General features: G+C 72.1%; 52 protein-coding genes and 1 riboswitch (2 of these 53 only partly in view). Of the genes, 30 read left to right on the forward strand and 22 right to left on the reverse strand.

Annotated features, from left to right (window positions below; translation table 11 throughout):
• Positions 1-220, forward strand: partial view of an oxygenase MpaB family protein gene (locus JOE35_RS08115; RefSeq protein WP_307802996.1) — the 3' end only. 587 nt of this gene lie to the left of the window's left edge; the window shows 220 of its 807 coding nt (coding positions 588-807); the start codon falls outside the window, past its left edge; the stop codon is at positions 218-220.
• Between the two features lie 276 nt (positions 221-496).
• The gene (locus JOE35_RS08120; RefSeq protein ID WP_209560671.1) at positions 497-3556 is read left to right on the forward strand and encodes a GH92 family glycosyl hydrolase; all 3060 of its coding nucleotides are present in this window, start codon (positions 497-499) and stop codon (positions 3554-3556) included.
• Positions 3557-3646: 90 nt separating this feature from the next.
• On the opposite strand, the gene JOE35_RS08125 is transcribed toward JOE35_RS08120, so the two are convergent.
• The 4 genes from JOE35_RS08125 to rplU form a co-directional block, all read right to left on the reverse strand.
• The gene (locus tag JOE35_RS08125; protein ID WP_209560672.1) at positions 3647-4612 is read right to left on the reverse strand and encodes a phosphodiesterase; all 966 of its coding nucleotides are present in this window, start codon (positions 4610-4612) and stop codon (positions 3647-3649) included.
• A gap of 270 nt (positions 4613-4882) precedes the next feature.
• Positions 4883-6058 carry an alcohol dehydrogenase catalytic domain-containing protein gene (locus JOE35_RS08130; protein WP_209560673.1) on the reverse strand — a complete coding sequence of 392 codons (1176 nt, stop codon included), beginning with the start codon at positions 6056-6058 and terminating at the stop codon, positions 4883-4885.
• Between the two features lie 168 nt (positions 6059-6226).
• Positions 6227-6496, reverse strand: coding sequence for a 50S ribosomal protein L27 (gene rpmA / locus JOE35_RS08135; RefSeq protein ID WP_123546220.1), 270 nt, complete (start codon positions 6494-6496; stop codon positions 6227-6229).
• 41 nt (positions 6497-6537) lie between these two features.
• Complete coding sequence (gene rplU / locus JOE35_RS08140; RefSeq protein ID WP_123546218.1) at positions 6538-6849, reverse strand: 50S ribosomal protein L21; 312 nt, start codon at positions 6847-6849, stop codon at positions 6538-6540.
• Between the two features lie 89 nt (positions 6850-6938).
• Between rplU and JOE35_RS08145 the strand changes: the two genes are divergently transcribed.
• Positions 6939-7613 (forward strand): hypothetical protein, encoded by a 675-nt coding sequence (locus tag JOE35_RS08145; protein WP_209560674.1) that lies wholly within the window; start codon positions 6939-6941, stop codon positions 7611-7613.
• Between the two features lie 11 nt (positions 7614-7624).
• Here JOE35_RS08145 and JOE35_RS08150 read toward each other — a convergent pair whose 3' ends face one another.
• The 6 genes from JOE35_RS08150 to JOE35_RS08175 form a co-directional block, all read right to left on the reverse strand.
• The gene (locus JOE35_RS08150; RefSeq protein ID WP_209560675.1) at positions 7625-8077 is read right to left on the reverse strand and encodes a DUF779 domain-containing protein; all 453 of its coding nucleotides are present in this window, start codon (positions 8075-8077) and stop codon (positions 7625-7627) included.
• Positions 8077-9618 (reverse strand): aldehyde dehydrogenase family protein, encoded by a 1542-nt coding sequence (locus JOE35_RS08155; protein WP_209560676.1) that lies wholly within the window; start codon positions 9616-9618, stop codon positions 8077-8079. Before JOE35_RS08155 ends, JOE35_RS08150 begins: the two co-directional genes overlap by 1 nt.
• Positions 9619-9674: 56 nt before the next feature.
• On the reverse strand, positions 9675-10958 hold the full coding sequence (locus JOE35_RS08160) for a helix-turn-helix domain-containing protein (protein ID WP_209560677.1): 1284 nt from the start codon (positions 10956-10958) through the stop codon (positions 9675-9677).
• Positions 10959-11269: 311 nt separating this feature from the next.
• Positions 11270-11605, reverse strand: a complete 336-nt coding sequence (locus JOE35_RS08165) for a TraR/DksA family transcriptional regulator (protein WP_307802997.1) — start codon at positions 11603-11605, stop codon at positions 11270-11272.
• Complete coding sequence (locus tag JOE35_RS08170; protein WP_209560678.1) at positions 11602-12624, reverse strand: glutathione S-transferase family protein; 1023 nt, start codon at positions 12622-12624, stop codon at positions 11602-11604. Before JOE35_RS08170 ends, JOE35_RS08165 begins: the two co-directional genes overlap by 4 nt.
• Positions 12625-12634: 10 nt before the next feature.
• Positions 12635-16165, reverse strand: a complete 3531-nt coding sequence (locus tag JOE35_RS08175; protein ID WP_209560679.1) for a DNA polymerase III subunit alpha — start codon at positions 16163-16165, stop codon at positions 12635-12637.
• Between the two features lie 146 nt (positions 16166-16311).
• Between JOE35_RS08175 and JOE35_RS08180 the strand changes: the two genes are divergently transcribed.
• The gene (locus tag JOE35_RS08180) at positions 16312-17628 is read left to right on the forward strand and encodes an aromatic acid exporter family protein (RefSeq protein ID WP_209560680.1); all 1317 of its coding nucleotides are present in this window, start codon (positions 16312-16314) and stop codon (positions 17626-17628) included.
• A gap of 180 nt (positions 17629-17808) precedes the next feature.
• Positions 17809-19173: a glucose-6-phosphate dehydrogenase gene (locus JOE35_RS08185; protein ID WP_209560681.1), complete on the forward strand. Its 1365-nt coding sequence runs from the start codon at positions 17809-17811 to the stop codon at positions 19171-19173.
• Between the two features lie 64 nt (positions 19174-19237).
• Here JOE35_RS08185 and JOE35_RS08190 read toward each other — a convergent pair whose 3' ends face one another.
• From JOE35_RS08190 to JOE35_RS08220, 7 genes are all read right to left on the reverse strand, one after another.
• Complete coding sequence (locus JOE35_RS08190; protein WP_280870386.1) at positions 19238-21106, reverse strand: glycoside hydrolase family 15 protein; 1869 nt, start codon at positions 21104-21106, stop codon at positions 19238-19240.
• Between the two features lie 7 nt (positions 21107-21113).
• Entirely contained in the window at positions 21114-21800 is a 687-nt protein-coding gene (gene pnuC / locus JOE35_RS08195) for a nicotinamide riboside transporter PnuC (RefSeq protein ID WP_209560683.1), read from the reverse strand.
• Between the two features lie 73 nt (positions 21801-21873).
• A riboswitch (FMN riboswitch) is annotated at positions 21874-22012 on the reverse strand.
• Between the two features lie 55 nt (positions 22013-22067).
• Positions 22068-22394 carry a DUF6504 family protein gene (locus JOE35_RS08200; RefSeq protein WP_209560684.1) on the reverse strand — a complete coding sequence of 109 codons (327 nt, stop codon included), beginning with the start codon at positions 22392-22394 and terminating at the stop codon, positions 22068-22070.
• A gap of 72 nt (positions 22395-22466) precedes the next feature.
• Entirely contained in the window at positions 22467-23747 is a 1281-nt protein-coding gene (locus JOE35_RS08205) for a type II toxin-antitoxin system HipA family toxin (protein WP_209560685.1), read from the reverse strand.
• On the reverse strand, positions 23744-24091 hold the full coding sequence (locus JOE35_RS08210; protein ID WP_209560686.1) for a helix-turn-helix transcriptional regulator: 348 nt from the start codon (positions 24089-24091) through the stop codon (positions 23744-23746). Before JOE35_RS08210 ends, JOE35_RS08205 begins: the two co-directional genes overlap by 4 nt.
• A gap of 96 nt (positions 24092-24187) precedes the next feature.
• Complete coding sequence (locus JOE35_RS08215) at positions 24188-25240, reverse strand: App1 family protein (protein ID WP_209560687.1); 1053 nt, start codon at positions 25238-25240, stop codon at positions 24188-24190.
• Positions 25241-25284: 44 nt separating this feature from the next.
• The gene (locus tag JOE35_RS08220; protein ID WP_209560688.1) at positions 25285-26007 is read right to left on the reverse strand and encodes an SOS response-associated peptidase; all 723 of its coding nucleotides are present in this window, start codon (positions 26005-26007) and stop codon (positions 25285-25287) included.
• Between the two features lie 138 nt (positions 26008-26145).
• On the opposite strand from JOE35_RS08220, the gene JOE35_RS08225 reads away from it, so the two are divergent.
• The 5 genes from JOE35_RS08225 to JOE35_RS08245 all read left to right on the forward strand — a co-directional run bounded on the left by JOE35_RS08225 (position 26146) and on the right by JOE35_RS08245 (position 30253).
• Positions 26146-26793, forward strand: coding sequence for a TetR/AcrR family transcriptional regulator (locus JOE35_RS08225; protein WP_209560689.1), 648 nt, complete (start codon positions 26146-26148; stop codon positions 26791-26793).
• A gap of 142 nt (positions 26794-26935) precedes the next feature.
• Positions 26936-27859: an ABC transporter ATP-binding protein gene (locus JOE35_RS08230; protein ID WP_209560690.1), complete on the forward strand. Its 924-nt coding sequence runs from the start codon at positions 26936-26938 to the stop codon at positions 27857-27859.
• Complete coding sequence (locus JOE35_RS08235) at positions 27856-28584, forward strand: ABC transporter permease (protein ID WP_209560691.1); 729 nt, start codon at positions 27856-27858, stop codon at positions 28582-28584. Before JOE35_RS08230 ends, JOE35_RS08235 begins: the two co-directional genes overlap by 4 nt.
• Complete coding sequence (locus JOE35_RS08240) at positions 28581-29324, forward strand: ABC transporter permease (RefSeq protein WP_209560692.1); 744 nt, start codon at positions 28581-28583, stop codon at positions 29322-29324. Before JOE35_RS08235 ends, JOE35_RS08240 begins: the two co-directional genes overlap by 4 nt.
• The gene (locus JOE35_RS08245; RefSeq protein ID WP_209560693.1) at positions 29321-30253 is read left to right on the forward strand and encodes an ABC transporter substrate-binding protein; all 933 of its coding nucleotides are present in this window, start codon (positions 29321-29323) and stop codon (positions 30251-30253) included. The genes JOE35_RS08240 and JOE35_RS08245 overlap by 4 nt, the downstream gene beginning before the upstream one ends.
• Positions 30254-30311: 58 nt before the next feature.
• Here JOE35_RS08245 and JOE35_RS08250 read toward each other — a convergent pair whose 3' ends face one another.
• Positions 30312-30968, reverse strand: a complete 657-nt coding sequence (locus tag JOE35_RS08250) for a DedA family protein (protein WP_209560694.1) — start codon at positions 30966-30968, stop codon at positions 30312-30314.
• Positions 30969-31020: 52 nt separating this feature from the next.
• Entirely contained in the window at positions 31021-31839 is an 819-nt protein-coding gene (locus JOE35_RS08255) for an aminotransferase class IV (RefSeq protein ID WP_209560695.1), read from the reverse strand.
• A gap of 11 nt (positions 31840-31850) precedes the next feature.
• Here JOE35_RS08255 and JOE35_RS08260 point away from each other — a divergent pair, with 11 nt between their 5' ends.
• The 5 genes from JOE35_RS08260 to holA all read left to right on the forward strand — a co-directional run bounded on the left by JOE35_RS08260 (position 31851) and on the right by holA (position 40478).
• On the forward strand, positions 31851-33299 hold the full coding sequence (locus JOE35_RS08260) for an anthranilate synthase component I family protein (protein WP_209560696.1): 1449 nt from the start codon (positions 31851-31853) through the stop codon (positions 33297-33299).
• A 233-nt stretch (positions 33300-33532) separates the two neighbouring features.
• Positions 33533-36049: a leucine--tRNA ligase gene (leuS, locus tag JOE35_RS08265; RefSeq protein WP_209561943.1), complete on the forward strand. Its 2517-nt coding sequence runs from the start codon at positions 33533-33535 to the stop codon at positions 36047-36049.
• 97 nt (positions 36050-36146) lie between these two features.
• Positions 36147-36908 carry a ComEA family DNA-binding protein gene (locus JOE35_RS08270; protein ID WP_209560697.1) on the forward strand — a complete coding sequence of 254 codons (762 nt, stop codon included), beginning with the start codon at positions 36147-36149 and terminating at the stop codon, positions 36906-36908.
• A complete protein-coding gene (locus JOE35_RS16105) occupies positions 36905-39607 on the forward strand; it encodes a ComEC/Rec2 family competence protein (protein ID WP_209560698.1) in 2703 nt (900 codons plus the stop codon). The genes JOE35_RS08270 and JOE35_RS16105 overlap by 4 nt, the downstream gene beginning before the upstream one ends.
• Positions 39516-40478 carry a DNA polymerase III subunit delta gene (gene holA / locus JOE35_RS15625; protein ID WP_307803131.1) on the forward strand — a complete coding sequence of 321 codons (963 nt, stop codon included), beginning with the start codon at positions 39516-39518 and terminating at the stop codon, positions 40476-40478. The genes JOE35_RS16105 and holA overlap by 92 nt, the downstream gene beginning before the upstream one ends.
• Positions 40479-40585: 107 nt before the next feature.
• Here the strand turns inward: holA and rpsT are convergent, their stop codons facing one another.
• Complete coding sequence (gene rpsT, locus JOE35_RS08280; RefSeq protein ID WP_209560699.1) at positions 40586-40846, reverse strand: 30S ribosomal protein S20; 261 nt, start codon at positions 40844-40846, stop codon at positions 40586-40588.
• A 302-nt stretch (positions 40847-41148) separates the two neighbouring features.
• Between rpsT and JOE35_RS08285 the strand changes: the two genes are divergently transcribed.
• From JOE35_RS08285 to JOE35_RS08310, 6 genes are all read left to right on the forward strand, one after another.
• Positions 41149-42300 carry a pyridoxal phosphate-dependent aminotransferase gene (locus tag JOE35_RS08285; protein WP_209560700.1) on the forward strand — a complete coding sequence of 384 codons (1152 nt, stop codon included), beginning with the start codon at positions 41149-41151 and terminating at the stop codon, positions 42298-42300.
• 73 nt (positions 42301-42373) lie between these two features.
• Entirely contained in the window at positions 42374-42727 is a 354-nt protein-coding gene (locus JOE35_RS08290; protein WP_209560701.1) for a DUF4190 domain-containing protein, read from the forward strand.
• A 212-nt stretch (positions 42728-42939) separates the two neighbouring features.
• Entirely contained in the window at positions 42940-44793 is a 1854-nt protein-coding gene (gene lepA, locus JOE35_RS08295; RefSeq protein WP_209560702.1) for a translation elongation factor 4, read from the forward strand.
• 3 nt (positions 44794-44796) lie between these two features.
• Positions 44797-45549, forward strand: a complete 753-nt coding sequence (locus tag JOE35_RS08300; protein ID WP_209560703.1) for a DUF1990 family protein — start codon at positions 44797-44799, stop codon at positions 45547-45549.
• A 2-nt stretch (positions 45550-45551) separates the two neighbouring features.
• The gene (hemW, locus tag JOE35_RS08305; RefSeq protein ID WP_209560704.1) at positions 45552-46778 is read left to right on the forward strand and encodes a radical SAM family heme chaperone HemW; all 1227 of its coding nucleotides are present in this window, start codon (positions 45552-45554) and stop codon (positions 46776-46778) included.
• A gap of 218 nt (positions 46779-46996) precedes the next feature.
• Positions 46997-47779 carry an SGNH/GDSL hydrolase family protein gene (locus JOE35_RS08310; RefSeq protein ID WP_209560705.1) on the forward strand — a complete coding sequence of 261 codons (783 nt, stop codon included), beginning with the start codon at positions 46997-46999 and terminating at the stop codon, positions 47777-47779.
• On the opposite strand, the gene JOE35_RS08315 is transcribed toward JOE35_RS08310, so the two are convergent.
• The gene (locus JOE35_RS08315; protein WP_209560706.1) at positions 47736-48905 is read right to left on the reverse strand and encodes an acyltransferase; all 1170 of its coding nucleotides are present in this window, start codon (positions 48903-48905) and stop codon (positions 47736-47738) included. The genes JOE35_RS08310 and JOE35_RS08315 overlap by 44 nt on opposite strands.
• 201 nt (positions 48906-49106) lie before the next feature.
• A complete protein-coding gene (locus tag JOE35_RS08320; RefSeq protein ID WP_245186075.1) occupies positions 49107-49589 on the reverse strand; it encodes a DUF4870 domain-containing protein in 483 nt (160 codons plus the stop codon).
• Between the two features lie 211 nt (positions 49590-49800).
• Here JOE35_RS08320 and hrcA point away from each other — a divergent pair, with 211 nt between their 5' ends.
• The 9 genes from hrcA to JOE35_RS08365 form a co-directional block, all read left to right on the forward strand.
• The gene (gene hrcA / locus JOE35_RS08325) at positions 49801-50823 is read left to right on the forward strand and encodes a heat-inducible transcriptional repressor HrcA (RefSeq protein ID WP_209560707.1); all 1023 of its coding nucleotides are present in this window, start codon (positions 49801-49803) and stop codon (positions 50821-50823) included.
• 94 nt (positions 50824-50917) lie between these two features.
• Positions 50918-52036: a molecular chaperone DnaJ gene (dnaJ, locus tag JOE35_RS08330; RefSeq protein WP_209560708.1), complete on the forward strand. Its 1119-nt coding sequence runs from the start codon at positions 50918-50920 to the stop codon at positions 52034-52036.
• 2 nt (positions 52037-52038) lie between these two features.
• Entirely contained in the window at positions 52039-52782 is a 744-nt protein-coding gene (locus JOE35_RS08335; RefSeq protein ID WP_209560709.1) for a 16S rRNA (uracil(1498)-N(3))-methyltransferase, read from the forward strand.
• A gap of 80 nt (positions 52783-52862) precedes the next feature.
• Positions 52863-53267, forward strand: a complete 405-nt coding sequence (locus JOE35_RS08340; protein ID WP_209560710.1) for an HIT domain-containing protein — start codon at positions 52863-52865, stop codon at positions 53265-53267.
• Positions 53257-54387, forward strand: a complete 1131-nt coding sequence (locus tag JOE35_RS08345; RefSeq protein WP_374099701.1) for a PhoH family protein — start codon at positions 53257-53259, stop codon at positions 54385-54387. The genes JOE35_RS08340 and JOE35_RS08345 overlap by 11 nt, the downstream gene beginning before the upstream one ends.
• Positions 54384-54845 (forward strand): rRNA maturation RNase YbeY, encoded by a 462-nt coding sequence (ybeY, locus tag JOE35_RS08350; RefSeq protein WP_192041828.1) that lies wholly within the window; start codon positions 54384-54386, stop codon positions 54843-54845. Before JOE35_RS08345 ends, ybeY begins: the two co-directional genes overlap by 4 nt.
• A gap of 7 nt (positions 54846-54852) precedes the next feature.
• Positions 54853-56169, forward strand: a complete 1317-nt coding sequence (locus JOE35_RS08355) for a hemolysin family protein (protein ID WP_209561946.1) — start codon at positions 54853-54855, stop codon at positions 56167-56169.
• A complete protein-coding gene (era, locus tag JOE35_RS08360) occupies positions 56166-57104 on the forward strand; it encodes a GTPase Era (protein WP_245186076.1) in 939 nt (312 codons plus the stop codon). The genes JOE35_RS08355 and era overlap by 4 nt, the downstream gene beginning before the upstream one ends.
• A gap of 104 nt (positions 57105-57208) precedes the next feature.
• On the forward strand, positions 57209-57245 hold the 5' end (the start) of the coding sequence (locus tag JOE35_RS08365) for a sensor histidine kinase (RefSeq protein ID WP_209560711.1). The gene runs 1235 nt beyond the window's last position; the window shows 37 of its 1272 coding nt (coding positions 1-37); the start codon lies at positions 57209-57211; its stop codon lies beyond the right edge, outside the window.

Raw genomic sequence — 57245 nt, forward strand, 5'->3', positions numbered from 1 at the left:
GCGACTCGCCATGCCGCTCGCCCGGCTCATGACGACGGGGCTGCTGCCGCCGAGCCTGCGCGAGGCGTTCCGGCTCCCGTGGGGGCCTGTCAGGGCTCGCGCGTTCGACGCCGTGCTCCTGTTCTGCCGTGTCGTCGTGCCGCGGCTGCCGGCTCGCCTGCGGCACGTGCTCCGCGACCACTACCTGCGGCGGCTGCGCGCGTACCTCGCCCGCGGCTGAGCAGGCGTCGGGGTCGACCACGTACCCCGACGAGTCTCGTCCGGGGTACGTCTCGTGGTAGACAAGTCACGCCCCCCGCTGTCGGCCCCGAGCCGTGCCGCCCCGTGACGTCGTCGTCAGGTCGGGTGCACGCCGACGTGCACCCGGGCGAGCAGGAGGCGCGGATCGTTCGTCGAGGAGGACAACGCCCCCATGCCCCACCTGATCACACGCGCCCAGGAGCGACGTCAGGGTCGCTCCCCGTCGCCTTCCCGTTCCCGCCCGCACGGCCGCCGCGTGGCCGCGGCCCTCACCGCCCTCGCGGTCGCCGTCGGCGGGGGCGCCCTCACGGGCCTGGCCGCCGTGCCGGCCCAGGCCGCTCCCGCGCCCACCGCGGGCGTGGGCGTCTCGGCCCCCGACACCGGCCTCTCGGCGCTCGTCAACCCCTTCGTCGGCACGGAGAGCGAGGGCAACGCGTTCCCGGGCGCGACGGCGCCGTTCGGCATGGTGCAGCTGAGCCCCGACAACACGAACTCGTACGCCTCGACGTCGTACAGCAAGGACGCCGGCGAGGTCTGGGGCTTCAGCCACCAGCACGTCAACAGCGCCGGCTGCCCGGCTGCGGGGGAGGTGCTCGTCACCCCGAGGGCGGGCGACGCGCCCGTCACCGAGCGGACGGCGATCGCCCTGAAGGACCAGTCGACCACCGAACAGGCGTCCGCCGGTTACTACGCTGCGCAGCTCGCGGACGACGTCGAGGTCGAGCTGACCGCGTCGACGCGCGTGGGCGAGCACCGCTACACGTTCCCCGAGGGCGCCACGGGCTCCGTCTCGGTCAACGTGGGCCAGACCCTCCGCGACGCCGGAGCCAGCAGCGTCACGTGGGTCGACGACCGCACCGTCGAGGGCTGGGTCGACAACGGCGGCTTCTGCGGTGGCACCGACGACTCCGTGCGGTACTTCTTCAGCGCCGAGTTCGACCGTCCCGCGGCGTCGACCGGCACGTGGGGGACGGACGGCACCTTCGTGCCCGCGTCCGACGCGAGCGCCGTCGACGTGGGCCTGAACGGCGCAGCCGCGACGTTCGACACGACGACCGACCGGACGGTCGAGCTGAGCGTGGGCGTCTCCTTCGTCGACCTCGACGGGGCGCGGGGCAACCGCGTCGCCGAGACCACCGCCGACGGCGAGCGTCTCGGCTTCGACGCCGTGCGCGCCTCGACGGCGGCGGAGTGGGACGACGCGCTCGGCCGCTTCGACGTCACGACCCAGACCGAGGAGCAGCTGCGGATCTTCTACACGCAGCTCTACAAGAGCCTCCTGTCGCCGACGATCGGCAGCGACGTCGACGGCCGCTACCTCGGCATGGACCTGCAGCAGCACGTGGCCGACGGGTGGACGTACTACCAGCGCTTCTCGCTCTGGGACACCTACCGCACGCAGGCCACGCTGCACGCCCTGTTCGAGCACGACCGGGCCGAGGACGTGGTGCGGTCGATGCACCGCGCGAGGATCGAGGGCGGCTGGCTGCCCCGGTGGTCGCTCGGCGCGCTCGAGACGAACATCATGGCCGGCGACCCGGTGTCGCCCTGGCTGGCGGAGAACTTCGCCCTGGGCACGGTGCCGGACGACATCCACGACGAGCTCTGGGGCTTCCTGACGGAGAACGCGACCACCGCGCCCCCGGCGGGCGTCGCCTCCGTGGGTCGCCAGAGCGCCGAGTACTACCTCGAGAACGGGCACGTGCCCTGGTACGCCGAGAACGGCGGCGGTCTCGGCGGGCAGTTCGAGGAGTACCGCCACGGCGGCTCGGCGACGATGGAGTTCGCCCTCGCGGACGCCGCGATCGGCGCGGCGGCCCAGCGTCTCGGCAAGGACGACGAGGCGGCGCCGTTCCTCGAGCGGGGCCGCAACTGGCGCACCCTGTGGAACCCCGACGTCGAGCTGACGGGCGGCTTCACGGGCATCGTCAACGCCGTCGGCCCCGACGGCTCGTTCAACTCCGCCCCTGAGCTGGCTGAGGTGCAGGAGTCCGGCTTCCACGAGGGCACGCCCTGGCACTACCAGTGGATGGCGCCGCAGGACGTCCCCGGCCTCGTCGACGCCATGGGCGGTCGCGAGTCGTTCCTCGAGCGTCTCGACCAGTACGTCGACCTGCCGGCCCTGCGTGCCGCGCCCGGCGTCTCGCCGGCGAGCTGGGCCGAGGGCGGCAGCGACTACTACTCGAGCATCGGCTACAACCCCGGAAACGAGCCCATGCTGATCGACCCGTGGCTCTACGACTTCGTCGGCGAGCCCGCGAAGGTCAACGACGTGCTCGCGGCGAACCTCAACCGGTTCCCGGACACCCCGGGGGGAGGCGTCGGCAACGACGACCTCGGCACCCTCTCGTCCTGGTACGTGCTGGCCTCGCTCGGCATGATGCCGGTCGAGCCCGGCTCGGGCATCATGGCCGTCAACGCCCCGCGGGTGCTGTCGGCGACGATCACGCTGGACGACGGCGCGCAGGTCTCCGTGTCCGCACCCGCCGCCTCCGGCGACTCGCCTCGCTACGTCCGCGGCCTGAGCGTCGACGGCGTGCCGCAGACACGCACCTGGTTCGACGCGACCGACCTGCAGGGCGGCGCCGAGCTGGTCTTCGACCTCGCCTCGTCGCCAGAGGGCCTCACCTGGGGCACCGGGCCGGACGACGCCGTCCCGAGCGTGTCGGCCCCCGACCAGGCTGAGCTCGCCCTCGCTCCGGTCGGCGCGCAGCCCGTGCCGGCCGAGGTCGGGACCGCGGTCGAGCTGCGGCTCGCCCGCGCGTCGCTGACGCCGGTCACGCCGCCGTTCCCCGAGTCCTCGGGAGTCACGCCCACGCCGACCGTGCTCTCGGCGGAGTCGACCGTGACGGAGGCGCGGGTCGAGTGGGACGACGGCGTCGTCGCCCCGGCCACGGTCGTGCCCGACGGCGACACCTGGCTCGTGACGACGACAAGGGCCTTCGACGCGGTCGGCGTCCGCACCGCGACGGTGAGGGTGTCGAGCTCGGCGGATCTGCCGGCCTTCGCGCCCGTGCCCTTCGCCCCGGCCTCGCTCGCGGTGCCCGTGTCGGTCGCGGCCGCCCCTGTGCTGCCGGGCGACCCGCCGAGCGGCGGGGGAGACGGCGCCGGCCAGGGCACGGGTGCCGCGCCTGGCATGTCAGACGGCGGCACCGGTGCCGACGGCTCGTCCTCGAGCGCTGCCGACCGCGGAGGCCTCGCCTTCACGGGAGCCGGCCCCCTCGGGGCGCTCGTGGCGGCGGCGCTGACGGCGCTCCTCCTCGGCGCTCTGCTCGTGCGCCGGTCCTGGCGTGCCCGGCGGCTGGCGACGCGCTGATCGGCCCTGTCGGCTGACGCTGACGACGACGCCGCCCCCGGGAGACCGGGGGCGGCGTCGTCGTTCTGCGGGCGGGGGAGCCGCGCGGCGTCAGAGGGTGTCGATCGGCCCCGTCAGCGCGAGGTCGCGGACGACGGGAACGGGTGCCGTGTCGGTGCGGCGGCGCCGGGGCGCGGCAGGCTCGATGCGCACACCGGCGACGGCGAGGCGGTCAGCCGTCGACTCGGCGGAGACGGGCTCGCCGACCGTGTCGTAGGTGCCCATCGGGACCACCGAGTGCACGACGGTGTCGCGGTACACGTGCACCAGGTTGAACGACTGGGCGCCGTCGCGGCCTCTGGTGCCGCCGAGGCGTGAGTTCAGGTCCTGTGTGTAGCAGGTGGCCGAGGCGACGCTGACGGGGACGCCCGCGAACATGGCCGTGGTCGAGTAGTGCAGGTGCCCGGCGATGATGGTGCGGACGTCGCTGCCTTCGATCACCTCGGCGAGCGAGGCCTGGTCGCGCAGCTCGACGAGTACGCTGAGGTCCTGCACGCTGGGCACCGGCGGGTGGTGCATGGCGATGATCGTGCCGTCGGGGGCCGGCGTGCTGAGTTCTTCGGCCAGCCAGTCGAGCTGGGCGCCGCTGAGCTCGCCGTGGTGGTGCCCGGGCACGCTCGTGTCGAGCGTGATGACGCGCAGTCCGTTGACGTCGTAGACGAGGTCGACGGGCCGGTCGGAGGGGAGCTGCCCGAAGAGCTGCTCGCGGAACGCCCCGCGCTCGTCGTGGTTGCCCATCGCCCAGATGACCTGGGCGCCGAGGCGCTCGGCGGCCGGCTCGAGCAGTGCTCGGAGCTTGCGGTACGCCTCCGGCTCGCCCTTGTCGGTGAGGTCGCCCGTGAGCACGATGGCCTCGGGACGGACGCCCGACGCCTCGATCTCGCGGATGATCTGGCCGAGCCGGGCCTCGCTGTCGACGGCGCCGTAGAGGGGCCCGTCGCCTCCGACGAGGTGCGTGTCGCTCAGGTGCAGGACGAAGTGCTCTGGCCGGGGGTGCTCGGCCGTCCGGAGATCCATGAGTGCTCTCATTCGATGTCACCGACGGGGGCCTCGGGATCGGGACCCTCGTTGTGTGTTCGACACCAGTCCATCATCCGGTGGCTCCGTGTGGGGTGAACGGACCTGCGTGTTCCGGTGAACTGTGGACGAACTCAGGGCCGGTCCCGAGGGGGCAACGCGCAGGAGGCGCGGCTGCCGGCCCCGGGACCGGCCCGGTGAGCAGGTGGTGCAGATGGTGCAGATGGTGCAGGTGCAGGTGCAGGTGCAGGTGCAGGTGGTGCTGCCCGGTCAGGGCTTGAGGACGACCTTGATGCAGCCGTCCTCCTTCTTCTTGAAGAGCTCGTACATCTCCGGCGCACGGTCGAGGGGCACCGGGTGCGTCGTGAGGTCCTCCGTGCCGAGCGGGTCGGCCGGGTCCTCGACGAGGGGCATCAGGGTGTCCATCCACTGGTGCACGTTGCACTGGCCCATGCGGATGGTGATCTGCTTGTCGAACAGCGTGAGGAACGGCGTCGGGTCGGCGGTGCCGCCGTAGACGCCGCTGAGCGAGACGGTGCCGCCGCGGCGGACGACCTCGAAGGCCAGGTGCATGGCGCTGAGGCTGTCGACGCCCGCCTTCTGCATCAGGGCCTGGCCGACCTTGTCGGGCAGCGCCGCGGCGAACTTCTGCACCATGCTCACGCCGCCGTGGTCGTGGGCCTCCATGCCGACGGCGTCCACGACGGAGTCGGGTCCGCGGTCGTCCGTCATGCCCTTGATGACGTCCGCGACGTCCTTCGTGAGGTCGAGCACCTCGACGCCGTGGCGCTCGGCCATGGCGCGGCGCTCGGGGACGGGGTCGACGCCGATGACGCGGAAGCCCTTGTGCACGCCGATGCGCGAGGCGAACTGGCCGACGGGGCCGAGGCCGAGCACGACGAGGGTGCCGCCCTCGGGGACGTGCGCGTACTCGACGCCCTGCCACGCGGTGGGGAGGATGTCGCTGAGGAACAGGTAGCGCTCGTCGGGGAGGTCGTGGCCGACCTTCACGAGGTTGGCGTCGGCGAGCTTGATCCGCAGCTGCTCGGCCTGGCCGCCGGGCACCTGGCCGTAGAGCTTCGTGTAGCCGTAGAGGGTCGCGCCCGAGCCGTACTCGGTGACCTGGGTCGTCTCGCACTGCGAGAACAGGCCGCGCTGGCACATGAAGCACTCGCGGCAGGCGATGACGAAGGGGACGACGACGCGGTCGCCGACCTGGATGCGCGAGACGGCGGAGCCGACGGCGGTGACCACGCCCATGGTCTCGTGGCCGAGGACGTCGCCCTTGTCGAGGTAGGGGTCGAAGACGTCGTACAGGTGCAGGTCGCTGCCGCAGATCGCGGCGGACGTGACCTTGATGACCGCGTCGGTGGGGTCGACGATCTGGGGGTCCGGCACCTCGGTGACGGCGACGTCGGCGATGGACTGGTAAGTGAGAGCCTTCATCCGTCCCGTCTACGCCGGGGGACCGGGAGCCCCCTGGACCGAGGGGTACACGACGCCCGTCGTGTTGCCGACGACCTGCGAGGTGGGTGCCGGCACGACGACGACGGCGGCCGCCCCCGTGAGGGGACGGCCGCCGTCGGACGATGCCGCGCGTGCGCGGGACCGGTGCTACGCGTCGACCGCGACCTGGGTCGCGACGATGTTGACGACCTTGCGGCCGCCCTTGTTGCCGAACTCGACCGCGCCGGGGGCGAGGGCGAACAGGGTGTCGTCACCGCCACGACCGACGTTGGCGCCGGGGTGGAAGTGGGTGCCGCGCTGGCGGACGATGATCTCGCCGGCGAGGACGACCTGGCCGCCGAAGCGCTTCACGCCGAGGCGCTGTGCGTTCGAGTCGCGGCCGTTACGAGTGGACGATGCGCCCTTTTTATGTGCCATGTGGTGTCAGCTCCTGGGATGTCTTCGGTGTCGCGGCGCTACTACTTGGTGGTGATCGAGGTGATCTTGACGCGGGTCAGGTCGGCACGGAAGCCCATGCGACGCTTGTAGCCGGTCTTGTTCTTGTAGTTCTGGATGACGATCTTCGGGCCGCGGAGGTCGTTCAGGACCTCGCCCTCGACGGTGACCTTCGCGAGGTCGTCGCCGGTGAGGATCGTGTCGCCGTCGACGTGCAGGACGGGGACGAACGAGACGGTGTCGGATGCCGAGGCCTTGAGGCGGTCGACGGTCAGGATCGTCCCGACCTCGACCTTCTCCTGACGGCCGCCGGCGCGCACGATTGCGAATGCCATGGGAACTCCTGGGAAGTATGGGGGTGTGACGCCCGGATCGCCGGACGACGTCGCGCTGCCGCTCGGGCAACTTGGATAGTCTTTCACAGATGTCACGACCGATCAAACTTCGACGCCCGCCGCAGTTCACGGCCGAGATCGTCGACGACGCGCGGGGGCGCCTCCTCGACCTGCTCGCCGACCTGCGCACCCTCACGACCGAGCACGGCGACGACATCGAGGTGTGGGGCTCGGCCGTCACGGCCGCGGGCTGGGAGATCGCGAGCCTCGGGCAGTGGCTGGCGCTCGAGGGGGAGGCGGTGCTGCTGCTGGGCGGCACCTCCTATCCGGAGATCGCGGAGCACCAGGGCACCAGCCCGTCGGCGGTGCACGGCCGCGTGGGCCGGTCGCTGACGCTCGCCCCGTACGCGCAGGCCGCGGGACCGGACGGCGCCACGACGCGGGTGACCGCCGAGGGGCTGGCACAGGCCAGGGCGGAGTACGCGGCGGAGGCGGGCGGCGACCCGACCTCGGAGGGCGGCGACCACGGGGACGTCGGCGGCAGCTCGTCCGGCGACTCGCTCGCGGAGCGGCTGCCGGAGGTGCTGCGCGCCGGGGCGCTGCGCACCACCGAGATAGTCGAGGCGCTGCCGGGCTACCGGCGCTCGAGCGTGCTCTCGACCCTCTCGGTGCTGGCGCGGCAGGGGACCATCGTGCGGACCGGCCACGGCGTCTACGCCCTCCCGCCCGCTGACGGCGGGTCGGGAGAGGCGCAGACGCCGTAGAGCTGCTGCGGTCAGTCGCCGGGAACCAGCCCCAGCGCCGCCTGCTCGGCGTCGTCGAGCATCCGCGACCGGATGAGGAACCGACGCCCCTCCGGCGACTCGACCGAGAAGCCCGCACCCCGGCCAGGGACGACGTCGATGGTGAGGTGCGTCCACTTCCAGTACTCGAACTGGCTGCGGGACATGTACACCTCGATCGGGTCGAGCCCGTCGACGTGCAGGTCGCCCAGGTGGACGTCGACCGCGCCGACCCTGAAGAAGCCCACCGGGTAGCACATCGGCGACGAGCCGTCGCAGCAGCCGCCCGACTGGTGGAACATCAGCGGGCCGTGCTTCGCGGTGAGGTCGACGAGGAACGCCGCGGCCTCCGCCGAGACGTCGACGCGCGAGGGCGGGGCGACCGCCTCGGGAGCCGGGGCGGGGCCGGGCCGGCCGACCCCCGCCTCCTTCGCTGCGGTGCTCATCAGAAGAAGCCCATCGGGCCGTCCGCGTAGCTGACCAGCAGGTTCTTCGTCTGCTGGTAGTGGTCGAGCATCATCTTGTGGTTCTCGCGGCCGATGCCCGACTGCTTGTAGCCGCCGAACGCCGCTCCCGCGGGGTACTGGTGGTACGTGTTCGACCAGACGCGACCGGCCTGGATGTCGCGGCCGGCCCGGTAGAGCTGGGCGCCGTTGCGGCTCCACACGCCGGCGCCGAGGCCGTAGAGGGTGTCGTTGGCGATCTTGATGGCGTCGTCGTAGTCGGAGAAGCTCGTCAGGCTGAGGACCGGGCCGAAGATCTCCTCCTGGAAGATGCGCATCGAGTTCTTGCCCTCGAAGATCGTCGGGTTCACGTAGTAGCCGTCGGTCAGGTCGCCGCCGAGGTCGGCGCGGTCGCCGCCGAGCAGCAGCTTGGCGCCCTCCTGCTTGCCGATGTCCATGTAGCTGAGGATCTTCTCGAGCTGGTCGTTCGAGGCCTGCGCCCCGATCATCGTGTCGAGCGACAGGGGGTCGCCCTGCTTCACCTTCTTCACCCGCTCGATGCCGTCGGCCGTGAACTGGTCGTAGATCGACTGCTGCACGAGCGCCCGGGACGGGCAGGTGCAGACCTCGCCCGAGTTGAGGTTGAAGAACGAGAAGCCCTCGAGCGCCTTGTCGTAGAACGCGTCCTGCTCGTCGGCGACGTCGGCGAAGAAGACGTTCGGGCTCTTGCCGCCGAGCTCGAGGGTGACGGGGATGAGGTTCTCGCTCGCCATCTGCATGATGAGCCGGCCCGTGGTCGTCTCGCCGGTGAAGGCGATCTTGCGGATGTTCGGGTGGCTCGCGAGGGGCGCTCCTGCCTCGACGCCGAAGCCGTTGACGATGTTCAGGACGCCTGCGGGCAGCAGGTCCTTGATCAGGTCCATGAACACGTGGATCGAGGCCGGGGTCTGCTCGGCCGGCTTCAGCACGACGCAGTTGCCGGCGGCGAGGGCGGGGGCGAGCTTCCACACGGCCATCAGCAGCGGGAAGTTCCAGGGGATGATCTGGCCCACCACGCCGAGCGGCTCGTGGAAGTGGTAGGCGACCGTGTCGGCGTCGATCTCGCCGGTCGATCCCTCCTGGGCGCGGACGGCGCCGGCGAAGTAGCGGAAGTGGTCGATCGCCAGCGGCACGTCGGCGGCGAGCGACTCGCGGATCGGCTTGCCGTTGTCCCAGGTCTCGGCGACGGCGAGCATCTCGAGGTTCGCCTCCATCCGGTCGGCGATCTTGTTGAGGATGATCGCGCGCTCGGTGATCGTGGTGCGCTTCCAGGAGTCGAACGCCCGCCAGGCGGCCTCGACGGCGCGGTCGACGTCCTGGGCGTTGCCCCTGGCGACCTCGGTGAAGGGCTTGCCGTTCACGGGGCTGGGGTTCTCGAAGTACTGACCGCTCGCCGGGGCGACGTACTCGCCGCCGATGAAGTGGTCGTAGCGGGCCTCGAACTGCACGGCCGCGCCGGGCTGGCCCGGCTGCGCGTAGGTGCTCGGGGGAGTGGTGACGGTCATGGCTGTCCCTTTCGACGACGGTGTCGGAGGGCCGGGGATCGCTCGGCCCGTGGGCGTCAGGGTAGGTCGGCGGAGGTTGCGGCGAGTTGCGCGACGAGACCGGCCCGGCGCGGCGACCGGGGCGGCAGCAGGCGGAGCAGCTCGCGACGGGCCGCGTCGTCGTCGCGGCCCTGGGCGGTCGCGATCCACTGCAGCAGGACGTCGGCCGACCCGGAGGTGCGGAGCGACTCCCCGAGGCGCCGTGCCAGGTCGTCGCGGAGGCCCTCGACCCCTGGCGCCGACGACCCCGGCAGGAGCGTGCCGGTCGCCGCGCGCAGCGCCGCCCGGTGCGACCCGCGGTCGAGCAGCTGCACGACCTCGTCGGCGTCCGTGGGGAGGTCCCCGGTCAGCCGGTACGGCCGGGACGACGGCACCAGCTCGGGGGCTGCGGCCTCGAGGACGTGCCGGAGGCGGACCAGCTCGGGTCGCAGGGTGCCGACCGCGCCGTGCTCGCCCCAGATCGCCTCGGCCAGGGCGGCGGCCGACCAGCCCTCCGGCCGCGCGGCGAGCAGCAGGAGGATCTCCGAGTGCCGCGCGCTGAGCGTGGTCGATCTGCCACCTGCGCGGAGGACCGCCTCGTCGCGACCGAGGACGTCGAGTCTCGGCGGGGTCGGAGCCCCACGGCCGGGCGCGGCGTGCGCGCGGGGGTGCGGGTAAGGGTGTGGATTCGGGTGCGGGCGTGTTCGCGTGTTCGTGTGCGTCCTCGCGAGGGCGAGCTCCGCCTCCATCGCCGCGACCGTCGCGCGGAGCAGCGGCAGGGTCTGCTCGCCGGCGGCCCGGTCGTCGCCCGTGATGTCGACCACGCCGATGAGGCGCCCGTCGGCAGGGTCGTGCACCGGGACGGCGGTGCAGCTCCACTCCTGCACGAGGTGGGAGAAGTGCTCGGGGCCGCGGATCTGCACGCCGCGGTCGAGTGCGAGCGCCGTGCCCGGCGCGGAGGTGCCGACGCGCGACTCGGCCCAGCCGGCCCCGGCGACGAACAGCATGGACTCCGCGCGCCGCCGTGCGTCCCGGTCGCCCTCGACCCAGAGCAGGCGGCCGTGTTCGTCGCCGACGGCGACCAGCAGCCCGCTGCCCTCGACGTCGTCGAGCAGCAGGCGCCGGACGACCGGCAGCAGCAGAGCCAGCGGGTGCTCGCGACGCCACTCGGCCAGGTCGTCGTCGGGCAGCTCCAGCCGGGGGAGCGCGTCGGGGTCGACGCGCTGGTCCGCGGCCCTCTGCCACGACGCGGCGAGGAGGAGGCGGCGCTCGGCACCGCGGGACGCGCGCGCGGTCAGCGGGTCGGGTCGGGTCGCTGCCATGTCGCCCCTCGTCCTCGAGCGGAGGCGTCGGGCAGGGCCGTCGGGCCAGGCCTCGTCGCCGTGGTCACGTCAGCGTACGTCGGGGCCGCGCGCGGCGGAAGGGCTGCCGCGGCGGCCCACGCACGGCGCTCGGCTCGCCCCGCGTCCTGCGCCTCGCCGCACGCAGTCGTGCTCGTGTCGGCAACTCCTGACGGGTGCGCCGTGGCCAGCGTCACGTCGGGCGTGTCGCGTGCGGGGCGGGGCAGAGAGCAGGAGTTGCCGACGCGGGAGGGAGAGGGCTGCAGGGGCGCAGGGCAGGGGCAGGGGAAGGGTCAGCGGGCGCAGTCGATGCAGAGGCGGGCGGTGGGCCGGGCCTCGAGCCGCGCCGGGCCGATCCGCGCCGAGCAGCGTTCGCAGCGGCCGAAGGTGCCGTCGGCGAGCCGGCCGAGCGCTGCCTCCGCGTCGGCGGCGCGCTCGAGCGCCGAGCGGCGGACCGCGTCGAGCTGCGACCGTTCGTACGCGATGGTCGAGCCCTCGGGGTCGTGCTCGTCGTCGACGTTGGCTCCCTCGCGGGCCTCGGCCACCGCCTCCATGTCGGTCAGCAGCCGCTCGGCCAGGGCGACTGCCTCGTCGCGGGTTCGGCGCAGCTGCCCGGCGGGGTCGGTCACGCGACGAGCGGCGGCACCCGCTCGCCCTCGGGCGGCGCCGCCGGGGGAGTACCGTCGCCGAACGGCCGCCCGCCGAGCTGCTCGCGGCCGTGCTCGGTCAGCCAGCCCGACGGGTCGGGGCCGGCCGGGATGATCCCCGTAGGGTTGATGTCGCTGTGGACCACGTAGTAGTGGGCCTTGATCTGGTCGAAGTCGATGGTGTCGCCGAACCCGGGGGTCTGGAACAGGTCGCGGGCGTAGGCCCAGAGCACCGGCATCTCGGCGAGCTTCGAGCGGTTGCACTTGAAGTGCCCGTGGTAGACGGCGTCGAAGCGGGCGAGCGTCGTGAAGAGGCGGATGTCGGCCTCCGTGATCGTGTCGCCCACGAGGAACCGCTGGTCGGCGAGGCGCTCGGACAGCCAGTCGAGCCGCTCGAAGAGCGTGCGGTAGGCGCGCTCGTAGCTCTTCTGCGAGCCGGCGAACCCGGCGCGGTACACGCCGTTGTTCACGTCGCGGAACACGACGGCGTTCACCTCGTCGATCTCGGCGCGGAGGTGCTCGGGATAGAGGTCGGGAGCACCCTCGCGGTGGTGCTCGGTCCACTCGGTGGCGAAGTCGAGGGTGATCTGCGGGAAGTCGTTGGTCACGACCTTGCCGGTCGGGACGTCGACGATCGCGGGCACGGTGAGGCCGCGGGGGTAGTCGGGGGTCCGGGCGAAGAACGCCTCCTGAAGTCGCTCGATGCCGAGCACGGGGTCGCGGCCGTCGGGGTCGAGGTCGAAGGTCCAGCTGCGGGCGTCGTGGGTCGGCCCTGGCAGGCCGAGCGAGATGGCGCCCTCGAGGCCGAGGAGGCGGCGCGAGATGACGGTGCGGTTGGCCCAGGGGCAGGCACGGGCGGCGACGAGCCGGTAGCGGCCAGCCTCGACGGGCCAGCCGTCGACGGCATCGCGCGTGATCCTGTCCTCGATGTAGTTCGTGTCGCGGGTGTACTCCTGGCCGGGCTCGACGTACGTGCCCTTCGCCTGCTGCTCGTCGCTCATGCCCACCACCCTACGCAGACGCGTCCGAGAGGTCGGGCAGCTCGTGCCCCTCGCCTGCTCCCGCCGCGGCCCGGCTCGCCTGCCAGTCGCGCCACATCGCCTTCAAGTCCCAAGCGGCCTCGGCCTCGAGCGAGATGCCGCGCTCGCCGGTGCGCCTGGTCCGGCCCTGGATCAGCAGGAGCTTCGTGCCGAACAGGAGCGGGCCAGACCTCGCCTGCGCCTCCTCGAAGAAGGTCGCGTCGGCGCAGCCGGTGCCGTCGTCGACGCTGATGAACACGACCCGTTTGCCGCTGCGCATCGGAGGCGTCTGGGTGGCGATGCGGATGCCCGCGACGAGGACCGTGGTGCCGTTCCAGTGGTCGCGCAGGTCGGCGGCACGGACGACCCCGAGGTCGTCGAGCATCGGGCGGTAGCTCTCGATCACGTGCTCGCTGACCTCCATCGACAGGATGTCGAGCTCGTCGCCGACCCTGTCGCGCAGGCTCACCTCGGGGGTGCCGGTGGGAACCTCGGCCGAGTCGTCGACCGAGAAGTCGAGCTGGTTCTGCACGTCGGAGGCGCGGGGACGGGCGGTGCGCTGGGTCAGCGACCGCACACGGGCGAGCACGTCGCCCCTCGTCCGGCCTGGGCCGGCCAGCGAGTCGAGCGCGCCGACCTGCGCAAGTCGCTCCATCAGCCGCCGTGACGGCGTGGCCCGCTGCCAGAAGTCGGTGATCGACTCGTAGGGCCTGCCCACCACGATGCGGGCGAGCTCGGAGTCGCTGATGCCGTGCACGTCGGACAGCGACAGGCGGATGCCGAGGTCGCCGGGGCGGCTCGGCGCGATCGGCGTCGCCGGGGCGCGAACCCGCTCGACCCTGTAGACGTCGGTCGACGCGTTGACGTCGAGTGCCAGCACGGGCACGCCCATGCGTCGCGCCTCGGTGAGCAGCAGTCGTTTCGGGTACATGCCGGGGTCGTGGGTGAGCACCCCGGCGAGGAACTCGGCCGGGTAGTGGGTCTTCAGCCAGGCGGTCTGGTAGGTGGGCAGCGCGAAGGCGGCACCGTGCGCCTTGCAGAAGCCGAACGAGCCGAAGCCCTTGAGCACCGCCCAGATCTTGTCGACCTGCGCGTCGGTGAACCGCCTCCTGCCGTCGTCGTCGACGTTCGCGGTCGTGCGCCGCCGGAACTCGACCTCGAGGGCGTCGTCCTGGCCCTTGCCCATGTGCCGGCGGATCTCGTCGGCCTCGGCGAGGGTGACCTCCATCGTCGCCTCGAGGATGCGCAGCACGTGCTCGTGGTAGATCACCACGCCGTAGCTGTCGTCGAGGAACGGCGCGAAGCTCGGGTGCAGGTAGTCGGGCCGCTGGAACCCGTGCTTCGTGTCGAGGAACGGCGCGACCATGTTGCCCTTCATCGGGCCGGGGCGGAACAGCGAGATGTCGGCGATCAGGTCGCTGTAGCGGTCGGGCTGCATCTTGCCGATCAGCTCGCGCTGCCCCGGGCTCTCGATCTGGAACATGCCGAGGGTGTGGGTGGTGCGGATCGCCTCGAAGGTGGGCTCGTCGTCGTGCGGGATCTCGTCGAGCTCGACCCGCCCCTGCCGGTTGACGTAGGGGACGTCGACGGAGAGCCCGCCGGCCAGGGCGGCGCGGGCGCCGTTCACCCGCTCGATCTCGTCGAGCGCGTAGGCCATCGAGCTCTGCATGCGGACGCCGAGCACGTCGAGCTTCAGCAGCCCCGCGTCGTTCATGTCGTGCTTGTCGAACTGGCTCATCGGGAGCCCGATCCCGCTCGGCTGCACCGGGGTCGTGCTGAGCAGGTCGGAGTCGCCGAGGATCACCCCGCACGGGTGCATCGAGATGTGCCGGGGCAGCCGGTCGAGCCGCTCGGTCAGGTCGACCAGCAGGTCGATCTGCCCGTTCTGGCGGGCGAGGTCGGCGATGGCCCTCAGCTCGGGCTTCTCGGCCATCGCGGTGCGCAGGTCGCGGGCGTTCGAGCGCCACACGTTGTTGGCGACGAGGTCGATCTGGTCGTCGTCGAGCCCGAGGGCCTGGCCGGCGTCGCGCACCGCCCCCCGGCCCCGGTAGGTCGACTGCATCGACATGAGGGTGACCCGGTTGCTGCCGTAGCGGTCGAAGATCGCCCGGTAGATCTCGTGCCGCCTGGCCGACTCGACGTCGATGTCGATGTCGGGCAGCGTCTCGCGCTTGTTGCCGAGGAACCGCTCGAACAGCAGGTCGTGCTCGATCGGGTCGACGTTCGAGATGCGCAGCAGGTAGGTGACGAGGCTGCCGGCACCCGACCCGCGTGCGGCGTTCCGCACCCGCATGTCGCGCATCAGGGCCGACACGTCGGCCACGGTGAGGAAGTAGCTGGCGAAGCCGAAGCCCGTGATGATCCCCAGCTCGTAGCGCATCCGCTCGTCGACCGTGCGGCGCAGCGCCTGGTCGGCGTGGCCGAAGCGCTCGGTGACGCCCGCCTCTGCCCGGCGGAACAGCACCTGGTCGGGATCGCCGTCGACGCCGATGGCGCTCAGCTCCGGCGTCTTCGGCCGACGCCAGCGCAGGTCGGCGTCGGGGTCGAGACGGCAGCGGTCGGCGAGCCGCTCGGTCTCGGCCAGCATCTCTTCCGCAGCCCGGCGAGGGCACGAGGAGGCGTCGGCCACGAGGGTCGCCAGCGCACGCATCTCGTCGCCCTCCTTGAGCGACGCCTGGGCGTTCGGCTGCGGCGTGAACGCCCCCAGCGGCGCCAGGTGCCCCGCCGAGTCGAGCACGTCGGCCGTGACCGCGCCGTCGGGGTCGAGGTAGCGCACCGCGTTGGTCAGCACGGCAGGCACCCCGACGTGCTCGGCCAGCTCGAGCATGCGAGCCGCGTGCCGCACGCTGCGGCTCTCGCCCGGCTCGGTGAGGTGGCAGACGACCTCGACGACCACGCCGCCGGGCAGCTCGCGCGCCCACGCCGCCAGCGACGCGGCGGCTGCCGTGTGCCGCCCCTCGGCCACCAGCCGGCCCACGTCGGAGTCGGGCCCGAGCAGCACCGTCGCGTCGGCGCCCTCGTCGCCGCGCAGGAACGCCCGCAGCCGTGACCGCTGGATCGTCGCCACGCTGTTCGCGCTGCCGCTCACCCGTCTCGTCGCCCTGCCGTGCGCCGCGCTGATCAGCCGGCAGAGGGCCGCCCAGCCCGCGCCCGGACGACCCCCGCCCGCCCCGTGCGCGAGCACGACGATCCGGTCGACGGAAGAGGCGGACGAGGAGGTGCGGGCCCCGCCGACGCGACCGCTGACGGCCGACGCGCCCCCCGCCTCCTGGGCGCTGCCGCCGCCGTGGCCGCTGTCGTCGGCCGTGTCGTCGACGCAGCCGAGCTCGACGCCGACGATCGGGTCGATGCCCGCGGCCCGGCAGGCGCCGATGTGCCGGATCGCCCCGTAGAGGCCGTCTCGGTCGGTGATCGCCAGCGCGTCCGCGCCGTGGGCGGCGGCCCGCTCGACGAGCTGCGCCGGCGGCGTCGTGCCGTAGTGCGCGCTGAACGACGACGCCACGTGCAGGTGGGTGAAACGCATCGTGCTGCCTCGGTGCTTCTCTCGTCCGACCTCCCGGCCGAGGGCGGTTCGAACGTGTGTTCGACGAGTGTACGTCGCCAGGGCGGGGTACGACGACCCGGCCGGCGCCCCAGGCGGCGACCGCGCCCTGCTGTCATCATCGTCAGATGCCCGACCGACGAGCCGCCGCCCAGGACTCCGCCCGCACCGCCTCCCGGTGGACGCGGACGCTGCTGGCCCAGCCGCGCCTCCTGATGGCCGTGAAGGGGGCGCTCGCCGCGGCCCTCGCCTACTGGATCGCGCCCCACGTGCCCGGCGTCGCCGCCGAGTACCCGTACTACGCCCCCCTCGGGGCCGTTCTGGCGCTCTGGCCGACCGTGAAGACGTCGCTCAAGCAGGGGCTGCAGACGATCCTCGGCCTCGTGATCGGCGTGCTGCTCGCCACGACGGTGTTCGCCCTGCAGGAGGGGCAGCCCGGCGTGCTCGCCGTGGCGCTGGTCGTCGGCCTGGGGACGCTCATCGCCGGCTTCCGCTGGCTCGGCGCTGGACGCGACTGGGTGCTGACCGCCGGTCTCTTCGTGCTGCTGCTCGGGGGAGCGAACGCCGGTGACTACTCCACCGGCTACGTCGTGCAGATCGGCGTGGGCGTCGCCGTGGGCGTGCTCGTCAACCTCCTCCTGGTGCCGCCGCTCTACACCGGCCGTGCCGAGCAGCGGCTCCGCCTGGTGCAGGCCTCGCTCGCCGACCGTGCCGACGACGTCGCCACCGTGTTCGAGGCCGACTGGCCGATCGAGGACGACGACTGGGAGCGCCGCGTGGCCGTGCTGCCGAGCACCCTGCGGCACGTCCGCGACAGCGTCGCGTACGCCGACGAGTCGCGCCGCCTCAACCCCCGCTGGCTGCTGCGACGCCGCGACCTCGGCTCCGAGTACGCCGACCTGGTCGTCTTCGAGCGGGTGGGGTTCCATCTGCAGGACCTCGCCGAGGTCTCCGGCATCCTCGGCCGTCGCATCGGCCGTCAGGTCGGGATCGTCGACGACCTCGCCCCGGTCGTCGCGCACGCTGTCCGCAGCGTCGGCGAGGTGATCAGGAGGCGCGGCGGCGACGACCGGGACGCCTTCGTCTCCGCCCGCCGCGACGTCGAGGAGCTCTGGCGGGCCATCGACTCGCACCGTGAGCTGCCCACGGTCGCCACCAGCGGCGGCGTCTCCGTCGCCGTCTCGCTCGGGCGGATCATCGCCGCGCTCGACCCCGACGACTCGACGGCGCCGCGACCCGACGACGAGGCCGTCGGCGACCTCGACCACGACGGGGACGTCGACGCCGACGACGGCGAGGCCGCGGTCGGCGGCACCACCAGCACCGGCCCCGTCGACGACCCCACCGCCCCCCGCGACACCGCCCCGCGGGACAGCGAGCGACGCCAGGAGGCGCAGGGCCCTGCTGCGGACGGCAAGGCCGAGGACGCTCCCCGCGAACGCTGACGGCGTCCTGGGCCCGCGCGCAGTACGGTGGGGGAGGCATCGTCGCCGAACGCCCCGCCGCGCCCTGCGCCGGTCTCGCGAGCGCCCCTGCGGCGTGTCACGACCCCGCCCCGGCCCGGCAGCCCGTACCCCTCACACACCGAGCGGCGACCCGTCGCCGCCCTCACGGAAGCCGTACCTGTGACAGACACCACCACCCTCATCATCCTCGGAGCCTCGGGAGACCTCACCGAGCGTCTCCTCCTCCCCGGCCTCGCCAGCCTCCTCAAGAGCGACCGCGGCGTCGACGTGCAGCTGATCGGCACCGGCCGCAGCGAGCGCAGCCCCGAAGAATGGGACGACGTCGTCAAGACCGCCTTCAACGGCGACGCCGGCAGCGACCTCGCGAAGAAGACGCTGGCCTCCAGCCAGTACATCCAGGGCGACCCGACCACCGTCGAGCACCTGAAGGCCCTCTTCGAGGCGTCCGAGGGCACGCCCGTCATGTACTTCGCGCTGCCCCCGGCCATCAGCACCAAGGTGATCCAGGCGCTCGCCGAGATCGACCTGCCCGACGGTCTCCGCCTCGCCCTCGAGAAGCCCTTCGGCTCCGACGAGGCGAGCGCCCGCGAGCTCAACGCCGAGCTGCTCAAGATCGTGCCGGAGGAGCGCATCCACCGCACCGACCACTTCCTCGGCCGCGCGACCGTGCTGAACATGATCGGCCTGCGCTTCGCCAACCGCCTGTTCGAGCCGGTCTGGAACAGCGAGAACATCGAGAAGGTCGAGATCTTCTACGACGAGGTCCTCGGCCTCGAGGGCCGCGCGCAGTACTACGACAAGGCCGGCGCCCTGATCGACATGATCCAGAGCCACCTGCTGCAGGTGCTCGCCGTCATCGCGATGGACGCCCCGTCGAGCATCGACTCGGTCGAGCTCCGCAGCGAGATCGCGCGCGTGCTGCGTGCCACCTGGGTCAAGGGCGGCGACCCCGTCGCGTCGAGCCGTCGCGCGCAGTACGCCGCCGGCACGATCGACGGCAAGGAGGTGCCTGCCTACGCCGACGAGGACGGCGTCGACGTCGACCGCCAGACCGAGACGCTGGCCGAGGTCGAGTTCGAGGTGAAGACGCGCCGCTGGGCCGGCGTGCCGTTCATCCTGCGCTCGGGCAAGGGCATGACGAAGATCCGCAAGGAGGTGCTGATCACCTTCAAGCCGGTGCCTGCGCTTCCCGAGGGCCTGAACGGCGCCTCGACCCCCGACACGCTGCGGATCGAGATCAGCCCCGAGACGATGGAGCTCGGCGTCACGACCAACGGGTCGGGCAACCCCTTCGACCTCGAGAAGTCGACGATGTCGGTCACGCTCGGCAAGCCCGAGCTGACCCCCTACGGCGAGGTCCTCAGCGGCATCTTCCACGACGACCCCACGCTGTCCATCCGCGGCGACGTCGCGGAGCGCTGCTGGGCGATCGTCGCCCCCGTGATCGACTCCTGGAAGGCCGGCGACGTGCCGCTCGACACCTACGCGGCCGGCTCGACCGGCCCGTCGGACTGGCCCGCCTGAGCCTCGACGCTCCTCCTCGTGCCGACGGCCGCCCTGCTCACCGAGCAGGGCGGCCGTCGCCGTCTCAGGCGGCGGCCCGAGCCACGGCCTGGGCCTCCTGCGCCTTCTGCGCCTTCGCGATGGCGTCGGCGGCGCGGACGAGGGCCAGGTGCGAGAGCGCCTGAGGGGTGTTCCCGACGTGGCGACCGGTGGCGACCTCGATCTCCTCCGACAGCATGCCGACGTCGTTGCAGTAGCCGACCAGGCGGTCCATCAGGGCCACGGCGTCGTCGACCCGGCCAGACGCGGCGTACTGCTCGGCCAGCCAGAACGAGCAGGTGAGGAACGGGTTCTCGGCCCCGCTGAGCCCGTCCACGCCGCTCTCGGTGCGGTAGCGCCGCAGCAGGCCGTCGTGCAGCAGGTCCGCCTCGATGGCCGCGACGGTGCCGAGCATGCGCGGGTCGTCAGCGGCGACGAACCCGACCTGCGCGAGCTGCAGCAGCGAGGCGTCGACCTCGGACGTGCCGTAGTACTGCGTGAAGGTGCCCCGGCCGGCGTCCCAGCCCTTCGCCTCGATCTCGGTCCGCACCTCGTCGCGGAGCGCCCGCCACCGGTCGACGGGGCCGTCGAGGGCGAACTGCTCGATGCCCTGGATCGCCCGGTCGAGGGCCGCCCAGATCATGACGCGGGAGTGCGTGAAGTGCTGCAGCTCGCCGCGGATCTCCCAGATGCCGTTGTCCGGGCGGGTCCAGTTGTCCTCGACGTACTGCATGAGGGCGCGCTGGAGCGGCCAGGAGTACTCGGTCTCCTCGACGCCGAGCAGGCGTGCCTCGTGCAGGGCGACCATGACCTCGCCGAAGATGTCGCCCTGGTACTGCTTGTAGGCGGCGTTGCCGATGCGGACGGGGGAGGCGCCTCCGTAGCCCGGCAGCTGGCCGAGCTCGCTCTCGTGCAGGTAGCGCTCGCCGGCCAGGCCGTACATGATCTGCACGTCGGCGGGATCGCCGGCGATGGCTCGCAGCAGCCAGCCGCGCCACCGGTCGGCCTCCTCGGCGTAGCCGTGCAGGATGAGGGCCTGCAGCGTCATGGAGGCGTCGCGCAGCCACACGTAGCGGTAGTCCCAGTTGCGGGAGCCGCCGAACTGCTCTGGCAGGCTCGTCGTCGCGGCCGCCACGATGCCGCCGGTGTCCTCGTTCGTGAGCGCGCGGAGGATGAGCAGCGACCGGTGCACCTCGCGTTCGTACACCCCGGGGACCGTGCACCTGGCGGCCCACGCCTGCCACCACGCGATCGTCTCGTCGATCCGGGCCGTCACGTCGATCGCTGTGGGCGGCTCCCGGTGCGAGGGGTACCAGGTGAGGCTGAGGTCGACGGTCTCGTCGGCGGCGACCTCGAACTCCGTCTCGTGCGTGTGGTCGGTCGCGGTGAGACGGGGTCCGCGGACGACGACGGCATCGGGTCCTGCCGTGGCGACGAGGGCGGTGCCGTCGGCCTCCGGCACCTGGCGCACCCACGGGACGGCGGTGCCGTAGCCGAAGCGGATCGCTAGGTCGACGTGCATCCTGACCGACCCGGAGACGCCGGTGACCCGACGGACCACGTCGGCCCGACGGTCGCCGTACGGCATCAGATCCGTGACCTCGACCACCCCGGTCGGCGTCGTCCAGGTCGTGACGAGCACGAATGTGCCGTCGACGTAGCGCCGGGTCGACGTCGACCCGGCGTCGCGGGGGGCGACGAGCCAGCGTCCGGCGTCGTGGTCGCCGAGCAGGGCGCCGAAGGTGGAGGCCGAGTCGAAGCGGGGCAGGCAGAGCCAGTCGATGCTGCCGTCGGTGCCCACGAGGCAGCCGGTGTGCAGATCGCCGATGAGCGCGTAGTTCTCGATGGCCAGGGGCATGGGCTCATCCTGCCAGCGACGCCTTCGGTCGAGCCCGGCGTCGTGTCGGCGCTGCAGCGTCGGGTCAGCGCTGCAGCGTCGGATCCGGCCAGAGGGTCTCGACCTGCGGCTTGTCGCGGCGCGTGCGCGCCCACACGAAGAAGCCGACCAGGGTGAAGGCGCCGTAGAAGACGTACATGAGGCCAGAGGCGTAGTAGCCGGCGCTGAAGAGCAGGGGCGTGCCGACGAGGTCGACGGCGACCCAGATCAGCCAGAACTCGACCCAGCCCTTGGCCATGCCCCAGGTGGCGAGCAGGGAGCCCGTGAAGATCCAGGCATCGGCCCACACAGGCTCGTACGAGCCCAGGGCGCTGAAGACAGGGGTGAGGACGGCGGTGCCGCCGAACAGGGCCACGACGAGCACGACACGGTTCTTGCCGCCCGCCCAGCGGGGCTCGACAGGTGAGCTCGCGCCTCCGTCGCGGGAGCGGCTCCAGCGGTACCAGCCCCAGATGGAGACCGCGATGAACATCACCTGACGCCCTGCCTGGCCGAGCAGGTTCACCGGGTTCGGGGTGTCGAAGACTGCCCCGAGGAACACAGTGAACAGCAGGGCGTTGCCCACGATGCCGACCGGCCAGGCCCACACCTTGCGGCGCATGCCGCCCAGTGCGCTCAGCAGCCCGAAGACGTTGCCGATCACCTCGCGCCACAGGATGGTCTGGTCGCCCAGCACGAGCTGAGCGTCGAACAGCCAGCGGATCAGGGTCATCAGGTCCTCCTCGTCGGTGACGACGCCAGGCGTCGTCGGATCGGGGAGGAGGCGCGACCGCAGGCGCGATCGACGCTCGCTTCTCTCATCCAGACTTTACTGTCGGCTCCAGAATTGCCCTCGCAGGGCTGTCACTGGATCAGCCTCTCGGTGTCGAGAGGGTCGCGGGCTGTCACCGCCGGTACGGAATCACACCGTCCCCGAAGCACTCGTGAGAACGAGTCTTGCACCCCGGGCATTCCCGTGAGCGCCGGGCGTCTCGCCGCGTCACGCGAACAGCTGCTGCTCGACGCGGTCGTCGAACACGCCGAGCAGCAGCCACGAGCCGTCAGTCGCGTCGCACGCGAGGTCGAAGGTGCCGTCGACCCGGTGCGCCCCGTCGGTCAGCGGCAGGGCGTCGACCCTCCACACCGGCAGCTCGAGCAGCGCTTCGCCCGCACCCCGGGGCGCCCTGGCGGCCGACCGCCACCACTCACGACGCGTGACCCAGCGCTCTGGCGGGCTCACCACGCCGTAGACCACCCCTCGCCAGACGAACCGCAACGGTGCTCCGCCCTCGGTCGTCTCGACCGGCACCGCTTCGTCGACCTTCATGCCGCCTCCTCGTTCGAATGTGTGTTCGATCACGAGTGTAGGTCGGGCCTCCGACATCGGCCAGGGCCCACGTCACCAGGGCAGCAGGCTCTCCTCGACGTGCCGCACGACCCGGTCGGGCACCCCTGCCTCGTCGGCGAAGCCGCGCCAGCCCGCGACGGCGTCGTGCACCTCGGCGACGATGTCCGAGGCGCCGGGCACGAGGTGCCGGTCGGCGAGGCGCATCACGTCCGCCTCGGCGGGGTCCCGCCACACGCCGTCGACCCCCATCAGGTGCTGGTCCGTGAACCGGCCAGTCGGGTTGTGCGCGAACGTCACGTCGTACGCCGGGGCCAGCTCCCACGACGACGTCGCCGACCTCAGCAGGAACGACGTGTTCTTCGTGTGGTCGTCGTTGTTCGCCGCCAGCACGTTGAACACCATGCGCCGGAAAGCCTGCGGCAGCGCCTCGCGCCCGACGACGCGGGCCGTCACGTCGAAGAGCTGCCCGTAGTCGTGCACCTGCCGCTGGCGGTAGTCGAGGTGAGCCGTGCCGCAGAGGGTCACCGCGTGCGCCTTGCCCGACGCCAGCCGGTCGAAGCGCCGGGTCATGAAGTGCGCCCTGTCGCCCTCCTCGAGCAGCCGGCACTCGGTCATGTCGATGCCGGCGGCCCCCGCCATCGCCGAGTACGCCAGCTCGACCCGACCTGACGAGTCGCCCTGTCCGAGCTCGGAGTCGGCCCCCATGCCGTCGAGCTTCAGCAGCCAGTGCTCGAAGCCCTCAGGAGCCGGCAGCTGGCCCGACCTGACCTCGCCGGTCCCGCGGTCCCACGCGACCACGGCCTTGGCCCGTGCGCCTCCCGCCGACGTCCCCACCTGGATCAGGGAGCGGATCGCCGACTCGGTCTCCCTGTCGTTCGAGAACTCGGCGTCGAGCACGCTCCGCGCACCCGCGACCAGGTCGCTCAGCTCGACCGCGCTCGTCGTCCGGTGCCGCGGCCCCCTCGACGGCCTGAACTCCAGGGCGCCCATCGCGCGGTCCGCCATGTACGCGAGCCGGTCCAGCGGCGTCGCGGCCCCGCGCCCGACTCCCTGGCGGGCCAGCCACGCGTCGATCACCGCGTTCCCGAAGTCGTCGGGCAGCGCGTCCGCCAGCAACGCGGGGAGGCGGTGGAACGTCGCCTCCGGCAGCTGCGGGAACACGTGGCGGCGCCGACGCACCGGCATGGTCAGCGGTGCGAGCTCGACGCCCCGCGCCGCCCACTCCGGGTAGTACTCGAACACGTACGCCCCGAGGGAGGGATCGAGGGCGACCGCGCCGACCCGCTCGCCCCAGGCCGTGACCTCCACCGCCTGGACCGGCACCCAGCTCATGATCCGCTGCTCCCGCGCGGCGCCCGCGGCCGGTAGACGCGACGACGAGGGGCCGGGTCGGCCGACCGGAGGACGTCGATGGGGCTCACGGCGCTCGCCGGGGCGAGGGCGTCGAGGGCGTCCTCCGCGTCGAGTGCCCGCAGCACGCGCACCAGGCTGGTGAGGGTGCTCCCTCGCCCGTTCTCGAGCGACTGGAGCGTGCTGGTCGAGACGTCGGCCCGCCGTGCCAGCGAGACCTGGTCGAGACCGGCCTCGAGCCGCAGCGCTCGCACCTGGTCGCCGACCCGCGCCTCCCACTCGTGGGTGGACCGGGCGGGCGAGTCGGAGGAAGGCTGATCGGTCATGATTCTCCTGTACGTGGATTTCCGATCATAAGAGCCATCTGGGGCTCTGGCAACGGGATTTCCCGTCATAGCAGGACTGCAACTCGTCAGATCAGCTCAGGACGTCCGAGCGTCGACCACCCCGGCGTCCGTCAGCTGGTCCCAGAGACCCGCGCCGTCAGGGGCCGACACCCACGCGACGTCGGTGCCCTGGGCGTGTTCCGACCTGGACCGTCCGCCGGCGAGCACGGCCTCGCTGGGCGACAGCTCGCGGATGGCGACCGCGGCCACGTTCTCGGGGTGGTCGCGCAGGAACCGGCCGTAGAGCTCTTCGTCGTGCTGTCCGTCGTCGCCGACGAGCAGCCAGCGCACCTGGGGGAACTCCTCGGCCAGGCGGTCGAGCGACCCCTGCTTGTGGAGACGGCCGCTGCGGAAGAACCGGTCGTGCGTCGGGCCCCAGTCCGTGAGCAGCAGGGGCCCGCTGGGGTAGAGGTTGCGGGAGAGGAACCGGGAGAGCGTGGGCGCGACGTTCCAGGCGCCCGTCGACAGGTAGACGACGGGACAGCCCTCGACCGAGGCGTGCAGCCGCTCGTAGAGCACCGCCATGCCGGGCACCGGTCGCCTCGCGTGCTCGTTGAGGACGAACGTGTTCCAGGCAGCGAGGAAGGGCCGGGGGAGCGACGTCACCATGACCGTGTCGTCGATGTCCGAGACGATGCCGAAGCGCGCGCCGGGGTCGATCACCGCCACGGGGGCCTCGACCGGGAGGGAGCCCTCGGTGGTGATCGTCACGACGTGCCAGCCCGGCGCCAGGTCCGACTCGAGGCGCACGTCGAGGACGCCGCCGCGATCCGTGGTCACCGTCTGCGTGCGGCCGCCGATGGTCACCTCGACGACGGCGTGCTCGACGGGCACGCTGGTGAAGCTGCGCCAGCCACGGACGTTCGCCCGGTCGGCGCCGTCCAGGGTGCCGGTGCGCGTCAGCAGCACGCGGGAGAGCACGCGCACCCACCCGCTCGAGCCGTAGCCCGTGTACGGCACGATCGTCGGACGGAGGCCGCGCTTGCGGGCACGCTTCTCGCGGAACCGGTGCACGGAGTTCTCGATGCGCGCCGCCCGGTGCAGGAGGGGCTCGACAGCGGCCGGGGCCGGCTTTCGGATGTCGGGCATCCAGTCATCCTCGCACGGTCGACCGAGCGTGTGCCGTCTCGGCGTCACACGGGCAGCAGCAGCGACGGGGAGTCGTTCGCGACCGACCCGACGTCGGGGGACACCTCGTGCACGACGAGCCGTGCCGCCGTCTCGTCCGACAGCCCCGCCACGCCCTGCAGCAGGTCGTCGTCCCCCTCGGCCTCGGGGTCGAGCCAGTCGTCCATCACGTCGGCGCCCACCAGCACCGGCATCCGGTCGTGGACGTCGGCGAGGGGCCCCGAGGAGGCGCGGGTCAGCACGGTCGTGGACAGCAGCCACCGAGACGGGGACCCCACCTCGGCAGCGGGGTCGCGCCACCACTCGTACAGGGCCGCGAACAGGAGGACCTCGTCGTCGGGGAGCCGCACGGCGACGGCGCGCTTCCCGCCGTCGGGCAGGGCCTGCCACTCGTACCAGCCCGTCGCCGGCACCAGGGCCCGCCGCGAGACGAGGGCCTCACGGAACATCGGCTTCTCGGCCGCCGTCTCGGAGCGCGCGTTGAACACCGGGGGGCCGACGGGGCCGTCCGAGCCCGCCGGGACGAGGCCCCACCGGGCCGCGGCGAGGCGGCGCACGGGTGGCCCGCCCGCGTCGTCCCCGCGGGGCGCCGCGTCGATCAGCACCGTCACCGGGCGGGTCGGAGCGATGTTCCAGGAAGGGTCTGGGAGACTGTCGCCCGAGACGTCGACGTCGAACAAGGGCACCAGGTCGCTCGAGGCACGCGCCATCACGAATCGTCCGCACATGCGCACCATTCTCCCGGCTGCGACCGACATCGGCCGACGAGGTCCCCCTGACGCCCCCCTCGGGCCCCTGACCCGCCGGTCACGGACCGCACCGCACGCACCACGTCGCCCCGGCGGCGCCGCACGAAGGAGAACCCCTTGCTCGTCACCGACCTCCACGACGCACTGCCCGGGGGTTCGTCGCTGCTCAGGAACGAGCCGGTGCAGGCTCGCAGCTCCGCCCGGCTCACCGGCCTCCTCGACGCCGCCGCCGCGATCATCGACGAGATCGGCTACGAGCGCCTGACGACGGCCATGGTCGCCGAGCGGGCAGGCGCCTCCATCGGCACCGTCTACCGGTACTTCCCCGACCGCATCGCCGTCGTCGACGCTCTCGCCCTGCGCTGCGTGCAGCGCCTGACGAACAGGGTGGCCGAGACCCTCGACGCCGACGGGGCGGCCGACTGGCGCGGAGCCGTCGACATCGTGATCGACTCCAAGGTCGACCTCTACCGCAACGAGCCCGGCTTCCGGGCGATCCGCTTCAGCGACGCTCCCGACGCGGGCTCGCCGCAGGCCACCTCCTCGCTCAGCCCCTTCGCGGAGGCCGTGCTCGGGATGTTCGAGCAGCGCTTCGGCGTCGTCCGCGACGACGAGTCCGAGCTGGCCGTGCAGGTCGTCGTCGAGATCGGCGTCTCGCTCCTCGCCAGGGCGTTCCTCGCGGGGGGCGACGGCGACGCGCGCTTCGTGGACCAGTGCCGCCGCGTGTCGAAGTCCTACCTCGAGTCGCACCTCACCCTCGCCTGACGCGTCGAGCAGCTGTCCAGGGCCCTGGTCGGTCCGTCCCGCGAGTCGGACGGATCCGAGTCGGCCCTCATCCGTCGTCGTGTGGTTCAGTGTCGGGACTGGCAAGTGTCGATTCGTGCTGCCCACGAGGAATGAGCCACCCATGATCGAGTTCCGTTCTGTGACCAAGGAGTACCCCGACGGCACCCTGGCCGTCGACGACTTCAGCCTCGTCATCCCGTCCCGTCAGACGACCGTCTTCGTCGGGTCGAGCGGCTGCGGCAAGACCACCATCCTCCGGATGATCAACCGCATGGTCGACCCGACCAGCGGGTCCATCCAGATCGACGGCGACGAGATCGGCGGCCTCGAGCCCGTGGGCCTCCGTCGCAGCATCGGCTACGTGATGCAGAACTCGGGTCTGCTGCCGCACCGTCGGGTCGTCGACAACATCGCCACCGTCCCCGTCCTCAAGGGCGTCTCCAAGAAGGAGGCGCGGAGCAGGGCCCTGGACCTGATGGACACGGTGGGCCTCGACCGGTCGCTCGCCGACCGCTGGCCGAGCCAGCTCAGCGGCGGCCAGCAGCAGCGCGTCGGCGTCGCGAGGGGCCTCGCCGTCGACCCGAACATCCTCCTGATGGACGAGCCCTTCGGCGCCGTCGACCCGCTCGTGCGGGCGGACCTGCAGCGCGAGCTGATCCGGCTGCAGCGTGATCTCGACAAGACCGTCGTGTTCGTCACGCACGACATCGACGAGGCTTTCCTGCTCGGCGACCAGGTGGTGATCCTCGAGAAGGGCGGCAAGATCGCCCAGCAGGGCTCGCCCGCCGAGATCCTCTCCGACCCGGCCAGCGACTTCGTGGCCGACTTCGTCGGCTCGAACCGCGGCAAGCGGGCCCTGCACATCGAGCAGACAGCCACCGGCCAGGTCGTCGTCGACGACGAGGGCCGCACGACCGGCGTCCTGACGGCACCCGTCACGGTGCCGCCGTCGAGCTCGTCGAGCTCCACGGGCACGGCGACCACGAGCGAGGCCGGTGCCGTCACGGCACCGGGTGCCCCGGCGCAGGGTGGGCACGCGTCGTGAACTGGATCTGGTCGAACGCCGACTACATCTGGGACAAGACGCTGGTGCACCTCGCCCTCAGCGTGCCTCCCGTCGTCCTCGCCTTCGTCATCTCGCTGCCGATCGGCTGGCTCGCGAACCGCTACCGCGTGTCGCGCGGCATCCTCACGGTCGCCGGGCTGTTCTACGCGATCCCGTCGCTGCCCCTGTTCGTCGTGCTCCCGGCGATCGTCGGCACGTCGCTCCGCAGCCCCGTCAACATCGTCATCGGGCTCACGCTGTACGGCGTCGCGCTGATGGTCCGCTCGGTCGCCGACGCCCTCGGCGCCGTGGAGGCGGACGTGCGGCAGTCGGCCACGGCCGTGGGCTACTCGAGCTGGCAGCGATTCTGGCGGGTCGAGTTCCCCCTGGCGGGTCCCGTGATGCTCGCGGGCCTGCGGGTCGTGGTCGTCAGCACGGTCAGCCTCGCCACCGTCGGCGGCGTGCTCGGCGTCAACGGCCTCGGCCTCCTCTTCATCGACGGCTTCCAGCGCGACATCCCGTCGGAGATCCTCGCCGGCATCGTGATCACCATCGTCATGGCGCTCGTGCTGGACGGGCTGCTCGTCCTGCTCGGACGCGCCCTGATGCCCTGGAGCCGTCCCGGCCGACCGCCCCGCGCCTCCTCGAGACGGTCCCCGGCCCGCTCGTCCGCGACCGGCGCCTCCTCGTCCCGGACGCCCCGTCGAGAGGCGGTGGGCTCGTGAACTTCTTCGCGGAGGCCTTCGCCTTCATCGGCGACGGCAGCAACTGGGCAGGGGCGAACGGAATCCCGACGCGCCTCGGCGAGCACCTCTGGTACTCGGTCGTGGCGGTCGCCCTGGCGTCGATCGTCGCCGTCCCCGTGGGCTTCGCCATCGGCCACACCGGGAGGGGCCGAGCGATCGCCGTGGCCGTCTCGGGGGGAGCGCGGGCCCTGCCCACCTTCGGCGTCATCACCTTGATCGCGGGCCTGGTGGGCATCGGGCTGACCGCCCCGATGATCTCGTTCGTCGTCCTCGCGATCCCCTCGGTGCTCGCCGGCGCCTACGCGGGGTTCGAGGCCGTCGACCGCTCGACCGTCGACGCCGCCCGTGCCGTCGGCATGACCGAGTGGCAGATCGTCGCGCGGGTCGAGGTCCCCCTCGGGCTGCCGCTGCTGATCGGCGGGATCCGATCGGCGGTGCTGCAGGTCGTCGCGACCGCGACGCTCGCGACCATCGTCGGCTCCGGCGGCCTCGGCAGCTACATCATCATCGGGCTGCGCGCCAACGACTACGGCCGGATGCTCGCCGGCTCGATCCTCGTGATCGTCCTCGCCGTGGCCCTCGAGGCGGTCTTCTCCGTCGTCCAGCGACTGGTCGTCCCGGCCGGCGTCACCGCCGGGCGCCCCACCGACACCCGCGCGCGCGTCGCCCGACGCGCCCCGGGCACCGCAACACCCCTCCAGGAAGAAGGAACACAGTGAACTACACAGCGAAGAAAGGCCGGCTCGCCGTTCTCGGCGCAGTCGCGATCGGGGCCGTGGTGGCCCTGGCAGGGTGCTCGTCGAGCGACCCCCTCAGCAGCGGCTCGGACGACACGGCGTCGTCCTCCGACGCGCTGGTGATCGGCTCGCAGCAGTACTACTCGAACAAGATCATCGCCGAGCTCTACGCCCAGGCGCTCGAGGACGGCGGCTACACGGTCGACCGTCAGTACGACATCGGCCAGCGCGAGGTGTACCTGCCAGAGCTCGAGAGCGGCAGCATCGACGTGTTCCCCGAGTACTCGGGCAACCTGCTGCAGTTCTACGACGCCGAGACGACGGCGAAGACGCCGGAGGAGGTGGAGTCGGCCCTCGCCGACGCGCTGCCTGACGGCCTCACCAGCCTGACCGCCGCCGAGGCGACCGACCAGGACAGCTACAACGTGACGAAGGAGTTCTCCGAGGAGAACGGGATCACGAGCCTGGCCGACCTCAAGGACTACTCCGGCTCGATCGCCCTCGGCGCCCCGCCCGAGAACGTCGATCGCCCCTACGGCCCTCCCGGCCTGAAGAGCATCTACGGCGTCGACGTCACCTCGACCCCGATCGACGACGGAGGCGGCCCGCTGACGGCCAAGGCGCTGTCGGACGGCAGCGTCCAGATCGCCGACCTCTACTCGGCCAGCCCGCTGATCGTCGAGAACGACTTCGTCACCCTCGACGACCCCGAGAACATGATCCTGCCGCAGAACGTCGTGCCGATCGTGTCGGACAAGGTCGACCAGGGCGCCCAGGACATCATCGACGCGGTCGACGCGGCGCTGACGTCGGCCGACCTGCAGGAGATGAACTCGAAGAGCCAGACCGACAAGGAGTCCGAGGGCAGCATCGCCAAGGACTTCCTCGAGAGCAAGGGCCTCGTCGGCTGACCAGCGACGAGCAGAGGAGGGGCCGGCACGCAGGTGCCGGCCCCTCCGTCGTCCCGGCTCAGGCCGCGTCGTCGTCGGGGTGGGCCATGTGCTTCTCCTCGCGCCGGTGCACGACCCGCTTGACGAGCAGCACCACCACGGCGAAGGCGACGACGATGCCGACGAAGACGTAGCCGGCGCCGTGCAGCCGGTCGGCCAGCTCTCGGTAGCTCCCGGCTGCGGCCGCGCCCACCGACACGTAGGCCGTCGCCCAGAGCAGGCAGGCCGGCGTCGTCCAGGCCAGGAACGTCCGGTAGCGCATCGGGCTCGTGCCCACGGTCAGGGGGATGAGCGAGTGCAGCACGGGCAGGAACCGCGAGACGAACACCGCGATGCCGCCGCGACGCGCGAGGTAGTTCTCGGCCCTGACCCAGTTGGCCTCGCCGAGCCGCCGACCGAGGCGGCTGCGTCGGATCGCCGGGCCGAAGTGCCGCCCGAGCGCGAAGCCGATGCTCTCGCCGATGAGGGCGCCGAGCACCAGGGCGACGACGAGTGAGGCGAACTCGACCGGGCCGACCACCGCGGTCGCGGAGACCACGGCGACGGTGTCCCCCGGCACGAGCAGCCCGAGCAGCACGCTCGTCTCGAGCACCATCGCCAGCCCGGCGAGCAGGGTCCGGAGGAGCGGGTCGACCGACTGCACGAGGTCGAGCAGTCCTGTCAGCAGGTCGTTCACCCGGCCGATCCTATTCACGGCCGCCCGGGAGGGCCCTGGCTCCGGAGGTCGGTCAAGGTCGCGCCGGGAGGGGACGACGCAGGGCGTCGAGCCGGGCCTGCCACGCGGCGAGCCGCCCCGGCTGCTCGGCCGGGGAGGGGCCGTCGACCCAGCCGGAGACGATCCGCACGCCGTGCAGGGCGCTGAGCGACCAGATCTCGGCGCCGTCGAGCTCGGCCGGTGTCGTCCGGTCGTGCAGCACGTCGACGCCCAGCACGGCGGCGAGGGTCAGCACGGTGCGTGACGTCACCCCCGGCAGGCGGGGCAGGTCGTCGGCGGGCGTGCAGAGCGAGTCGCCGCGCCACCACACCAGGGAGCTCCAGGCCCCCTCGACGACGTGGCCCTCGGGGGAGAGGATCACCGCCTCCTCGGCTCCGTGCGCGGCGGCCTCCGAGCGCAGGTCGCCGAGGGCGGCCAGGTCCGGGCCCTTCACGAACGGCGAGGTGCGGGGGTCGCGGGTCGCGGTCGCCACCCTCACCGACCTCGTCCGGTCGGGAGCGGTCCGCAGCCGTGCGCGCAGCTCCGGCGTCGTCGTCGCGTCGGGGCGGACCAGCTCGACCCGCGGGAACCAGGCGCCGTCCCGGGGCAGGCGGCCGACGACCGCGTCCCAGAAAGAGGCAACGTCGTCGTCGGCCACGAGTCCCGTCGCCGCGACGGAGGTCGTGAAGCGGTCGCGGTGCACGTCCAGGGCGCGGACCGCGCCGTCGAGCACGAGCCACGAGTCGGCCACGAGCACGTCGGAGGGCGACGCGACAGGCGCTGCGGCCCGCGGCGTGCCCCGCGACGCCGAGAGGGCGCCGTCGCGCCACAGGAGGGTCTCGCCGGGGCTCATACACTCAGGGTATGCGTCTCCCGGTCCACCGTCGTCCGCTCCCGTGGCGCGACCCGGAGGCCGTGGTGCTCGCCCTCGCGGGCACGGGCGACGTGGCCTGGACCGACGCGGGGCCCGGTGCCACGTCCGGTCGATCGGTCGTCGCCTGGGGCCCGGCGCTCACGGCGACGGGCCCCCACCCCCTCGCCGCCGCGTGGACCGAGCTCCGGGCCGTCCTCGCTCATCCGCGACCCGACGCCGACCCGCTCGGGCCGACCGGGTGGCTCGGCTACGGCGTCGGGACCTGGCTGCTCGACCGGGACGCGACCGTCGGCGAGGGTCGGGGGGCGCCTCCCTCGGTCACGACCGGGCTCGTGCCCGACCACGACGGCCCGGCCGACCTCGCGCTGCTGCTCACCGACCGGGCCCTGGTCTTCGACCACGGCCGGCGCACGGTGGAGGCGGTCGTCCTGGGCGACGACCGGTGGCTGTCGGACGTCGCGGCGGCCTGGGTCGACGTGCCCGAGGGCGACCCCGAGCCCGACCCCGAGCCCCACCTCGGGCCCTCGCCCGGGTCGACGGCCGCGCCGCGCCGGGCCCGCCGCCAGCACGACGACGCCGCCTACCTGACGCTGGTCGAGCGCTGTCAGCAGGCCATCACCACGGGCGACGCCTACGTCCTCTGCCTCACCACGACGACCACCGTCGAGGGCGACGTGGACGACCTGGCCGTCTGGCGGAGGCTGCGCCGGTCCTCGCCGGCCCCGCACGCCTCCTTCGTGCGGATCGGCCCGACCTCGGTGCTCGGGGCGTCTCCCGAGTCGTTCCTCCTCGTCGACACGGGAGGGACGGTGTCGTCGTCCCCGATCAAGGGGACCAGGCCGCGGTCCGCGGACCCGACGCTCGACGACCGCGCCGTCGCCGAGCTCCGCGCCGACGAGAAGGAGCTCGCCGAGAACCTGATGATCGTCGACCTCGTGCGCAACGACCTCACCCGTGTGGCCGTCCCCGGCACGGTCGCCGTGACCGAGCTGTTCGCCGTGCGGTCGTACCGCCACGTGCACCAGCTGGTCAGCACCGTGACGGCGGTCCTGGCACCGGGCCGCACGGCGCTCGACGCCGTGGAGACGACGTTCCCGGCCGGGTCGATGACCGGCGCGCCGAAGCGCAGGGCCGTGCAGCTGCTCGCGGCGTGGGAGGGGCGACCGCGCGGCGTGTACGCCGGGGCGGTGGGGCACCTCGGCCTGGACGGATCCGCCTCGCTCGCCATGGCGATCCGGTCGATCGTCGTCGAGCAGGCCACGCCGCGACGGCCCGGCCGCGCGAGCGTCGGAGCCGGGGGAGGGATCACGGCATCGTCGGTGCCGTCCGTCGAGCTCGAGGAGGTGCGACTCAAGGCGGCCGCCCTGCTGCGCGCCCTCGAGGCGGTCCCGGAGGGCGCCTCCTCGGCCCCCGCCGTGTCGACGCGGTCCGTGCCCTGACGGGCGGATCGGCCCGCTACCCTGGACGACGGACCGCCGCGCGTGCGCGCCCCTCGGGGCGCCCTCGGGCCGTCCACCTCCCCACCGCAGCGATTGAGAGTCCCGTGGCCCACGAGCACGACACGACAGCGTCCGCCGACCAGGCGTCCACCACCCCCGCGTCCACGACGCCGGGGTCAGCGAGCCCGGCCCACGCCGAGGGCGACACGGAGCGCGCCTACGACCCTGCCCGCCTGCAGCAGAAGTGGCAGGCGATCTGGGAGGAGGCGAAGCCCTTCGCCGTCGACCCCGACGACAAGCGGCCGCGCAAGTACATCCTCGACATGTTCCCGTACCCGTCCGGCGACCTGCACATGGGGCACGCCGAGCAGTACGCCCTCGGCGACATGGTCACGCGCTACTGGCGCCAGCAGGGCTTCAACGTGCTGCACCCGATCGGCTGGGACAGCTTCGGCCTGCCCGCCGAGAACGCGGCCATCAAGCGCGGGGTCGACCCCCGCGAGTGGACCTACGCGAACATCGCGCAGCAGAAGGCGAGCATGAAGCTCTACGCCCCGTCGTTCGACTGGGACAGGGTGCTGCACACGAGCGACCCCGAGTACTACAAGTGGAACCAGTGGCTGTTCCTGCAGATGTACGACAAGGGCCTGGCCTACCGCAAGGACAGCTGGGTCAACTGGGACCCGGTCGACCAGACCGTTCTCGCGAACGAGCAGGTGCTCGCCGACGGCACGTCCGACCGGTCGGGCGCCGTCGTCGTCAAGAAGAAGCTGACGCAGTGGTACTTCAAGATCACCGACTACGCGGACCGCCTGCTCGACGACCTCAACCAGCTCGAGGGCCACTGGCCGACCAAGGTGCTGAACATGCAGCGCAACTGGATCGGCCGGTCGATCGGTGCCGACGTGCACTTCGAGATCGAGGGCAGGGAGGAGCGGGTCACGGTCTTCACGACCCGTCCCGACACGCTCTGGGGCGCCACCTTCATGGTCGTCGCGCCCGACTCCGACCTCGCGGCCGAGCTCGTCGCCGACGCGACCGACGACGTGAAGGAGACGTTCGCCTCCTACCTGGTCGAGGTGCAGAAGGCGACCGAGATCGAGCGCCAGTCGAGCGAGCGCCCGAAGACCGGCGTGCCCCTCGGGCGCGTCGCGGTCAACCCCGTCACGGGCGACCCCATGCCCGTCTGGGCCGCGGACTACGTGCTCGCCGACTACGGCCACGGCGCCGTCATGGCCGTGCCCGCCCACGACCAGCGCGACCTCGACTTCGCCCGCAGGTACGACCTGCCGGTGCGCGTCGTCGTCGACACCAACGCGCCCGTCACGGGCGTGATCCCCAAGCTGCAGCTTGACGACGACGGCCAGGCGATCCTGCCCGACGACCTGCCCGACCTCGACCCCGCGTCGACGGGGGTGGCGCTGACGGGCGAGGGCCGCCTGATGAACTCGGGGCCGCTGACGGGCCTCAGCAAGTCGAACGCCATCAAGCGCGTGATCGAGCTGCTCGAGCAGCAGGGCGCAGGCAAGGCAGCCAAGACGTACCGGCTGCGCGACTGGCTCATCTCGCGCCAGCGCTTCTGGGGCACGCCCATCCCGATCGTGCACGGCGCCGACGGCGTCGAGGTGCCGGTGCCGGTCGAGCAGCTACCCGTGCTCCTGCCGTCGACCGAGGGCCTCGACCTCAAGCCCAAGGGCAGCTCGCCCCTCGGCGCGGCGACCGACTGGGTCAACGTGCCCGACCCGCGCGACGGCTCGCCCGCGCGTCGCGACGCCGACACGATGGACACCTTCGTCGACAGCTCGTGGTACTTCCTCCGGTTCCTCGACCCGACCGACTCCGAGCGGGCGTTCGACCCGGCCCAGGCCAGCAAGTGGGCACCCGTCGACCAGTACGTGGGCGGCGTCGAGCACGCGATCCTGCACCTGCTCTACGCGCGCTTCATCACCAAGGTGCTCTTCGACCTCGGCCACGTCGACTTCACCGAGCCGTTCAGCGCCCTGCTGAACCAGGGCATGGTGCTGCAGGACGGCGCCAAGATGAGCAAGAGCAAGGGCAACGTCGTCAGCCTCTCCGACGAGATCGCGAAGCACGGCGTCGACGCGATCCGCCTCACGATGGCGTTCGCCGGCCCGCCGGAGGACGACATCGACTGGGCCGACGTGTCGCCGGCCGGGTCCGCGAAGTTCCTCGCCAGGGCGTTCCGGCTGGCGACCGACGTCGACAGCCCGCGCGACGTGGTGTGGGCCGAGGGCGACCAGGCCCTGCGGCGGGTCACGCACCGGTTCCTCGCCGAGGCCCCCGGGCTCAGCGAGGCGTTCAAGTACAACGTCGTGGTCGCTCGCCTGATGGAGCTCGTCAACGCGGTCCGCAAGACGATCGACAGTGGTGCCGGCGCCTCCGACCCTGCCGTCCGCGAGGCGACGGAGACGGTGGCCCTCGGCCTCTCGCTCTTCGCCCCGTACACGGCGTCCGAGATGTGGGAGCTGCTCGGCTACGACGGCGTGGGCGTGGCCCACTTCGGCTGGCGCCGGGCCGACCCGACGCTGCTGGTGGAGACGAGCGTCACGGCCGTCGTGCAGGTGAACGGCAAGGTCCGCGACCGGCTCGAGGTCTCGCCGAAGATCTCGTCCGACGAGCTCGAGGCCCTGGCCCGCGACTCGGCCGCGGTGCAGCGCGCGGTCGGCGACAAGCAGATCGTCAACGTCGTCGTCCGGGCACCTCGCCTCGTCGCGATCGCGGTGAAGTAGCGCTCCCGCTCCTCCCCATCCGCGACCGGCCGCCCTGGCTCCCCAGGGCGGCCGTCGTCGTCTGCGGGGGCTGCGCCGTGCCTCCTACCGTCGGGGGATGGTCGTCGACTTCCGCTCCGCCCCCGATCCCGCGGCCCCTCGCGGGCCTCGCTGGCGGCTCGGCGTGGGGGCGGTGGTCGTCCTCGTGCTGGCCGTGCTAGCGGTCACCGTCGCGATCTCGGCCACGGCGACACGAGGAGGCTCGGGCGAGACCGCGATCACGTCGCGGCCGACGTCGGCTGACGAGCCGGTCGGAGCGGGCGACGCGTCGGGGGCGACGGGGGCGACGGGGGCAACTGGGGTGCCGGGGGCGTCCGGCTCGGCGGTCTTCGTGCACGTGCACGGCCGGGTCGCGTCGCCCGGTCTCTACGAGCTGGCCTCGGGGGCCCGCGTCGTGGACGTCGTCGCCGCGGCGGGTGGCTTCGCCGACGATGCGGAGCAGGGCGCGGTCAACCTGGCGCGCCCCCTCGTCGACGGCGAGCAGCTGTACGTGCCGGCGGTGGGGGAGGCGACGGCCGACGGGGCGGGCGGCGTCGGCGGCGCGGCGGGCGGAGGCGTCGCCGGCGGTGCGGCGGGCGGAGGCGGTGCCGGCGGTGCGGCGGGCGGAGGCGCGTCGGGCGCCGGCGGCGCTCTCGTCGACCTCAACTCGGCCGACGCCGCCGCGCTCGAGACCCTTCCAGGGGTCGGACCCGCGACCTCTGCGGCGATCCTCGACTGGCGCCGGGAGAACGGCGCGTTCCGGTCGGTCGACGACCTCCTGGGCGTCACCGGCATCGGGGAGAAGACGCTCGCGACGCTCACGCCCCTGGTCACGGTGTGAGGGCGCCGACCCAGGTCGACGTCCGCTGGGCGGCGCCGGCCGGCGCGTCGTGGGTGGTCCTCGTCGTCGTGCTGCCGCGCCCCGACCTGCACGTCGCCGTCAGCGTCCTGCTCCTCCTCGTCGGGGCTGCGGCCCTGGCCGGGGCCGTCGTCCTCGGCAGCCGGGCACGGCGCCTGACGTCCTCGACGCTGCCTCGTTCGTCGTCGCCGTCGTCGGTGCCGCCGTCCTCGCCGTCGCCGCCGTCCTCGTCCTCGCGCTCGCGTGTCGTCCCGGCGGCGGCCCTGCTCGCTCTCGTGGCCGTCGTCGCGGGGCTGGTGCTCGCGGGTGCAGCCGTGCGACAGCACGTCCGCTACCCGGAGGCGCTGGTCGGGCTGGTGGGGCACTCGGCCGAGCTGCACGGGACGGCGCAGGGCCGCGTGGTGCCGGGCACGCGCGCCGTGCAGGTGGCGGTCCGCGAGGTCGTCGTCGCGGACGACGTCGTGTGGCGCGGCCGGGCCTCGTTCCTCCTCCTGGGGCCTCGACTCCCTGCGGGGGCGACCGTCGAGGTGGGGCAGGAGCTGTCCGTCCGGGTCTCCGTGCTCCCTGTCGAGGCTGGGGACGACGTCGCGTTCGTCGCGGCTGTGCGGGGCCAGGTCGTCCCCGGGGTGCGACCCTCGGGGGCCTCCGGGTTCGCCGACTCGGTGCGCTCCGACTTCCGTGCCGTCACCGCCGACCTGCCGGGCGACGGCGGGAGCCTGCTGCCGGGGCTCGCCCTCGGCGACACGTCCGCCGTCGGCGACGACCTCGACGAGGCGATGAAGGCGTCCTCGCTCTCGCACCTGACCGCGGTCTCCGGGTCGAACTGCGCCGTGCTCGTGGCCCTCGTGGTGCTCGTCGGCGGGGCGCTCGGCGTGCCGCGTCTGGTGCGCCTCGTGCTCGCTGCGGCGATGCTGCTCGCGTTCCTCGGCCTCGTCACCCCCGAGCCGAGCATCGTCCGCGCCTCGGTGATGGCCCTGGTCGTGCTCGCGCACCTCGCGGCGGCCCGGCCCGTGTCGGGCCTCCCCGTCGTCGCGCTGGCGCTGACGGGCCTGCTCGTCGTCGACCCGTGGCTGGCCCGCGACCTGGGGTTCGCGCTCTCCGTGCTCGCAACGGCCGGGCTCGTCGTGCTGGCGGCGCCGCTGGCCGACGCGCTCGCCCGCGTCGTCCCACGTCCGCTGGCGGCGGTGCTGGCGGTGCCGAGCGCCGCCCAGCTCGCGTGCCAGCCGGTGCTGCTGCTGCTCGACCCGCGCGTGCCGGTGCACGGCGTCGTGGCGAACGTGCTGGCCGAGCCGGCCGCGCCCCTCGCGACCGTGGGCGGGCTCGTCGTCTGTGCGACCGCCTCCTGGGCGCCGGGTCTCGCGGAGTTCGTCGCGCGTGTCGCGTGGGTGCCGGCCACGTGGGTCGGCGCCGTGGCCCGCTCCGTCGCGTCGTGGCCGTTCGCGCGCGTCGACTGGCCAGGCGGGGCCACGGGCGTCGTCGTCCTGGCCGGGTTCTCCCTCCTCGTGGCCGGGGCGGTGCTGGCACGGTCGGAGGGGCCGTTACGGCGGGTGGCGGTCGTCCTGCTCGTCGGCGCGCTCGTGGTCGGCGGCGGCGTCGTGACGGGCGTCCGCACGGGGGAGCGGAGCGCCGTGCCCGACGACTGGACCATCGCCCAGTGCGACGTCGGGCAGGGCGACGCGGTCCTCATCCGGAGCGCCGGCCAGGTCGCCCTCGTGGACGTGGGCGACGACGAGGAGGCGCTCGGCGGCTGCCTCCGCCGGTTCGGGGTCGACCGGGTCGACCTCCTGGTGCTCACGCACTTCGACACGGACCACGTCGGGGCCGTCGACGTGGTGACGGGTCGGGTCGGCCGGGCGGTGGTCGGGCCCGCCGAGAGCCCGGCGGACGATCGGCTCGTCGACGAGCTGGTCGCCGGGGGCGCCGACGTCGTCGAGGGCACAGCCGACGTGGGGGGAGTCCTCGGCGCGCTCGGCTGGAGCGTGCTCTGGCCGGCCGGCACGGGCGCAGCCGCAGCGGGCAACGACGCGAGCGTCGTCGTCCTGTGGCGGCCCCTGCCCGGCTGCGCGACGGGCTGTCTCTCCTTCCTCGACCTCGGCGACCTCGCCGAGGCGCCGCAGCGTCGCCTCTTGTCGGCTGCACGCGGGTCCCTCACGGGCGTCGACGTCGTGAAGGTGTCGCACCACGGCTCCGCCGACCAGCACGCGGCCCTGTACGAGGCGGCCGCGGCGTCGGTCGGGCTCGTCGGGGTCGGCGCCGACAACACCTACGGGCACCCGAGGCGCGAGGCGCTCGACATGGTCGAGGAGGCGGGCGGCGAGATCACGAGGACCGACGTCGACGGCGACGCCGCGGTCGTGGTCGGCGACGCCGGCCTGCGGCTCTGGCGTCAGCGGGACGGTGCTCGCGGGGACGATGCGGACGACACCGACGAGGTCACGAGCCGGCCCGCCGACGTCGGGGGAGGCCGTTACGCTGGGTCGAGGGCGCCCTCGGCGTCCTCGACCGAGGAGGACCGTGGCCGCCAGAACCACCGGCAAGACGACGACGAAGAAGGCGAGCGTCGCCGTCGACCAGGTCCCCTGGCACGCGATCCGCCCCGCGCCGGTCGTCCTCGTCAGCGGGCCGGAGCAGTTCCTCGCCGAGCGTGCGGTCCGGCAGCTCCGCGACCAGCTCGTCGCTGAGGACCCGAGCCTCGAGGTCCACGACCTCGAGGCCGACCACTACCAGCCCGGCGAGCTCATCACCCTCGCGAGCCCGTCCCTGTTCGCCGAGCCGCGCCTCCTGCGCGTGGTGTCGGTCGAGAAGTGCACGGACGCGTTCCTCACCGAGACGCTGCGCTACCTCGAGTCACCAGCCGACGACACGTACCTCGTGCTGCGGCACGGCGGGGGAGTCCGCGGCAAGAAGCTGCTCGACACGATCCGCGCGGGCGTCGGCGGCGGTGTCGAGGTCGTCTGCGCCGAGCTCAAGAAAGAGACCGAGAAGCACGACTTCGCCGCGGGCGAGTTCCGGTCGGCGCGACGACGGGTGTCGGGCGGGGCGCTCCGGGCGCTGGTGACGGCCTTCTCCGACGACCTGGCCGAGCTCGCCAGCGCCTGCCAGCAGCTGATCTCCGACGCGGCGGACGAGATCACGGAGGCGACGGTCGAGAAGTACTACGCCGGCCGCGTCGAGACGAACGCCTTCAAGGTGGCCGACGCGGCGATCGCGGGGCGTCAGGGCGAGGCGCTCGTGCTCCTGCGGCACGCCCTCTCGTCGGGTGCCGACCCGGTGCCCGTCGTGGCGGCCTTCGCCATGAAGATCCGCACCATGGCGAAGGTCCAGGGCGTCTACGGGCCCTCCGGGCAGCTCGCCTCACGTCTCGGCATGGCCCCGTGGCAGGTCGAGCGCGCTCAGCGCGATGTCCGCGGCTGGAGCGAGGAGGGCCTCGGTCGGTGCATCGAGCTGCTCGCCGAGACGGACGCCGCGGTCAAGGGCGCCCAGCGCGACGCGATCTACGCGCTCGAGCGGATGGTGACGACCGTGGCGACGCGGGGCGCGCTCGGCCGCTGACCTCGGCGCCCGAACCGCCCGGCTCCCGTCCACGCGAACGCGAAGGACCCCGTCTCGATCGAGACGGGGTCCTTCGCGGTGAGCGCGGTGCGCTCAGGTGATCAGGCTCAGAGAGCGCCGACCTGCTTCGCGATCGACGACTTGCGGTTCGCGGCCTGGTTCTTGTGGATGACGCCCTTGCTGGCGGCCTTGTCGAGCTTCTTCGACGCGAGGGCCAGCGTGGTGGTCGCCTTGTCCTTGTCGCCGGCGACGATGGCCTCGCGCGCAGCGCGGATGGCGGTCTTGAGCTCGCTCTTGACGGCCTTGTTGCGGTCCTGGGCCTTCTTGTTGGTGCCGATGCGCTTGATCTGCGACTTGATGTTCGCCACGTTCGCTACTTCCTGTTTCGTGTGTCGGGGCGAGCGGCACCGGAGTGCGGCGCCGTGCCCGGGGGACGGTTCTGTGAGGTGGTGCTGCGAGCCGACCGGGAGGGGACTCGCCCATCCCGGACTGCCGCCGGTGGTGCCACCGGAGCGGCTCTCGGCTGCGTTCGCGATCCGTCACGTCAGACGTTCCGCGCAAGCCAACAGGCAACGTTACCAGCACGTCGCCCGACTCTCAATGATAGGGCGTCCGACGCAGGCTGCGGCGACCCGGGAGGGGGGCGTGTCGCCCGTAGTACGGTGCCGTCATGCCGTCGCTCGCCCCGCACATCGCGTCCGTCCCCGCCTCCGGCATCCGTCGGGTCTTCGAGCTCGCCGCCGGCCTGGACGACGTCGCCATGCTGGTCATCGGCGAGCCCGACGTGCCCGTGCCGCACCACATCGGCGACGCTGCCCGTCGCGCGTGGTCGGAGGACCGCACCGGCTACACGCCGAACGGCGGCATCGCCCCGCTCCGTGAGGCGCTCGTGGCCAAGCTGGCGCGCGAGAACGACCTGCACGTCGACGTCGAGCAGGTCTGGGTCACGGTCGGCGCCACCCAGGCGCTCTACCAGGCCATGGGCCTCGTGCTCGCCGCTGGCGACGAGGTGCTCGTGCCCGACCCCGGCTACACGACGTTCTCGATGAACGCGCACATGCTCGACGCCGTCCCCGTCCCGTACTCGCTGTCGCCCGACAGGGAGTTCCTGCCCGACCTCGACCAGCTGGAGGCGGCGGTCACCGACCGCACCCGGGCCGTCGTCGTCAACTCGCCCTCCAACCCCCTCGGGGTCGTCTGGCCGCGCGAGGTGCTGCAGGGCCTGCTCGACCTGGCCGCGCGGCACGACCTCTGGGTGATCAGCGACGAGGTCTACGAGTACTTCACCTACGGCACGCCCCACGTGAGCATCGCCTCCCTCGACGCCGACGACCGGGTCTTCAGCGCCTTCTCGCTGAGCAAGACCTACGCGATGACCGGCGTGCGCGTCGGCTACCTCGTGACCCCGCGCGGCATGGCCCCGACGATGCGGACGGTCCAGGAGGCGATGATCAGCTGCGTCGCCGAGCCCGACCAGCACGCGGCCCTCGCCGCGGTCACCGGCGACCACGGCCCCGTCTCGGACGCCCGCGAGCACTACCGGCAGAACCTCGAGCTGGCGACTGCCCTGCTCGCCGAGCGCGGCATGGCCCATCTCGACCCGCAGGGCGCCTTCTACCTCTGGATCGACGTGAGCCACGCGTCGCAGGGCGACGTCGCAGGCTGGGCCGAGCGGTTCCTGCTCGAGAAGCGGGTCGCCGTCGCTCCCGGCAGTGCCTTCGGCCGGGCCGGCGAGGGCTGGATCCGGATCTGCCTCGCCGCGGCTCCCGAGGTGATCGAGCGTGGGCTCAGGGCGCTGCCCGCACCCGCCCCGGCGGCCTGACGGGAACGCCCCCGCATCGATGCGGGGGTCTGCCCCCTTCAGCCGGGCCGCGCCTCCTTCGTAGGCTCGAGGCATGACGAACACCGCACCGACCACCCCGCCCGTCGCCGCACGCACCGCGGCCCCTGCCGCTCCTGCCGCTCCTGCCGCCCCCGCGGCGGCCGGCGGCCTCCACTCGCCGCTGAGCCTCACGAGCCTCGTGCTCGGGATCGCGTCGGTGGCGCTGAGCTTCACCTTCGTCGTGCCGATCGTCGGCGTCGTCCTCGGCGTGCTCGGGCGCCGACGCGAGCCCGAGGGCCGCACGATGGCGCTGATCGGCATCATCGCGTCGGGGGTGATGCTGCTCGGCAGCGTCGTCCTCCTCGTGGTCGGCCTCGTGGCAGCAGTCCCGATCGGCCTGCTCGGCCTGTTCCAGTACTTCAGCTGACTCCGTTCCTCAGCTGACGCCTCCTCGTCGGCTGACGCCCGCTCCTTGGAGCCGCGCCTCGTGTTGACAACTCCTGACGGGTGCGCCGCGAGCAGCCGCCGGTACCCGCCGCGGCGTCGGCGCCGCGCACGCATCAGGAGTTGCCGACACGGTTCCCGAGCGCGACGTGGGAGAATCGAGGCGACAACCGCCCGCCACCCCCTGAGGACCGTGTGAGCCCCCTAGCAACCCGTGCACTCGAGCCGGCGAAGACCGCGCCCGAGCACATCCGCAACTTCTGCATCATCGCGCACATCGACCACGGCAAGTCGACCCTCGCCGACCGCATGCTGGGCATCACCGGCGTCGTGGAGGACCGGGCCATGCGCGCCCAGTACCTCGACCGGATGGACATCGAGCGCGAGCGCGGCATCACGATCAAGAGCCAGGCCGTGCGCATGCCCTGGGAGCGAGACGGCCAGACCTTCGCCCTCAACATGATCGACACGCCCGGCCACGTCGACTTCAGCTACGAGGTCAGCCGGTCGCTCGCCGCGTGCGAGGGCGCGATCCTGCTCGTCGACGCCGCGCAGGGCATCGAGGCCCAGACGCTCGCGAACCTCTACCTGGCGCTCGAGAACGACCTCGAGATCATCCCGGTCCTCAACAAGATCGACCTGCCGGCGGCCGACCCGGAGAAGTACGCCGCCGAGCTCGCGAGCCTGATCGGCGGCGACCCCGCCGACGTCCTCCGCGTCAGCGGCAAGACGGGCGTCGGCGTGACTGAGCTCCTCGACCGCGTCGTCGACCGCATCCCCTCGCCGACCGGCGACTTCGACGCCTCGCCTCGAGCGATGATCTTCGACTCCGTCTACGACAGCTACCGCGGCGTCGTGACGTACATCCGCATGATCGACGGCACCCTGCACCCGCGCGAGAAGGTGCAGATGATGTCGACCAAGTCGACCCACGAGATCCTCGAGATCGGCGTCTCGTCCCCCGAGCCGACACCGAGCCAGGGGCTCTCGGTCGGGGAGGTCGGCTACCTGATCACGGGCGTGAAAGACGTGCGTCTCTCGAAGGTCGGCGACACGGTCACGACCTCGGCGAAGCCCGCGACGGAGGCGCTTGCTGGCTACGTCGAGCCGCTCCCGATGGTCTACTCAGGCCTGTACCCGATCGACGGCAGCGACTACCCCGACCTGCGCGAGGCCCTCGACAAGCTCAAGCTGTCCGACGCGGCCCTCGTCTACGAGCCCGAGACCAGCGTCGCGCTCGGCTTCGGCTTCCGCTGCGGCTTCCTCGGCCTGCTGCACCTCGAGATCATCACCGAGCGCCTCGAGCGCGAGTTCGGCCTCGACCTGATCACCACGGCGCCGAGCGTCGTCTACGAGGTCACCACCGACGACAAGCAGACCGTCACCGTCACGAACCCGAGCGAGTTCCCCGGCGGCAAGATCGCCAGCGTCAGCGAGCCGATGGTCAAGGCGGCGATCCTCGCCCCGAAGGACTACGTGGGAGTCATCATGGAGCTCTGCCAGCAGCGGCGCGGCGCCCTGCTCGGCATGGAGTACCTCGGCGAGGACCGCGTCGAGATCCGCTACGCGATGCCCCTCGGCGAGATCGTCTTCGACTTCTTCGACAGCCTCAAGTCGAAGACCGCCGGCTACGCGAGCCTCGACTACGAGCCCATCGGCGACCAGGAGGCCGACCTGGTCAAGGTCGACATCCTGCTGCAGGGCGAGCAGGTCGACGCGTTCAGCGCGATCGTGCACCGTGACAAGGCGTACGCGTACGGGGTCCTCATGACGGGCCGCCTCCGCGAGCTCATCCCGCGCCAGCAGTTCGAGGTGCCGATCCAGGCGGCCATCGGCGCCCGGATCATCGCGCGGGAGAGCATCCGCGCCATGCGCAAGGACGTCCTCGCCAAGTGCTACGGCGGCGACATCAGCCGCAAGCGCAAGCTGCTCGAGAAGCAGAAGGAGGGCAAGAAGCGCATGAAGACCATCGGTCGCGTCGAGGTGCCCCAGGAGGCGTTCATCGCCGCCCTGAGCGGCGACACCGAGGCGAAGAAAGAGAAGAAGTAGCCGATGCGCCGTTCGACGCACGCCGAGACGCACACGACCTACGGAGAGGTCGGCGCGACGCAGGCGCCCGACCTGATGCAGTACCCGCCCAAGGGCTTCCGCCCGGCCGAGTACCGCACCAGGGTCGGTCACGGCGACGCGCGCTTCGAGGCGGCGTGGATCGCCACGATGACCTGGAAGATCCAGGAGCGCAGCGGGATCGACGTGCGGATCGACTCCGTCCCTCCCGTCGAGGAGGGCGGCTACCACCCGGTCACGTTCGACGACGACGGCGTCCCCGTCGACCCGGCCCACTGGGAGCAGGGCCGCGACGAGTCGCGCTTCGCGCCGGACGGCACCGCGTTCCTGACCGCGGGCACGACGGCCACCCTGTCGATCTCCGCCTACGGCCGCAGCGTGCAGGCGCCCGTGCGGGTCGTCTACGTCGTCGACGAGCCGAGGCGCAAGGGCTTCGCCTACGGCACCCTGGACGGCCATCCCGAGAGCGGAGAAGAGAGCTGGGTCGTCGACCAGACCGACGACGGCTCCGTCTGGTTGTCGATCCGCTCGTTCTCGCGTCCCAGCACCTGGCGCTGGAAGCTCGTGGAGCCCTTCATGCGGCGTCAGCAGGCGCTGTACACGCGTCGCTACCTCCGGGCCCTGAGCCTGACCGAGCCCGACGCCCCGGCCGAGGCCGACATCGACCTCGAGGCCGCCGCCGAGGCCGCCCACGACGACGAGATCCGCGAGCCCGGCTCTCGCCGGTCGGGCGACTGACGGTGCCAGGAGCCCTCCCGCTCGGCGACCCTGCCCCCGTCGACGGCTCGCTGCCCGCGTCGGTCGTCGAGGGTGCTGCAGACCGCAACTTCGGCGTCTACCTGCACGTCCCCTTCTGCCGTGTCCGCTGTGGCTACTGCGACTTCAACACGTACACGGGCGACGAGCTGCGCGGCGCCCGACGTGACGACTACGCGCAGGAGGCGGTGGACGAGGTGCGCCTCGCCGGTCGCGTCCTCGAGGGCGCCGGGCTGCCTCCTCGTCCGGTCTCGACCGTCTTCTTCGGGGGCGGCACGCCCACGATGCTGCCGCACACGGACCTCGCCGCCATGCTCTCGTCGGTCGTCGACACCTGGGGGCTCGTCGACGGCGCCGAGGTGACGACCGAGGCGAACCCCGACTCCGTCGACGCCGAGTACCTGCGGGCGCTGGCGGCCGCCGGCTTCACGCGCGTCAGCTTCGGCATGCAGTCCGCGGTGCCCAGCGTGCTCGCGACCCTCGAGCGCACCCACGACCCCGAGCGCGTCCCGCTCGTCGTGCGCTGGGCCCGTGACGCCGGGCTCGACGTCAGCCTCGACCTCATCTACGGCACGCCGGGCGAGACCCTCGACGACTGGTCTCGATCGCTCGACGTCGCCCTCGAGCAGCAGCCGGACCACCTGTCCGCCTACTCGCTGATCGTCGAGGACGGCACGAAGCTGGCCCGGCAGATCCGGCGTGGCGAGGTCGCCCAGCCCGACGACGACACCGCCGCGGACATGTACGAGCTCGCCGACGACCGGCTCGCCGCCGCGGGCTACGGCTGGTACGAGGTGAGCAACTGGGCGCGCGACGAGCAGCACCGCTCGCGGCACAACCTGTCGTACTGGCAGGGCCACGACTGGTGGGGCGTCGGCCCTGGTGCGCACAGCCACGTCGGGGGCGTCCGGTGGTGGAACGTGAAGCACCCGGCCGCCTACGGCCAGCGCATGGCCGCGGGGGAGTCGCCGGGGGCCGGCCGCGAGACCCTCGACGCCGAGACCCGGCGGGTCGAGCGCGTGCTGCTGGCTGTCCGGATGCGCGAGGGGCTGCCCACGACCGACCTCGACCCCGAGGGTCGCGCGGCGGTGGCCGGGCTGATCGCCGACGGCTGGGTCGAGGGGCGCGAAGCACTGGCGGGGCGCGTCGTCCTCACGCGGACAGGACGGCTGATGGCCGACGCCGTGGTCCGCCGGCTGCTGCCGGTCTGAGGGCCGACGCGTCGCGTCGCGGTGCGGCCGTCACGAGGTGCCGCCCGCGGACCGCTCAGGGCAAGGGCTAGAGCGCCCTCGATCGGGCGGTTGTCAGGATGCGCCGAACGGATCGGTCGTGGCCAGGCGGGTCTCGACCTGGCGGTCTACGTCCAAGGCTCTCCGGCGTCTGGTCAGGAGGTTCCCTCTAGGGTCGACGCATGGCGAGGAGATGGCGCGTGTCCCGGACCCGCGAGAGGGTCGTCTCCGTTCTGGCCGCTGCCGTCATAGTGCTGGGTGTAGCCGTACTGGCGGCGTCGTTCTTGGCTGTAGCCACAAGCCCTGGCGATCCGACGGCAAGTCAGATCACCGTCAAGAACCTGCCGCAAGATCCGCGCGTTCTGGTAATCGGCGACTCCTACACTGCCGGCTACGGGGCCGAGGATCCAGAACGGGACACGTGGGTCAATCGGACTTCGGCGTCTCTTGATTGGTCGGTGACTGTCGACGCAGTTCTGGGAAGCGGATACACGACTGTCGGCGGGCCCTCGTCGACCGGCGTGGGGACCTTTGGCGACAGGCTCTCCAGACACGAGCACGAGACTTTCGACCTCGTCGTGATCCAGGGCAGCCAGAACGATGTTCACACGAATCCGGACCGGCTGGTCAGGGCGGCCCAAGCGGCTCTGCGTGAAGCTAAGGATCTGTGGCCTGATGCAGCTGTCGTGATGATCGGTCCGTCCGCGCCGCTCCCTCGCGGAGAGGCTTACGTGGCCGCCTCAGAGACACTTCGAAAGGTCGCCGGCGGGGCCGACGTGCCCTTCGTAGATGCCGTCAACGGCCGATGGTTCACCACCAAGAACAGCCCCGCCATGACGGCTCCAGACGGTGGCCACCTGAACACTCGCGGCTACGCCTACATGGGTGACCGCATCACCGAGGCCATGCGGGACCTGATGGACGGCGAAGCAGGGTCGACTAGCGCACTGTCAGGGGAGAACTCAGCGCATCGGCTGCGTTAGCCACTGGCTTGTCGCGGCCCAACGCTCGAGCAAGCCTGTGGCTCGGGCGCTCGACCAACAAGAAGAAGCCCGTCCCCGTACACAGGGAGACGAGGACTGCTGCGGCGAGGGCCGCGTTGGAGCCGGGCCAGGCGGAAGCGAAAGCGATCACGATCGGCTCGTGCACCAGGTACAGGCTGAACGACACGATGCCTGCCCAGCGGAAGACGGGTGAGGACAGCAGACGGGCGAGAGGCAACCACACCGCTGCGGCGAGCAGGAGGGCCGTGACTCCGATGATGATCGCCGGGCGGGTCAAGAGATAGATGCGGGCTACGGGTCCGAACGGCATGAGCAGCCAAAAGGACGTCGTGAGCAGCGTGCCGATGACCACGACGGCGAGCCATCGGGCGTGGGACTCGCGTGTGCGCTTGAGCTGGTGCCAGACCGCGGGCCAGGCCTGGGCGAGGGCCGTCCCGATGAGGAACATCGGCATGTACGCGAGTGCTAGTACATCGGAGTAGAAGCCGTACGTGGACACGATCAGTGCGGCAACGATCTGGGCCGAGGGCTTGAGAGCCAACCCGGTAGCGATGAAAGCAGCGAGCAAGAGAGAGAACAGAACCTCCCACTGGAGGGACCAGAGGGGCGTGATCGCACCGGAGGGTCCTGCCAGGAGTGTCAAGTCCTTCTCTAAGTAGGACGTGACGTATTCGGGGACTCGACGGCGCAGCCAGACGCTGGCTTCACCGCCGCGGGGAAACACTGTGATGATCGTCGCGCCGAGTAGGACGGCGGCTGTGACGGGGATGTAGAGGCGCACCAGCCGTGCCGGCAGATAGGTGCGCCAAGTGAACTTGGGCGAACTGACGGCGAGGCCGAGTACGAAACCGGAGAGCACGAAGAACAGGTAGACCGCCTCGGTGCCAGCCCACAGGAGATGCAGCGGCGTGTGTACGAGCCACGCGGTCGTGCCCGTGGCGGGGACGTTCGTGTAATAAGGGTCAGCCAGGCCTGGCTTGGTGAGCAGAGTGTGGTGCGCAAGAACGATGAGCGCTGCAGCTCCTCGTAGGCCGTCGAGGGAAGTCAGGCGAGGGGCGGGCGACAGTAAGCGGGATGCCCCGGGTGACGCGAGGTGTCTTGACACGAGCCAAGGTTAGGCGAGGTCGAGCAGGTCGGCCGTCATTGGGCGGCGGTTCAAGAGGTAGGGACCGACCTGGCGCGCTGCAGGCTCGAAATTAGGCGGCTTGCGCCCCACAGCGGGCGAGTCAGTCGGGGTATGTGGGCCGACACGACGTGAGGCGCGCCTCCCGGAGGGGAGACGCGCCTCGACGGCCGAGCGGACGGGCTACGCCTTGATGAACTCGATGCTCAGCGGGTACTTGTAGTACTCGCCCCGGTTGGCTGCGAGGGCCGCGATGATGCCGAAGACGATCACGACGATCGCCGCCGCGAGCGTGATCAGGACGCCGATGCCGAGGAACGACGTCGCACCTCCGATGACGTAGGCGATCACCATCGTCAGCTGGAAGTTCAGCGCGACGCGGCTGTGCTCACGGACGAACGGGCCGCGGTCCTTGAGCACGAGGTAGCCGACCAGCGGGGCCACGAAGCTGAGCAGGATGCCGCCGACGTGGATCAGCGTGGCCCAGAGCTTCTCGTCCTCGGGGCGCATCGGCTGGACGGGCTGCGGGGCGCCGTAGCCGGGCTGCTGGCCGTAGCCGGGCTGGCCGGGCTGCTGGCCGTAGCCGGGCTGGCCCTGACCGGGCTGCTGCTGCCCCCAGCCGGGCCCCTGAGGGTCGTTCGGCTGGGAAGGAGGGGTGTCGGTCATCTGTTCACCTGTTCGTCGTCGGCGCTGGCCGGGCTGCCGGACGAGGTGGTCCGGCGGGCGTCACGGCGAGCATAGGGCAGGCAGGAGGCGCGGGTCGAGTACCCCCGGACGGTCTCGTGACGTAGGATTGGCAGTCTGGCAGGACGAGTGCCAGCGAGCTCGGGTCGTCGTCGTGACGAGCCCCGCCGGCCGTGCGAGAGGGAGGTGCGTCGTGGTCTCTGAACGTGGTCTCGAGGTGCTGCGCGTCATCGTGCACGACTACGTCGCGTCCCGCGAGCCCGTCGGCTCCAAGTCGATCGTCGAGCGGCACCACTTCGGCGTCTCCGCCGCGACGATCCGCAACGACATGGCCCTCCTCGAAGAAGAAGAGCTGATCGCGGCACCGCACACCTCGTCGGGTCGGGTGCCGACCGACAAGGGCTACCGGCTCTTCGTGAACCACCTCGCCGACCTGCGACCCCTCAGCAGCGCCCAGCGCCAGGCGATCGAGACGTTCCTCGGCGACTCCGCCGACCTCGACGAGGTGCTCGGCCGCACCGTGCGCCTCCTCTCGCAGCTCACCAACCAGGTGGCGCTGGTCCAGTACCCCTCCTTCTCGCGGGCGCGCGTGCGGCACGTCGAGCTGGTCAGCCTGGCCGAGCGCCGCGTCATGACCGTGCTCATCACCGACACGGGCCAGGTCGAGCAGCGGCTCGTCGAGCTGCCCGTCGCCGTCGACGACGAGTTCCTCGCCGAGCTGCGCCGCGCGCTGAACGCGGCCGTGGGCGGCACCGAGCTCAGCGCCGCGGCCGCGCTGCTGGCGGATCTGCACGAGGGCTTCCGCCCCGAGCACGCCGTCGTGGTCGGCATCGTCGTCGCCAGCCTGGCCGAGCAGCTCGCCGCGGGGCGGCAGGAGCGCCTCGTGATGGCCGGCGCGGCCAACCTCGTGCGCACCGGCGACGACTTCAGCGGCGACCTCTACCCCGTCCTCGAGGCGATCGAGCAGCAGGTGGCGCTGCTGCGCCTCTTCGGCGAGATGCAGCTCGACGCGGTCGACGTGGCCGCGAGCATCGGACGGGAGAACGCCTCCTTCGGCCTCTCCCAGGCATCCGTGCTCGCGAGCGGGTACACCTCGACGGGCAGCGAGGTCGCGCGCCTCGGCGTGCTCGGCCCGATGCGCATGGACTACTCGACCAACATGGCCGCCGTCCGGGCCGTGGCCCGCTATCTCTCGTCGCTGCTCTCCGAGCGCTGACGACCCGCACCTCCTCGGCCCTGCGCACCCGCGCCGCGCCCCCTGACCAGACCCCACGAGACCACCCCCAGACACCAGAGGCAGACGAGAACAAGTGGCAGATCATTACGACGTGCTCGGAGTCGACCGGTCGGCGACGCCGGACGAGATCAAGAAGGCGTACCGCAGGCTCGCGCGCGAGCTGCACCCCGACGTCAACCCGAGCCCCGAGGCGTCCGAGCGCTTCAAGGACGTCACGCACGCCTACGACGTGCTGAGCGACCCGCAGCAGCGCGAGCGCTACGACCTCGGCCCGCAGGCCGGGTTCGGCGGCGGCGGAGGGGGAGGAGCGGCCGGCTTCGGCGACATCTTCGACGCGTTCTTCGGCGGCGGAGGAGGCGGCGGCCAGCGACAGGGGCCCCGGTCGCGTCGTGAGCGCGGCCAGGACGCGCTGCTGCGGCTGGAGGTCGACCTCGAGGAGATCGTCTTCGGCACCACCCGCGACATCGAGGTCGACACTGCGGTGCTCTGCGAGACCTGCAACGGCTCGTGCTGCGCGCCCGGCACGTCGCCCCAGACCTGCGACATCTGCAACGGCTCTGGCCAGATCCAGCGCACCGTCCGCTCGCTGCTCGGCAACGTCATGACGTCCAGCCCGTGCGGCACCTGCCGCGGCTACGGCACGGTCATCCCCAACCCGTGCCCGACCTGCCAGGGCCAGGGCCGCGTGCGGGCTCGGCGGACGATCCCGATCGACATCCCCGCGGGCGTCGACACGGGCATCCGCCTGCAGCTGCCGAGCCAGGGCGAGGTCGGCCAGGCCGGCGGACCCAACGGCGACCTCTACCTCGAGGTGAAGGTGCGCCACCACGACATCTACAGCCGCGACGGCGACGACCTGCTCGCGACCCTGGAGGTGCAGATGGCCGACGCCATCCTCGGCACCGAGACGACCCTGCACGCTCTCGACGGCGAGGTCGAGATCGAGCTGAAGCCGGGCACCCAGAGCGCCGACGTCATCACGATCCGCGACCGCGGCATCACGAAGCTGCGCGGCACCGGACGCGGTGACCTCAAGATCGGCGTGCAGGTCGTGACGCCGACGAAGCTCAGCCACAAAGAGCGAGAGCTGATCGAGAAGTTCGCCGCCGGACGCCGCTCGGCGGCGCCCGAGCTGTCGCAGTTCCAGCAGGGCCTGTTCGGCAAGCTCCGCGACCGGTTCCTGCACTTCTGATCGTGGCCCACTTCTACCTGGTCGACGACCTCGCCGACGCATCCGTCGGCAGCACCGTCGTGGTCGAGGGGCAGGAGGCGCGGCACGCCGTCACGGTCAGCCGGGTCCGGGTCGGCGAGTCGCTGTCGCTCGGCGACGGGCGGGGCACCTCCGTGCGCGGCGAGGTCGTCGAGGCCACGGACTCGCGGCTCGCGCTGGTCGCCGCAGACGTGACCAGGGTCGACCGACCCGCGACGCAGCTCGTGCTGGTGCAGGCCCTGGCCAAGGGCGACCGGGACGAGCTCGCCGTCCAGGCCGCCACCGAGCTCGGGGTCGACGAGGTCGTCCCGTGGTCCGCCGCGCGCAGTGTGTCCCGCTGGGAGGGCGCGAAGATCGCGAAGGGCACGGCCCGGTGGCGTGCGATCACTCGAGAGGCGACCAAGCAGGCGATCCGGCCCTGGGCACCGGTCGTCTCCGACCTGGTCTCCACGAAGCAGCTCTGCGCGAGGGCCGTCCGCGAGACGGTGCTCGTGCTCGAGCCGACCGCGGAGCGGGCGCTCTCTGACGTCGCCCTCGAGAGCGAAGGAGGCGCACCGTCGTCCGTCCTGGTGGTGGTCGGCCCCGAGGGCGGCATCTCCCCGTCCGAGCTCGAGCTGCTCGCCGGCGCGGGGGCCGTCCCTGTGCGGCTCGGGGACTCCGTGCTCCGGACCTCGACGGCCGGGCCGGCAGCCCTCGCCGTCCTCAGCGTGAGGCTCGGGCGCTGGTAGGGGCCGAGGCCGCCTCCGTCGGGCCGGCCGAGGCGGCCGCCGCCAGGCCCGTGTCGGCGGCCACGACTACCATGGACGACATGTCCGAGACAGAGCCAGCACCGACCGAGCCGTCGGTCTTCAGCCGCATCGTCGCTCGCGAGATCCCTGCAGACGTCGTCTTCGAGAGCGACGCGCTGATCGCGTTCCGCGACATCGCGCCCCAGGCGCCGTTCCACGTGCTCGTCGTGCCGAAGACCGAGCGCCACCGTGACGTCGTCGCGCTCGCGGCGGCAGATCCCGCCCTGCTCGCCGAGATCGTGTCCACCGCTTCTGCGCTCGCGTCCGACCGGGCTCTCCTCGGCGACGAGGTCGTCGCGGCCTCGGGCGGCACGGGCGAGTTCCACCTGATCTTCAACACCGGCGCCTCTGCCGGCCAGACCGTGTTCCACGTGCACGCCCACGTGCTCGCAGGCCCCCTCGAGGAAGGCTCCCTTGCCCACTAGCGAGACCCGATCCACCGACCCTCAGCCCACAGGCGAGGGCACCGTGCGCGTCGACCTCACCGTCGACGGCGTGGCCATGGTCCAGCTGCTCGGTCCCCAGGACCGGCTGCTGCGCACCGTCGAGAAGCGGTACCCCGACGTCCGCGTGCTCGTCCGGGGCAACGAGGTCGCCCTCGAGGGGCCGACCGCGTCCGTGGGACGTGCCCGCGTGGTCGTGGACGAGCTCGTCGGGCTCGTCCGCGGGGGCCACGACCTCGCCCCGGCCGAGGTCGAGACGTCGGCGAAGCTGCTCGACTCGGGGGCCGCGACGCCGTCCGACGTGTTCGGCCAGCCCATCGTCTCCAGTCGCGGCAAGGCCGTGCGCGCCAAGACGCTCGGCCAGAAGCAGTACGTCGACGCGATCGACGAGCACACGATCACGTTCGGGATCGGCCCTGCCGGCACGGGCAAGACGTACCTCGCGATGGCGAAGGCCGTGCAGGCCCTGCAGCGCCGCGAGGTGCAGCGGATCATCCTCACCCGCCCCGCGGTCGAGGCCGGCGAGCGGCTCGGGTTCCTGCCCGGCACGCTGACCGACAAGATCGACCCGTACCTGCGTCCCCTCTACGACGCGCTCAACGAGATGATGGACCCGGAGATCGTGCCGAAGCTCCTCGCGGCGGGCACCGTCGAGGTGGCGCCCCTGGCCTACATGCGAGGTCGGACGCTCAACGACGCCTTCGTCGTGCTCGACGAGGCGCAGAACACCACGCCGGAGCAGATGAAGATGTTCCTCACGCGGCTCGGGTTCGGCTCGCGCATGGTCGTCACCGGCGACGTGACGCAGGTCGACCTGCCGACCGGGGCCAGCGGCCTCCAGCTCGTGACCAGGGTGCTCGACGACATCGACGACATCCACTTCGCCCGCCTCACCAGCGACGACGTGGTCCGGCACACCCTCGTCGGCCGCATCGTCGACGCGTACACCACCTACGACGCCGAGCGTCAGGCACAGCGGGCCGAGCGGCAGGATGCGGCGAGCTCCGCCTCGGCGGTCGCATCGACCGGCGACGGGGCGAACCGCGCCGAGCGTCGCTCGTCCGCGACCCGGGACCGGCTCCCGAAGAGAGGCACCCGATGAGCATCGAGGTCAACAACGAGTCGGGCCTCGAGGTCGACGAGGCGGCGATCCAGCGCCTGGCGACCTTCGCGCTCGACCAGATGCACGTGCACCCCGAGGCCGAGCTGGCGATCGTGTTCGTCGACGAGGCCGCCATGGAGCAGCTCCACGTCCAGTGGATGGACGAGCCGGGCCCCACCGACGTCCTGAGCTTCCCGATGGACGAGCTGCGCCCAGGCACGGAGGACGAGCCCACGCCGGCCGGGCTGCTCGGCGACATCGTGGTCTGTCCCCAGGTCGCCGTCGCCCAGGCGGCGACGGCAGGCCACAGCCCGCTGGACGAGATGCTGTTGCTCACCTGCCACGGCGTCCTGCACCTGCTCGGCTTCGACCACGCCGAGCCCGACGACGAACGCGAGATGTTCGGTCTCCAGCGCGAGATACTCGCCGCGTTCGCCGGCGCCGACGAGAGACGGTGACGCCGTGATGGTCACCGTGTTCGTCATCGTGGCCGTCGTGCTCGTCGTCCTCGGGGGGCTGCTCGCGGCGGTCGACGCCGCGCTCGGCGTGCTGAGCCGGGGCGACCTGCTCGAAGAAGCAGAGGCCTCGCCCCGCAGCAGCGCCTCGCTGTCGGCGGTCGCTGCCGACATCGGCGCCCACGTCAACGCGGTCAACTTCACGAGGGTGGTCGCCGAGACGTCCGCGGCCGTCCTCGTCTCCCTCTCGTTCGCCTTCACGATCGAGCGCTGGTGGCTCGCCCTGCTGCTGTCCGCGTTGATCATGACGCTGGTGTCCTTCGTGCTCGTCGGCTCCAGCCCGCGCAGTGTGGGCCGTGCGCACGCCAGGGGCCTCGTCGTCGCGACCGCCGGCCTGGTCCGGGGCCTCCGCGTGGTCCTCGGCCCGCTCGCGGACGCCCTCGTGGCGATCGGCAACAGGGTCACGCCCGGCCGGCCCCGCAGCGCGTCGTTCTCGTCCGAGGAACAACTGCTCAGCATGGTCGACGAGGCCACCGAGCTCGACGTGCTCGAAGAGGACGACCGTGAGCTCATCCACTCGATCTTCGAGTTCAGCGACACCGTCGTCCGCGAGGTGATGGTGCCGCGCACCGACATGGTCACCATCGAGTCGACGGCCTCCGTCCGCTCCGCGATGAGCCTCTTCCTCGGCCGCGGCGTCTCGAGGGTGCCGGTGGTCGGCCGCGACAGCGACGACGTCGTCGGGGTCGTCTACCTGCGCGACCTCGCCCGCCGGCTGCACGAGCACGCCGGCGACGACGACGCCGCGGTGGCCGACCTCGCCCGGCCGGCGGTCTTCGTGCCCGAGTCGAAGAAGGCCGACGACGCGCTCCGCCAGATGCAGCTCGACAAGAACCACCTCGCGATGGTGGTCGACGAGTACGGCGGCATCGCCGGCCTCGTGACCCTCGAGGACCTCATCGAGGAGCTCGTCGGCGACATCAGCGACGAGTACGACCGCACCGTGGCCGAGCACCGCGAGATCGCTCCCGGGCTTTACCGGGTGAGCGCGCGCCTCGCGGTGGACGAGCTCGGCGACCTCTTCGGCATCGAGCTCGACGACGACGACGTCGACTCCGTCGGCGGCCTGTTGACGAAGCAGCTCGGGCGCTTGCCCGAGAAGGGCTCGACCGTCACCGTCTCCGGGCTCGTGCTCACGGCAGACCGCACGGAGGGGCGACGTCGCGACCTCCAGACCGTCCTCGTCGAGCGCGACCCTGCCCTGGTCTCCGCCCAGGCCGCCCTGACCGACCTCGACTCCACCCCCTCCCCGAGAGAAGCACCATGACGACCACCGGCGACGACTCCGTCCTGCCTCCCATGCCTCCTGTCGGCACCGACCACCGCGCGGGCTTCGTCTCGTTCGTCGGACGGCCGAACGTCGGCAAGTCGACCCTGACGAACGCCCTCGTGGGCGAGAAGGTGGCCATCACCTCCTCGAAGCCCCAGACGACCCGGCGGGCCATCCGCGGGATCGTGCACCACCCCGCCGGTCAGCTCGTGCTCGTCGACACGCCGGGCATGCACCGTCCCCGGACTCTGCTGGGCGAGCGCCTCAACGACGTCGTGCAGACGACCCTCGGCGACGTCGACGTGATCGGGCTGTGCATCCCCGCCGACGAGAAGATCGGCCCCGGCGACAAGTTCATCAACGAGCAGCTCGACGCGTTCCCCCGGGCCAAGAAGGTCGCCATCGTCACCAAGACGGACACGACCTCGCGGCCGGCCGTGGCGGAGCAGCTGCTGGCCGTGAGCCGGCTGCGTGACTGGGAGGCGATCATCCCGCTCTCCGCCCTCGGCGACGTGCAGCTGGACGTCCTCGCCGACGAGCTCATCAAGCTGATGCCCTTGTCGCCCGCGCTCTACCCCTCGGACGCCGTCACCGAGGAGGGCCTCGAGGACAGGGTCTCGGAGTACATCCGGGAGGCGGCCCTCGAGGGCGTCCAGGACGAACTGCCGCACTCGCTCGCCGTGACCATCGACGACATGGTGCAGCGCGACGACAAGGACATCCTCGAGATCTACGCGAACCTCTTCGTCGAGCGCGACAGCCAGAAGGCCATCGTGATCGGCAAGGGCGGCGCCAGGCTGCGCGAGGTCGGCGCGAGGGCCCGCGCGCAGATCGAGCCGCTCGTCGGCCACCAGGTGTTCCTCTCGATCCGGGTCAAGGTCGCGAAAGACTGGCAGCGCGACCCCAAGCTGCTCGGTCGCCTGGGGTTCTGACCTCGGACGGGGCCGTCCCTCCACAGGATGATCCTGGTCGGCCGCTGGTCGTCGGGGGCTCCGGAGTCGCCCCGGGGCGTCCCGGTGAGCCCTACGCTCGTCGGATGACCTTCCGCCGCCTCGCGCCCTACCAGGTCGTCG

Source organism: Frigoribacterium sp. PvP032 (assembly GCF_017833035.1).
GTDB lineage: Bacteria > Actinomycetota > Actinomycetes > Actinomycetales > Microbacteriaceae > Frigoribacterium.

Coding starts and splice junctions, on each gene's coding strand:
- JOE35_RS08355 (WP_209561946.1), top strand. CDS start 54,853: ATGGTCACCGTGTTCGTCATCGTGGCCGTCGTGCTCGTCGTCCTCGGG.
- JOE35_RS08290 (WP_209560701.1), top strand. CDS start 42,374: ATGACGAACACCGCACCGACCACCCCGCCCGTCGCCGCACGCACCGCG.
- JOE35_RS08205 (WP_209560685.1), bottom strand. CDS start 23,747: ATGAGCTGGGTGCCGGTCCAGGCGGTGGAGGTCACGGCCTGGGGCGAG.
- JOE35_RS08255 (WP_209560695.1), bottom strand. CDS start 31,839: ATGAGCCCCGGCGAGACCCTCCTGTGGCGCGACGGCGCCCTCTCGGCG.
- era (WP_245186076.1), top strand. CDS start 56,166: ATGACGACCACCGGCGACGACTCCGTCCTGCCTCCCATGCCTCCTGTC.
- JOE35_RS08260 (WP_209560696.1), top strand. CDS start 31,851: ATGCGTCTCCCGGTCCACCGTCGTCCGCTCCCGTGGCGCGACCCGGAG.
- JOE35_RS08130 (WP_209560673.1), bottom strand. CDS start 6,058: ATGAAGGCTCTCACTTACCAGTCCATCGCCGACGTCGCCGTCACCGAG.
- rpmA (WP_123546220.1), bottom strand. CDS start 6,496: ATGGCACATAAAAAGGGCGCATCGTCCACTCGTAACGGCCGCGACTCG.
- JOE35_RS08180 (WP_209560680.1), top strand. CDS start 16,312: ATGCCCGACCGACGAGCCGCCGCCCAGGACTCCGCCCGCACCGCCTCC.
- JOE35_RS08145 (WP_209560674.1), top strand. CDS start 6,939: ATGTCACGACCGATCAAACTTCGACGCCCGCCGCAGTTCACGGCCGAG.
- JOE35_RS08210 (WP_209560686.1), bottom strand. CDS start 24,091: ATGACCGATCAGCCTTCCTCCGACTCGCCCGCCCGGTCCACCCACGAG.
- JOE35_RS08285 (WP_209560700.1), top strand. CDS start 41,149: ATGCCGTCGCTCGCCCCGCACATCGCGTCCGTCCCCGCCTCCGGCATC.
- JOE35_RS08175 (WP_209560679.1), bottom strand. CDS start 16,165: ATGCGTTTCACCCACCTGCACGTGGCGTCGTCGTTCAGCGCGCACTAC.
- JOE35_RS08125 (WP_209560672.1), bottom strand. CDS start 4,612: ATGGATCTCCGGACGGCCGAGCACCCCCGGCCAGAGCACTTCGTCCTG.
- JOE35_RS08270 (WP_209560697.1), top strand. CDS start 36,147: ATGGTCGTCGACTTCCGCTCCGCCCCCGATCCCGCGGCCCCTCGCGGG.
- JOE35_RS08160 (WP_209560677.1), bottom strand. CDS start 10,958: ATGGCAGCGACCCGACCCGACCCGCTGACCGCGCGCGCGTCCCGCGGT.
- pnuC (WP_209560683.1), bottom strand. CDS start 21,800: ATGACCCTGATCCGCTGGCTGTTCGACGCTCAGCTCGTGCTGGGCGAC.
- JOE35_RS08300 (WP_209560703.1), top strand. CDS start 44,797: ATGCGCCGTTCGACGCACGCCGAGACGCACACGACCTACGGAGAGGTC.
- JOE35_RS08230 (WP_209560690.1), top strand. CDS start 26,936: ATGATCGAGTTCCGTTCTGTGACCAAGGAGTACCCCGACGGCACCCTG.
- JOE35_RS08155 (WP_209560676.1), bottom strand. CDS start 9,618: ATGACCGTCACCACTCCCCCGAGCACCTACGCGCAGCCGGGCCAGCCC.
- JOE35_RS08320 (WP_245186075.1), bottom strand. CDS start 49,589: ATGACCGACACCCCTCCTTCCCAGCCGAACGACCCTCAGGGGCCCGGC.
- JOE35_RS08340 (WP_209560710.1), top strand. CDS start 52,863: ATGTCCGAGACAGAGCCAGCACCGACCGAGCCGTCGGTCTTCAGCCGC.
- JOE35_RS08170 (WP_209560678.1), bottom strand. CDS start 12,624: ATGAGCGACGAGCAGCAGGCGAAGGGCACGTACGTCGAGCCCGGCCAG.
- JOE35_RS08150 (WP_209560675.1), bottom strand. CDS start 8,077: ATGAGCACCGCAGCGAAGGAGGCGGGGGTCGGCCGGCCCGGCCCCGCC.
- rplU (WP_123546218.1), bottom strand. CDS start 6,849: ATGGCATTCGCAATCGTGCGCGCCGGCGGCCGTCAGGAGAAGGTCGAG.
- JOE35_RS08220 (WP_209560688.1), bottom strand. CDS start 26,007: ATGTGCGGACGATTCGTGATGGCGCGTGCCTCGAGCGACCTGGTGCCC.
- JOE35_RS08215 (WP_209560687.1), bottom strand. CDS start 25,240: ATGCCCGACATCCGAAAGCCGGCCCCGGCCGCTGTCGAGCCCCTCCTG.
- JOE35_RS08200 (WP_209560684.1), bottom strand. CDS start 22,394: ATGAAGGTCGACGAAGCGGTGCCGGTCGAGACGACCGAGGGCGGAGCA.
- ybeY (WP_192041828.1), top strand. CDS start 54,384: ATGAGCATCGAGGTCAACAACGAGTCGGGCCTCGAGGTCGACGAGGCG.